Source organism: Acinetobacter sp. WU_MDCI_Abxd143 (assembly GCF_025514195.1).
GTDB classification, from domain to species: domain Bacteria; phylum Pseudomonadota; class Gammaproteobacteria; order Pseudomonadales; family Moraxellaceae; genus Acinetobacter; species Acinetobacter pittii_H.
Map to the genome: position 1 here is coordinate 115,343 of NZ_JAHPTH010000002.1, position 57,671 is coordinate 173,013.

Here is a 57,671-nt window from a genome sequence, read left to right on the forward strand (position 1 = left end):
ATGGTTTCGGCATAATTCTTTTTAATATATTCCTCCACCTGAACCATCTTATAAAAAGCAGGATGTGTATTCTCAGGCACATTTAAATCATTAGAAATACCCGCTATTCCTACTAAATTTCCATCCGCATCAAATAATGGTTCTTTATAAGTCAAACACCAACCCGACTGGTTCTTTGCATATAAATGCAGCTCTAATTGCTCTGTTAATTTTTTACCACGGCGAATGACTTGTAAATCTTGCGATGTATATATTTTTCCGAGGGAATGAGGAAAAACCTCTTCTGAAGTTTTCCCAATCAAAGCAGATTTATCTTTTAGACCGCAGCGGTTTACAAGCGTTTGATTGACAAACACATAGCGCGCTTCGATGTTTTTAATGAAAAACACCACCGAAGATAAAGCATCAAACAATGGTTCTATACTTTCCAGATTTTTTAAGAAATCTTCCAAAGTGGTAGTTAATTTCGGAATTTGAACCAAAGTCATGAGCTAGAGCGGACAAAGTTATAACTTGTCTACTCTAGAACATTTCATTTTTGATTTAAAGGAGAAGTAGACATCGCCATGAGGCTTTTTACACGAGTAGGCAGTAATGGTGGTCTAGAGTTAGGCAACTGCCAATCAAATAGGCAGGCTGCTGCTGTTGCACATGTACTTCCCTGACATGCTCCCATTCCACAGCGTGTATGTAATTTTGCATCAATCCAACTATTACGCTCGGCAACTTTATCAAAAGTTACATCTTCACATCGACAAAAAATAGTTTCTGGGCGTGCAAGCGTTTTTAACTCAGCACGTAACTTAAAGCTTTTCTCAAGGAGATGTGCAAATAAACGATACCGTTGTCTTTGAGCAAATAATTGTCTCGCTTTTTCATTTTGGCCTATAGCTGCATAACCTGCGATGCTACCTTCAACCATCGCCAGCTCACTTCCGCCAAAACCTGTACACTCACCTGCTGCCCACACCTGTGGCTGTAATGTACGTTGATAGTCATCGACCGTAATCGCATTGTCCTTAATTTGACAACCCATTAACTGCCCTAATTGAGTATTCGGGACTAAACCAAACCCGCACGCGAGTCGATCACACTCAATTTCAATGATTCCTTTCGGCGTTTGTAGCCTTACTCGTTCAAGACGCTCCTGACCAATCGCCTCAACCACATAACTGTCAGGTTGATATAAACGATGAGGCAAAGATAACGCCTGTATTATTTTCGCAGGCCAACGCCAAAGTTGTAGTGCAAACTTACGAACGGAAGATGAAGCCGCCTGTTCAGCAACATAGAGAACTTGAGCCTCTGCTTTTTTTGCTGTATCCGCACTTGCTAAAAGTAATGGCCCGGAACCTGCAATCACAATGCGTTCATTTTTGACAGGTGTGCCTGCTTTAATTAAGGCTTGCAAACCACCTGCCCCTATTACGCCAGGTAAAGTCCAACCGGGAAAAGGCAAAAACAGTTCTCTTGCTCCCGTACACAATATAAGCTGGCGATAAGACAAGTTTAGGCTGTCATGAGGTCGCTCAACAAGCAATTGGCCTGCAAAAGGTGCGGCGACAATTTTCGCACCAAACATAAATTCAATATTAGAATGAGCCTTAATTTGTTGATATTTCTGCTGCGCCATTTCAGGTACAGGGAAAATCGGTCCAGCGCGCCAGATTTGACCGCCCGCCTGTGGGTTATTATCCAATATTAAAATTCGCCCGCCACTTTCGGCGGCTGCAATAGCAGCTGACAACCCTGCAGGCCCAGCACCGACAACCACCACATCGTATTGTTTTTCCATTATTGTGTTTCCACTTTCATGTCTTGCTGGCACAGCGTCTGACAAGCAAGTACTCTGAGTCCATTAATATTGACACGGCATTCCTGACAAACTCCCATTCCACAAAATGGAGTACGTTTTTCACCACAGACAGACAAACGGCTATAAGACTTCGCTTGTGCTAAAGCAGCAGCAACACTGGTACCCTCAATCACAGAAACCGATTGTCCGTTAATAAAAAGCTGAATCATCTATGCAGCTCCTATAAAGCGATGAGGTAAAAAAGGTTCAGGATCTATATCAAAAGTTAATCCACACACATGTGAAGCAATAAGTCTTGCTGTCCCTGTTGCTGTGGTTACACCTAATCCTTCATGGCCTACCGCTAAATAAACCGATTGAAATGCAGGATGTCGTCCAATTACTGGAATACCATCTGGAGTAGCAGCACGAAAGCCAGTCCATGCCCGAATAACATTAAGATCAGCCAAAGCTGGAAAATAATCGGCAGCTTCTTTAAGCACACGAGTAAAGACTTCCGGCTCCACGGTCGGATCAACCGTATTGAACTGACGAGATGACCCAATAAAAAGCTGGCCCGTCGGCCTAGGCTGAATATTACAAGCCACCGAAATTCCACTTGTCGCTTGAGTACTGGCCGCATAAGCCAAAGCCACTAATGTATGTTTTACATTTAATTCGGGATAACGATCGGTAATCGCCAAATGACCTTTTTTAGGTTCAATCGGTAGCTCTGGAAAAAAATCTGTCGCATGAATACCGTTAGCCAAAACGATATGCGCAGCTTCTAGCCATGTTTCATCACTTAACTGAACCCGATTTTCTTCAATATGAATAACTTTAGCTTGTTGAACCTGAACCTTGTGGGGAAATTTTTTTAATAACCATTCAGCAGCACAAGGTGCATATAAAATTCCATCATCAAAAACTTCTAAACCACCATAAATACCCTGCTTTAAGTGAGGTTCAAGCTGATGAACTTCATCTGCGTTTCGAAGTTGGCAACGGACGCCTTGTGCAGTGAGACGTTGATATTTTTCCTCAGCAATTTGCATTTCTTCTGGGCTACTTGCCAGCCATAAAGTTGGCGTTTGGCGATAGGCACAGTCTTCCGAAAGCTCGTGTCCTAATTCATGCCATAGCTGAACTGACCAATGACTAAGTTTTAATTCGGCTTCCAAGTCATCCATAATGACCAAATGCCCCATGCCCGCGGCTGTTGCACCACCGATCCGAGCATCCAAAACTTGCACATTTAACCCTTGTCGAGCCAATTCATAAGCACATGCCGCACCTACAATGCCTGCCCCAATGACGATGGCATCGGTTCTCATAGCTGAATACCCCAAGCAAATGGGTCATTTTCATCCATAAATAAAGTTGCTTCGGCACTCATGTAAGCTTCACCACGAATGGTTGGAATCACATATTCCTCTGCTTGCTCATACGAGGCAATAAACTGGCTACCAATAATGCTGGCTTGTTTCCATAACTTTCCTGGCTCAAGTTTGCCATCTGCGGCCAAGCAAGCAATTTTCGCACTCGTTCCAGTTCCACACGGTGAACGGTCATAGGCCTTGCCTGGACAAAGCACGAAATTTTTACTGTCTGCTTCGGTGTCACTTGCAAATAATTCGATATGGTCAATTTCTTGCCCATCTTTACCGGTTATTCCTTGTGCCGTAAGCGCTTGTCTAACCGTCCATGCATAGTCAGTCAGTTGATCCAAATTATCACTTGCGACACGCTGACCATGGTCATTAATCAAGAAAAACCAGTTCCCTCCCCATGCAATATCACCAGAGACCTTTCCATATTTTTCGACATCAACTTCAACCGCTTTTTTATAACGATATGCAGGTACATTTCGCACACTCACTGAATGATCTTCATGTAGTGTCGCTTCAACATCACCTACTGGAGTTTCAATTAAATGTGTACCTACTTGTATTTGTCCCAAGTGTGCTAACGAAGCCACCAAACCAATCGTGCCATGACCACACATGCCTAGGTAGCCTGTGTTATTAAAGAAAATAACACCCGCGCTCGCTTTAGGATTTACTGGCTTACACAATAATGCTCCAACCAAAACGTCATTACCGCGTGGCTCTAACATGGTTGCTCGACGGAAATGGTCATATTGTTCTGATAATATTTTTCGGCGACTTTCCATATCTCCTGTGCCTAAATCAGGAAAACCTTCAAGCACTAATCGGGTTGGTTCACCACCAGTATGAGAGTCCAAAATTTTTACTGTTTTCATAGAAGTATCCTTACATTTTTTTTCTAGGATGACTGATCTCAAAACAGCAAGCTTGATCGTTTTCTTATAAAACGATGACGAAATCAGCATAGTGAAAACATGCTTCTTCAAAAATAAAGACAAAAAAATTAGGCCATTGGCCTAATTGAAATGATAAAGAATGCAGCGCTTATTTTTTCACATTTTTATGGTGAGGTAAGTGCTCATAAAGTGATTGGCAAACACCATTAATATGCTCTTCAATTAACTTAACCGCCAAATCAACATCCTTGGCTTTACAGGCTTTCACAATTTCTTTGTGCTCATCATTTGCACGCGATTTGCCTTCGGAAACATTCATTTGTAATCTTAAATAGCGCTCAATTTTATCGTAAATCGAACGAATTAATCCGAGCATATAAGGCCGCTGTGCTGGTTCATAAAGGCATGCATGTAACTGCCAATTTAATGTGGTCCAGCTTCCAATATCCATGTTATCGATAAAGGCATTACAAATTTCATCTGCCTTTTTATAAGTTTCTTCTGTCATATTCGGCACGGCGAGCTGAATCAGCTTCGTTTCCAACATCACTCGGACTTCAAAAATCTGAGCTAATTCTTCTTCAGAGATTCGGGTCACAATTGCACCGCGATTTTTTATAAACTCCACTAAGCCTTCGGCTTCAAGTTGCTTTAAAGCTTCACGCACGGGAATTTTGCTGACATTAAATAGTTTAGCAATTTCATCCTGACGAATAGGCTCACCTTCAGCAATATGCCCTGCAATAATTGCTTCTCTAATATATTTGACAATAACTTCAGATACCGAAGGCATTGCACCAAGATTTGATACATTAAAAGATGGTAGCGTCACGAATATTCTCTTAACCTCAAAATATGACACAAATTAAAAGGATGATCATTTTTATTCATCCACCATAATGAAATCATTGCTTTTCAAGCACTTTTTCCGGCACGGCTTACCTTTATTTCAATGCTGCTAAAATTTATTTTCTCTATTTTTTGGAGCTAATAATTTTTAACTGCATTAATAGTTAAAGTATACTTTATACCATTTAATTCACAAAACTATTATTAGACTATGCTGAAATCGTCATCATTTTATTGTATTTAACCAAGCAAATCATAATAAATACCCGCATACTACCCTGTTCTCTTGACGGGTAACTGTCAAAAAATTCCTATCCATTGAGCTGAGTTATTCCTTGCAAGATAAATTTTTTTGTCTTGTAAAAATCATGCTGCATAAAACTTTTAAAGTTTGAGTCACTTCATATGAGTACGCCAACAGAAGCAAAATTTTCGCTGAATTATTATACGGGTTTCTTATCTGTACTATTTGCTGCTTTTCTATGGGGTACAGCAGGTACAGCGGCATCTTTTGCAAAAGGCATTAGTCCACTTGTAATTGCTACCATTTCTGTGGGCTTCGGTGGATTAATTCATACATTTTTAAGCTTAAAAGCCATTAAAAAGAATTATCAAAAACTATTTAACTATAAGTCTCAAATCTTTATTGCCGTTGTCGTTTCAATTCTTTGTCCATTTGCATTTTATTCATCTGTCTCTTTAGCGGGTGTTTCGATTGGCACCGTGATTTCTATTGGCTGTGCACCTTTGTTTTCAGTGCTTTTGGAATGGATTTTAGATAAACGAAAACTTTCTTTGAAATGGCTCATCAGTTTCATTCTTGGTTTTTTAGGCATTATTTTACTCTCTTATGCAGGAGATCATGCACAGCATCAAGTCGTACAATCTGATCGTATTCTAGGGGTATTTTTTGGCTTACTTTCTAGCCTGAGCTATGCAACATATTCTTGGATAATGAGAAACCTAATTCGCCAAGATGTCGACTCAAGAGCTGCCATGGGAGTGATTTTTGGTATCTCCGCAGTTCTGTTACTACCTACATTATTGATTACTGCACAAAACCTTTTTGATTACCCAACAAATCTCTGGGTTGCAATTTATATTCCGATTGTTCCTATGTTTTTGGGCTATTTATTTTTTAGTTTTGGCCTTAAACGAATTCCAGCCAGTCAAGCTATGACATTAGCTTTGGTTGAGATTCCAGTTGCAGCATTATTAGCAGTTGTTGTAGTAGGCGAAAGTTTAACAATGCATAGTTACTTGGGTTTAATTCTAATTTTTCTCTGCGTTATTGTTCTCACAAAAAAATAATAGAAATAAAAAAAGAGGCTCAATCATTAGCCTCTTTTTTTTATACATATTTTCTTAGATTTCAGCTGACCAGTTACGATACCAAGTACGGAAAAGTTCATACTGAGTTTCAACGTATTTACGTTGTGATTCACTCAATGCATCCGTTTCGTTAAAATGTAAGGTATATTCTTTATCACCGTTAAGTACCATTAAATATTTATAGTACAGAACAAGATCCGTTCCTTCGTCAAAAGAAGATAAAACTTCTAATGCACTTGATAACTCTTGCGCTAAACGACGGGCTTTTGCATCGCCTGCTGCGGCTTTCTTACTCAGGTCAACCAACTGTAAAACTTCTTTAGGTAAAGCATTACCAATCCCGGTAATCGCACCCGTTGCGTTACAGTTTACGAAACCATGGAAAACTTGAGTATCTACACCTGCCATTAAGGTGACTGAATCATCTTGTGAAGTAATGAACTCAGCTGCATAACGCATATCGGCAGCACCGCCAAATTCTTTAAAACCAATTAAGTTTGGAAATTCACGGCGCAATTCAAAGAACAAATCTGCACGAGTCGCAAATCCATAATAGGGGCTATTGTAAATCACTGCAGGTAAGCTTGGCGCTGCTTTTAAAATTGCAGAAAAGTGAGCTTTTTGTGCAGTTGGTGATGCACCGCGTGATAATACACGTGGAATAACCATAAGTCCTTGTGCACCGACTTTTTCTGCATCAGCTGCATGAGAAACTGCTTCTTTTGAATTAACTGCACCAGTACCAACAATTGTAGGAATGCCAGCAGCAACAAGTCGTGCCACCCCTTCTTGACGTTGAGCTTCGGTTAGTAAAGGCCAATCACCCATAGAACCACAATACACTACCGCACTCATGCCCGCTTCAATCAGCTCATGCCCTTTTTTCACAAGCGCGTCAAAATCTGGCTCACGGTTAGGAGTACATGGGGTCATTAACGCCGGGATACATCCTGTGAAGATATTACTCATAATTATTCCTCAGTAATATAAATAAAACTCTGGGTAGTCGTACTTTCGAGTTAATCCATCTCAAAAGTTATGGAATGGGATTAATAGCTGTTAATCATTCTTCATATATCGTATACGATATACAACAAAAAGAATAGTCTTTCTCTTTAAATTCTTTAACCTAATAAAAATTTATATAAAACAAAGAGTAATCTTAATAAAAGAACTAAAAATCAAAATTTAAATCCTATTTTTTAAAATTATGGAGATGAAAAAATTATCTAGAATTAAAAATTTAAGCTGAAAATAGAAATTAATTTCGAACATATAGATGATTAGAAAACAACCACAGAACATTAGCCATTAGTCGCACCTCCCTATTTTTATTCATTTTTACTGGTAAAGTGCTTTACATGGTTTGATACAACCTACTTAACTCAGATGCATAATTCACCTGTTCTTGCATCTGAAGTTTTCTGCCTCTAGTCCGCTAGAGGCTTTTTTTATTACTTAATAAAAAAGCCTGCATTTCAGCAGACTTTTTATTTCAAGATTTAATTTAGTAAAGCTTAATTAACCACAGGTTGCCTGAGTAATTTTCTTGGTTGCAGGATCAATAGTAACTGTAACTCGGTTTGTACGATAATCCATAGTCATAGGTTGACCTGGAGCTACTTTACGCACAATTTCCGATTGGGTTTTTTGCTTAATTTGGTCATCAGTAAGGCCAGATTGACCTACCAATTTTTGAGCTTCTTCTGCTACACAGTTCGCTTGATTATCACGGAATAATTTCCATTCTTCAACGACTTGGCCGTTTGGTAAATGACAATACCCAACCTGTCCATTTGCTTCATTTCTAATTTCTAATTTCCCGCCTTGTTCAACACAATATTGACTAGCTGGGTTTGGTGAACCAATTTTTGGTGGAGTTGAATCTTTATGTTGTGCAGATGAACAAGCCGTTAACGAAACAAGCGCTAAGCCAAGAAAGATAATTTTTTTCATAAATTTTTGCTTCTTAATAAAAAAACTAAAGATATCAAAAAAATTCATGTTTCATGTGTCTTGTTTACAATAAAAAACTCTCTTAGCAATTCTAGTAACTACTCTTTAATTGATTGGAATTTAAAATATTCTGTTCTAAAAACAATGATTAAAATATTGCAATTAAGGCCTTTCTAAAATTCGTGCTCCGGAACCGTCTTGCCCTAAAACATCTTCAGGATTTCTTAAAGGGCATTGCTCTAATGACAAGCAACCACAGCCAATGCACCAGTCCATTTCATCGCGTAGTCTCGTTAATTTTTGAATACGCTCATCCAAATCTTTTCGCCAATGGCTTGATAACTCTTTCCACTGTTTAGCTGTTAATTTGCTTCCCATAGGATAGGCACTAAGAGCTGATTTAATTTCATCTAAGGGAATCCCAACTCTTTGAGCAACTTTAATAATCGCAATATATCTTAAAACGATTAATGGGAAACGGCGTTGATTACCGTTAGTTCTTAGGCTTTTTATGAGCCCTTTCGCCTCATAAAAATGCAGCGTTGAGACAGGAACCCCGCTCCTTTTTGCAACCTCACCCACTGTCAAAACTCGACTAGGGTCAGCTTTTTTATTTTCATTTATCATAATTGACCTCAACTTTACTCGAGGTTTATAAGAGAGCCTCTGTGTTTTGTCAAATAAATAAGCCAACCAACCTGACTGCTAAAAGCCATTTTTCTGAGTTTAATGGTCTTAACTTTTCGATAAAACCTAAGAAGATAAATTTAATGAGACTATTAATTCAGTTAAATCTATAAAATGAGGTGCTAACATTTAAATTTAAGAAATTAATTTTGTAGAGCACACGGGCACCCGCAAATCCAAAACATGTTGTAAACAAAAGGCATTGGTGCTCCTAGAGGATAGACCTTAGCTTGATCGATTTTATAAGTTTTTTTACGTGACTCGATGTGAAGTATATTATCGTAGCGAGCAACTACTATTCCCTTTTTATATAATTTTTTCCGTTCATTCTTTGCATCAAATTTATATACCAAAAAGTAAACTTTTTCTCCTACGCTGATCTTTGAATGATTAACCATAATGTAACCATTACAATACTTACATTGCCAATCTTTCATATCTCAAATTATCACACGCTTAAGTTTAAAAACACATTGAATTTTATAGTATAGATTTATTAAAGCTACAAATCTAAAGAAATATTTTAATTGAAAAAATAAGGTTTATTTGTGATGCACATCACAAATAAAAATCATAAAATTACAGATTATATCTAGATACATCAACAACTTACCAAATAAAATTTTAGGTTTATTATTTTTATAAATATAAAATTCTTATATATTTTATATTATTACATAGTATAAAAGGCAGAAAAATTAAATGCGGTTATATAATTAATTTTAATATTTCACATATACTTATTTCATTATATTTAACTTAATACCAAATGGAGTAATAAATTATTTTTAACATTAAATTAATTTCACTTTTAATTGAAAATAATTCATTTCACATTATTTAAATACAAAATATATAATTATTAGAATTGCAATTTAATTTTTTATTATGCCAACTCAACGTTTAAAATTAGAACTCCCATCTGGACATGATCAATTATTACTTCACTCTTGTTGTGCTCCTTGTTCAGGAGAAGTCATGGAAGCATTGATTGATTCTGGAATTAAATTTTCGATATTTTTTTATAATCCTAATATTCATCCGGTAAAAGAATATCTCATCCGTAAGGAAGAAAATATTCGTTTTGCAGAAAAGCATAATATTCCATTTATCGATGCAGATTATGATACGGATAATTGGTTTGCTCGAGCTAAAGGTATGGAAAATGAACCTGAACGTGGTATTCGTTGTACCATGTGTTTCGATATGCGTTTCGAGCGAACTGCCCTTTATGCACATGAACACGGCTTTAGTCTCATCAGTAGTTCGCTAGGAATTTCTCGTTGGAAAAATATGGCCCAAATTAATGACTGCGGAATTCGAGCAGCATCCAATTATCCAGATATTCAATATTGGGATTATAACTGGCGCAAAAATGGTGGCTCTAGTCGAATGATTGAGATCAGTAAACGAGAGGAATTTTACCAACAGGAATATTGTGGTTGTGTATATTCTTTACGTGACACCAATCGTTGGCGTATGAGTAATGGTCGCGACCGAATTAAACTAGGTGTTAAGTTCTATAGTAATGCCATGGAAGAAGATTAAATCTTATTCTCCTTAAAAAATTAATTCATTCTAAGCTATATTTATTCCCAATAAAAAAAGGCCACATCTGGAGAATGTGGCCAAAAGGTGTACTGTACTGAGCTTTGATGTTTTTAGAATAATTAAGTTAGCTTAAAATAAGATTAATAAATTTTTTAAAATTAATTTTTTCCATTTTTTTTAAATTTCATCAAAATATAAAAATCGAATAAATATTTTATCCTTCTCATTAAAAAAAATCGTTCTAACGTCGAGATATAATTTTGAAAAGTTTAGCTATTTTACTTTTTGATACTGATGGCTAGTCTCTTAATATTTTCTACCATTTCCTCAGGTTGATGGGCCGCATATCCCAAAAGAACCGCTGCTTTTTTCGACTCAAGTTGACAATATCTTGATAGAGGTTGAATCTCTAAGTTCAATGCCGAGCAATAAGAAATAAACTCCTGCTCAGTCCATGGTGCTTTTAACCAACATATAAGATGAATGCCTGAATCTGTTGGCCGAACGTCGAGTACATCTGAGAGGTGTTCATTAATAGCGTTAATCAATACTTGTTGACGCTCATAGCATGCCTTTCGAACTTTACGTACATGTCGAGCATAGTGGCCTTGTTGAATGAATAGAGCTAAAGCGACCTGCTCTAAATATGAACTTCGCACGTCAGTATAATATTTAGCTGCACTAAAGGTTTCAATTAATGCTTCAGGTACAACCATGAACCCTAAACGAAACTCTGGAAACATCATCTTGGTAAAAGTGCCAGAATAAATGACTCTTTGCTGCTGATCTAAACCTTGTAGTGCTTGAATTGGGTGAGTGCCATAACGAAACTCACTATTATAATCATCTTCAAAAATCCATTTTTCTTGTTTGTTTGCCCAATCTAATAAAGCAAAACGGCGAGCTAAACTTAAAGTTCCCCCTAAAGGAAACTGATGTGAAGGTGCTGTATAGACCAGTTTACTTTTGAAGTAATGATCAGTAATGTCAGAGATTTGCATTCCCTCCTCATCACTCTCGATCAAATTTATCTGAGCTCCAAAACTTCGAAAAATCTTAAAAGCTGCATCATATCCCGGCTCATCCAAACACACTTCATCATTTGCTTGAAGTAAGGCATAGGCCGTTAAATGAATAGCCTGCTGCGTTCCGTTTACGATAATAATTTGCTCTTCGTTGCAGTTCAGCCCTCGTGTGGAGTGAACATATTCAGAAATTGCCTGACGCAAAGGTAGATAGCCACGTGGGTCGTAAAATTGACCAAGCTGATAATATGATTGCCGCCAAGCTTGTGTTAATAACTTGCCCCACAGTTGATGAGGAAATAAATCAATACAGCCTACCCCTACATGAAACATCTTTTTCTTTTTACTTAACCATGACTGCTTGCGCCATGAATCCAATAAAGCTTCAATATTCGGATTAATATTTAAGGAACGATGAGTATTTTTAGACTTTTCTTTTGAATTTTTTTGAACATGTATTAACTGATCCGGCACAACCTCAGCAACATAGGTACCTGAACTTGGTTTGGTAAATAAATATCCCTCATCCAGTAATCGTTCAAGAGCCGCCAATACAGAATTTCTTGAAATTGACATCATCTCTGCCAAAGCACGACTTGAGGGTAATTTTGTTCCGGCAGTCAGCCTTCCATCTAAAATTGCATCACGCAAAGCCGTATATAATCCATCTTTAATCTGGCCTTTTGGCAAAATTAAATGTGGAAAAGATGCCGCAATCGAAGCTGCCATAACAAACTGGTACTGTAAAAAATATCAAAAGTGTATCTTATAAAAATACCACTACCAAAACTACACTCTAGTTGTCGATTTTTTATTACTTAAAAACAGAGTGTAATTATTATGCAAAATCAAGGACTTCAAATCGTTCCTGTTCAGCAGCAAGATTATTCACAATGGGAAAAATATTGGCTTGCTTACCAAAATTTTTATCAGGTGAATTTACCCCTTCATGTCACAAAAGTAACATGGGAACGTTTTTTCGATGAGAATGAACCTATGTACTGTGCCGTTGCCAAACAAGGTGAGCAGGTTTTAGGAATTGTGCACTATGTTATTCATCGTTCAACATGGGCAGAAAATAATTACTGTTATCTAGAAGACCTCTATGTTTCACCTGAAGTTCGTGGACAACATATTGGTAAGCAACTCATTGAATATGTGCAGAAGCAAGCTATCGAACACAACTGTGACCGTTTATATTGGCATACTCAAGAAACCAATCTAACAGCCCAAAAGCTTTATGACTGGATTGCACAAAAACCAGGAGTTATTCAATATCGTATGCCTTTAAACTAAAAAGTGAAAACACCAAAAGCTGGAGTGCTTTTGGTGTTTAAGTTTTACTGCGAATACGCTTAATCACTTTGTCATTAATAGTTGAGCATTGATTAAACGCAGCAAAACGCTTGAGCTCTTGTTCCAGTTCGAAGAAGAAGAGCTCCTTATTTTTTACTGTTTTTTCCAGATAAAGGCTAATCACTTCTAATTCTTTGATAGACCGATGCGCTTTACAATCTACTCGGCCGACTAACTCATCTTGATATAGAATCGGCAAGCAAAAATAACCATATACACGTTTGGCCGCTGGTACATAGCATTCAATGCGGTAATCAAATTCAAATAAAGAAGCTAAACGGTCACGATGAATAAGAGAATTATCAAAAGGCGAAAGTATTTTTAAACCGAACTCAGTATTAAGCTTTTGTTCTATTGCAACGGCATCAACATATAGCGTTTGACCATTCTCAAGCTTAATTGCAGATACTACGCCTGCGTCAATTTGCTCCATTAGCACAGCACGCATAGTTTCTTTTAAATCATTTTTCTTTAAATGAACCAGTTGTTTCCATGTAAATGCACCATGTGCTCGAAGCGTATTATTAAATAAATACTGTGCATATTCATAAAGTGTAGGCATACTTAAATCAATATTTTCAGACAAGCAGCGCTCGGTAAAATCATAGACCTTTTCCATTCCGTTACGTTCGCAGATCATCAGGTCACCTTGCATATATAACTGCTCAAAAGCACGGCGGCCCGGACCTGTATTCCACCAGTTTCCCAAACTCTTTTTATTATTCTTATCAATATCACGTAGACGAATTTTACCTTCAGCACGAACACGCGCCAAAATTTCATTCATGAGCTGTTGATCGCCTCTATTAAAATAACGGCTTTCCCCGTTCCTAACAGACATCATGGCAGGCAGCGCATAGCGATAATCTTTCATAGGAAGATAAGATGCGGCATGATACCAATATTCAAAAATCTGGCGCTCACGTACCAAACTATTGAGATGACTTAGCTCATAATCAGGCACTCGGCTCCACAATATATGGTGATGAGCTCGCTCTACAACCGATATGGTATCAATTTGCACATATCCTAAATGCTCAATCGCCTGTAAAGTGCCTTCCAAACCTTTTGCAAATCGACTGGTTTTTCCTAGGCCTTGATTGAATAAAGTGAGCTGTTTCAAAGAAGAAGTCATAAAAATCAAATATTGTTGTATTCATTTAAAAGCGGAAATTTTCAGTTCTATCGTATCACTATTTCCTGATTTGCTTGTGATTTAGAATCGGTAATTCTTTATAAAAAGAATCTCGACTAACTCAACATTTTACAGGCTCATCTTAAAATAACTTTTAGGAGCTAATCTAATCACTAAAATAACAACTAATATCACGCTGACTAAATGAAAAAGCCATCCCGCTTTATAAGTCCCAGTAAAATCATGCAAAATTGCAATAATCCATGGCGGGATTGCTGCCAGTAAAAAACCGCCTCCTTGCATCAGTGCAGATAAAGCACCTGCATGTATCGGTTCATCAAAATGATCTAATGCAACTATAAGCATTAAGGCAAAACATCCCCCTAAACCCGCGCCCAAACAAATTGCCCAAAGCATAGAGGCGAACTCAGGCATAAAAGCTATTCCAGAGAAACCGACTAGTTGCATGACTAACGTAAACCATAACCATGGACGTCGATCTTTATATTTCCTAGCTAAAACAGGCAAAATGAGTGCTGAAGCTGCTTGGCTCAAGGCCAGTAAAGCAAGTAGTTGTCCACTTTGCGCTGCGCTCTGACCCTGATCTTGAAAAGAAGGTGCTAACCAAGCTACGACTGATGAGTAGCCACCATTTACAAGCCCGAAACAAGCCATTAATAACCAAGTTCGAGGTTGCTTTAATAACTTTCTTATAGGCGCGCGATGAATGGATGAGCGAACTTTTGAAGGTAAAAAGATAAGTGCCAATATATATGTAAATAAAGCTGGAATAGCAAAAAAAGCCAGTCCAATCGACCAGACACCCGTTATATTTGAAATTATGGGAGCTAACCATGCTCCTAACGCCCCACCGCCCATGAGCATAGCCGAATAAAGCCCCATCATCGGACCTATGTATTGGCTAAATTCTCGTTTAATCATGCCCGGAAAAGCCGCTTGTATCATCGCAACTCCGAATCCAATTACTATTGCACTAAGAATTAATCCTTCAGATGTAGGCAATAAAAATCGGACAGCACATCCTCCACAAATGGCGAGCAATGCACCGAGAATAGCTTTTCGTTCGCCCACATAGTTCTGCAATATTGGGCCAACAAATGCAATGAGTCCCATAAGCATCATCGGTAGCAAAGTAAGTAGTGCTATCCCTTGTAAGCTTAAACCAGTGGCTGTTCGAATATTGGCAATCAATGGTCCAATACTTGTGATAAATGGTCTTAAATTAAGGCCAACTAAAGCCACAGTTACAATGAGCATCGGCTGGGTCAAAAAAGCTCCAGACTGCTTCATTATTTTGAGCCTGAATTCTGGGCCTGATAATTCTTCCAATGCGCATAAAGATCAGTGCGGTTTTCAACTCTGATCGGTATATATTGAATTTTCATTGATTGCTCAGCAAAGGGCTTGGCAAGCTCTATATATATTTCGGCTGTAGACAAACCAAATGGTGTTCCGTCTTCATTAGAATATGCATAGCTCACCGACTTGATACCTGCTAAACGCATTGCAGCCATACACATTGGGCATGGATGACCACTTGCATACACAGAGCAGCCTTCTAAATTGGCAGTCCCTAAAACTTGGCTGGCTGCACGAATCGCCAGTAATTCGGCATGTGCAGTGGGATCGTTGGTTGTCAGAATCTGATTTACACCTGAAGCAATAATTTCTCCATTCTTTACAACTACTGCTCCAAATGGTCTGCCACCTTTTTCAATATTGTTATAGGCAAGCTCAATCGCATTACGTAAAAACTGTTCACCTTTTTCCATCATGTACTCTCACTTTTTATTTTGCACCAGCTGCAAGAAGTCTTTTTTCAATTTCGCGGTAGCCTCGTGAACGCGCATGTTGTAATGGCGTAATGCCGTCTTTATCTGCTAAGTTCGGATCAGCCCCTGCTTTTAATAAAAGCTCTACAATGCGTTGATATTTTGGTTCTCCATTGCCCAAAATAATGGCCTCAAGCAATGCGGTCCACCCCAAATTATTGACATGATTAACATCTATACCAGCCGCAATTAATGTACGAACCGTTTCAACATGGCCTCGCTCCGCTGCAGGAATGAGCGCAGTCCCACCGTAACGATTAGTACTTTTTAAATCGGCACCATGCATGAGTGTCATTCTTAGAATTTTTAAATATCCTTGTGCGCCGGCGTACAAATACGGACTGTCTTGAATATTATCTTTTGCATTTACATCCGCACCCGCCTCTATCAGCATATGAGCAGCATGTACATTATTTGCTCTTGTTGCGACCATCAAAGCAGTCGAACCAGTTTCATCCCGCTCATCAATTAAAGCCTTTTGAGATAAAATCTTTTTTATAGATTGAGTGTCGTTATTTATTGCTGCCTGATGTAAAGGGTATTCACTTATTGCATTCGTCATATTTGTAAAACCTAAAGCCCCTACCGCGACGATCAGATTTATCCATATTAGTGACTTACGCATGCTGGTCTCCCAATAGAAATTTATGGCAAAACATTTTGTAAATAGAATAAACACCACCAAAAGTATTTGGAAATTAAATTATTTAATCGATAGTATTAAGATTATAAATACTTATCTGATCTGCTTTTAAACGTAGCGGTGTATAATATGTTTGATCCTCGCCTTTTACGTGCTTTTGTCACTATTTTTGAAACGGGCAGTTTTACCGCAGCCGCCGATCGATTACATCTGACTCAATCAACGATTAGTCAGCAGTTAGCGCGGCTTGAAGAATCAGTGGGTCATGCGCTTATAGATCGAACAGCAAGACCTTTCAAATTGACAGTTTCGGGAGAATATCTGATTGGTTATGCGCAGCGGATTTTGACTCTTCAACAAGAAGCTGAGATCCTACTTAAAGATCCGGCAGGAAGTATTCCTATTCGTATTGGTCTACCAGAAGATATGATGAGTCCTGCAATGGCTGAAGTTTTCGGTATATTTGCCAAAGAGCATCGTTCCATTCGTTTAGACGTAACCTCTGGCTTAAGTCGGAACCTAACAGACCGTTATCGAAATGGTGAATTCGATATTATTATTGTCAAAGAACCCGCAGCCAGTGCTGATCACCACGCTACTTTCCCAGAAGAAATGGCATGGTTTGCAAGTGAAAACTCAAAGACTCCATCGACTGACCCCGTGAGTTTAGTCACTTTTCCTCAAGGAGGGCTTTATCGGGACGAAATGTTCGCAACCTTAGAACGTGAGCGGCGACGGTGGTATATTGCTTTTACTGGTAGTAGCCTAGAAAGCGTGTTAGTCAGTGTTGAAACAGGATTAGGGTTATCTTTATTACCTGTGGCTACGACTACTGGACGTAGAGTACGTCGATATGATTCATTCGGGGCTGTTCCGCCTATGGTCGTTTCAATTTACACATGGGAAAAAGCTGGGATAATCTCCCAGCTTGTAGATAAAATGACGACCGTTTTAAAGGATCGTTTTCAGTCTTCAATCAATATTTAACTTATATCATTCGAACTTTCAGCAATAAGTTTTTCTGCCATTTCTTGAGTTTTTCTTAAGCCTGGCATACGGAATTCGGTATGCCCATAATCTTGGATAGATTTCCAACGTCCACCCCAAGTAAGCCCCACCGATTCGGCAACTTGTCCATATAACCGATAGCCTTGCATCGCCCACGGGTCTCGCTCAGAAATAACCACTTTTCCATTTCGCTTGAATGCTACATCAGCAGCCAAACCAAACTGGTGATAGCTTTGATACCCCCTCGCTCTAGTCGTGTTAGGATTGCCTGCCAGCATATTCTGACGTGCTGGGCTACGATAACCTTCCAATAAAACCAACTCATAACCATACTGTTCTTTCATGATTTTAAACACCATGAGTAAACGCTGTTTATAACGTGGGTTCATTTTGTCCCATTTACGATCAACCAAAGTCGTGTCCAGAATAGCTCGACCATCGAAACTTGCATTATCAATCGGTGAAGAATTAATAGCTCCACTATTTTGAGACGAATATTGCTGCTCTAACTGCGTAGCCTCAACAATTGCGGCCTCAATTAAGCTTTCATCCACTTCTGGCGGCGGCGATAATATTTCACCATTTAAAAGTGCATAAATTTGAGGATCAGTTTTTTTCAGATATTCAGCTTCAATTCGAGTTGAACTAATCGGACGAGTAAAAGCAAAAATTAATATACTGGCAAACAAAAAAAAGCCTGCAATTACAATCCACCATTGTTGTAAATGCCAATGAGATTGTAATTTTTCAGGAGCAGCTGCCTGATTCATGGTTTGAGCAAATTGCTTCACCTGATTAAGCTGTTTACGCCCTTGGGGCAGTAATGACAAAACAAAATCTTTGCTTCTACTCCTGAGTTCATAAGACATTAAAAACGCTAAACCAATTGCCAAACATGTAAAGCAAAAGAAAATGAGAAAGATCATCATCAGTTCATTAATTCACGGCAAAAGGACTTCGTGTAATTTTAATATCTACCGATGCCTTAGGTGGCTCAACCTCAGGTTCTGGTTCGGCTGGAGCTTTACTCTCAACTACGGGTTTAGCCTGAGCCACTTGTTGTTGCGGCGGCTTACTCACAGGTTTTTGCTGAGCTGGCTGTATTTTGGGTTGAGCCACTTTAGCTGCACCCGTCTGTAGTTGAGGCACGACTTGAACTTTCTTCTCACCTGTTAGCTGCTCATCAAAAGGTGAAACTCGCTGTTCATTCGCAGCAACAGTTTTATGCGGAACAGGTTTAAAGATATTACTTAACTCATTATCTTTTGGCTGTTCAAAGCCATCACGGCTCATTGAGTCTGTTTCGTTGTCTTGGCTTACAGCAACCTGATTTTGTTCATCAGAAGAATGAGCAGCATCTTGATTTAAAATTTGCTCTTCTATTGATTTACTCTCAATTGCTGCTGATTCTGGCGAATTCGGTTGAGACAAGAACAGGAATAGCGAGATGCTGACAAACACCCCTGCAATTACACCAATCACAATATACAGTAGTGGTGATTTCGGCTTTTTTTTATTCGATTGTAAAACTCGAATAGAAGTTGGTTTTTCCTGAGCCATTTCGTACCATCATCAAGGTAAATAAATTGTAATATGCGCTTGCTCTTGAGGAGCAGAAATCACATTTTGATAATTAGATAATGCTTTATCATTTTGATTATTCAGCATAAATCTTAAACCTGCAAAGGTAAGTAATGCAAAAATCAATAAAAAGATCAAAATCCAAAAGAAAGGTACTTCGCGATGAATAATATTTCGTATTTGATCAGGAATTGCCGAGAACGGCGAAAATGCAACTTTTTTCCCTTTTAAATAGTCAATTTCATCACCCACTCTTGATACTAAGTGGTTAAGACTTTCAATAGACTCAATGCGGTACTTACCTTGAAAACCAAGTAAAAGGCAGTAATGAAATACTTCAAGAGCAGCTAGTCGTTCTTTTCCACGGCTTCGCAATTGCTCCAAAATTTCAAAAAAGCGATAGCCCGCTAACTGAGAACCAAACAAGCTCAATTGCAATGGGCTAATCAACCAAGCATTCTGTAAATTAAAATAGCTTGGGTCTTGTTGCGTTACGATGGTTTCATCAATTAATGCACAAAATGCATATTTAGCATCATGAATATCATCAGCTGAAAATTGTAGTTTTTTAGCTTGTTGCTCAAATTGATTAAGCAAATTTAGGGTTTTTTCACGGAATTGCTGCGCATCTGCTGGCACATATTGATTTCGAATTAAAAAAATCAAATAAAAGCCATCATGCAATAAATCAATAAGATTAATTGCCTGTAGTTTTGCCTGCGACTGGCTATTGTTATTTCCACCTGTCCCGATTTGCCCATCGTCAAATAAAGAAGGAGCGCCTGTAGATTGTGACATTTTTCTCTCCTTTACCGTTAAGCGTTCATGACCGCAATCAATTCAATACTGATATCTTGGAAACCAGCTGGAACATAAATACAGATCGTCTCTGAATCTAGCATGCGCTGATATAGCTCGTGATGCGGTTCAATTTCAAAATAACTCACACCAGAACGTACCGGTATTGCCGTTGGAACCTGAATCAAATGATGTAATGGAATTGCAGGTAATGCAGCAACTACACGTTGCTCTACATCCAAAGTGCTACCAATCTTGAATCGTAAAGGTACGATCTGGATCAACTCATGGGTCTGCATAGCACTACTTGATACAGCAATATAAAGTCGAGTGTCTCGAGTAATCTTATCGGTTTCAAGACTTCCCACCCAATATGAAGGTCGGATCTCTTTAAGCGCAATACTGATATAACGACTTGAAATAATCGTATCGAGTAAATCACGCAGAATCGTGTCTAACTGAGTAAAACTTTCTTGTAAATTATGATGTTTATAAGCAGGCAACTGATCGACATCATAGGCTGTCGAGAAAGTTAATAATGAACCTGCTAAACGCAATAATTCGAAAAACAACCGTTCTGGATGGATTTGTGGATATTGCACAAAGTGATTTAAACCGGCATGAGCTGTATTTAAGGCATTCACTAACCAGAAAGAAACAATATCACCTGAACGGAATTCAATTAATTTCTGTTCATTTTCTCGGTTATTGGTTTGAATCGTCTTAATTTTTGCCTTAATAACATTCAGTGTTCTTTTTAAGTTTGAAATGAGTGTTTCAGAGGCATCCACGTGCAAAATTGGTGGAATAAACTTTCGGTCAATTTCAAAAGCACCAGAGCTTTGGCGCTTAATTTTTCCAATCGGCAGATATAAGAAACCATCTAAATTATGGTCTGGATTACTATGAACATCTAATAATTTAAAAACAGCACGGCGGCGTAGCAAACTAATATCGGCTTCGGTAGCATTCGTAAATAGATCATGCGTTTCGACAAGGTGAGATTGATATCTACCCTTTTGTGATTGGTTTTGATCAATTAGATTTTGCTTATTTGCTTGTAAGAGTGGCAATGCTAAATAGATTAGCATCTCACCACGTAAATTAAGATCATCTAATAAAATTGGTTCAGGCAATAAATCATATGCAGGCGCCTGATAAATTTCACCGTCTTGCCAGATCATCTCTACAGACTCAAGAGCAAGTATATGCGTACTCAATTGAGCCTCGTCGAAACTCAATTTTTGAATACCATACGAAAAAGGCACAACCGCACGAACCGTATGATTTAGGCGTTGTTCATGATAGGTATCTTGAATTTGGAAATGTTGAGGTCTTAAAAATAAACCTTCGCCCCACAGGACTTTTTCAGCTTTAAACATATGTCTTTACCAATCTTTATTCATATTCATTTTTAGGCTGTACACCTAACATTTCCTGAACCATTTGTAATGGATGCTCATCTTTAATGACTTGCGCTAACCATTCATGTAATGGCATTTGACTCCATTTAATAGTTTTTTGAAGCATATAGCTCACAGGGCTATGAGGTTCATTTGCTTGGAAGTAATCTGCGATCTCTTGCAGCACTTTCATTGCTTGCTCGCGGTTAGCCAAGTGTGTTTGTGCTTGAGGCTGAAAAGCAGGCTGATCTGAAACAACTTGTACAGGCACTTGATTTTCCATAGATGAGCTCGTGATGACAGTAGCCTGTTCTTGGATTGGTGCAAGTCCTGAACCAAAAGCTTCTGCTTTATAAATCTTGCGTAATGTGCTGTGAATAGTCTCAAATGCTGAATCAATCGCAGCAAAACTTGGCGAATCTAGCCCCATTAAATGATCGAGAGTTTGCTTTAAAACATCCCACTCAGTTAACACTGAACTAAAATCTTGATAGTTAGAATATTGAAAAGTTTTAGACGTATTAAAAATAGCTTGGTCGAATTGTTCTAATTCCGATGGCCCCGACTGGCTATCATACTCTTCTGTTTGTTTACGGCGAACATTTTCGTGATAAAGAAAATTATCATAATCAAGCAAATTATAATAAGGAGCCGTATTGGTTAAAGGGACTTTCTTTAACAACATCGGAAGTTGATTAATTAAACCCTGTAATAAACCAATGCGTTGATCCAAGTCATCATCTTCAATAACAGGATGAATTTCCTGCCAGTATTGATTTAGCATGGAATGGCTTAAAGTTAAACCTTTCGCCATACCTTCAAAACCATCAAGATGAGTCCAAGCTTCTAAGAGCCAAGTTAATAGACGAATATCTTTCGTTTTATCTTTTAGCAAAACACTTGTGTTCTTTGCTACAAAGTCCCAATCGGCTTGTTTGCGCTCAGCAACCCAATCACCTTGATCTAGTAATAGATCATCTTGTGTCTTCGCTTTTTTTATTTCATGAAATTCATTAGAAAACGAAAAGTCGTCACCACAAGGCAAACTATCACTAATGGGTTCAAGTAGTTCAGAAATATCAATATTCATCTAATTTTAGCTCTATTCAATTTTAAACTTCTGACTTCAATTTTTTACTAGTCCTTTTTTTAGCAGCTTTTACAACTGGGTCTAGTACATATTGAATTTCGTCATCTTTAGCATCAATCATGATAATTTTTGGTAGTTTTTGCTCTGCTAAAGCCACCAAAATTTCTGTAGCCAATGCAGGTAACGCTGTAGAATTTAAAATATTATCAACGTTACGCGCACCACTATCGACTTCTGTACAACGGCTTAAGAGGAGCTCTACCAAATCATCAGAATACTGGACTTGTGTTCCGTATTGTTTCTCAATTCTTGCTGTGATTTTGCCTAACTTATGCTTAATGATTCGTACAAGTAGATCATCATGCAGTGGGAAATAAGGTACAACTCTCATTCGGCCTAAAAATGCAGGCTTAAATTGTTTATATAAACTTGGTTTTAAGTGCTCAATCAACTCTTCAGCTGTAGGCCACTCTTCTACAGGTCTATTTAAGCAAGCCTGCATAATGGCACTTGAACCAGCATTTGAAGTTAACAAAATAGTCGTGTTTTTAAAATCAATTACTCGTCCTTCACCATCTTCTAAAGTACCTTTATCGAATACTTGATAGAACAGTTCCTGAACATCGCTATGAGCTTTTTCAATTTCATCAAGCAACACCACACTGTACGGGTTACGGCGTACAGCTTCTGTTAAAACCCCACCTTGGCCATATCCGACATATCCTGGAGGCGCACCTTTCAATGAAGATACCGTATGTGCTTCTTGATATTCAGACATATTAATGGTGATTAAATGCTGCTCACCACCATATAATTCATTTGCCAAAGTTAATGCAGTTTCAGTTTTACCTACACCACTTGGGCCAACCAAAAGAAATACACCTTGTGGCTTATTAGGATCTTCAAGTTTTGCTTTTGAAGTTTTAATGCCTTGAACTAATTGTGTGAGTGCATAATCTTGCCCCATTACACGCTGGCCCAATTTATCATCAAGCGTTAATATCTGTTTAATTTCATCATTGACCATTTTTCCAACAGGAATACCAGTCCAATCAGAAATAATTTCATTAATAATTTGAGAGTTTACTCTTTCAAATACTAATGGTTGCTGGCCTTGAATATCGGCAAGATCTTTACGCAGCAGATTAATCTGATCGAAAGCTTCAGACTCATTAGCATGATTCTGTGCTTCTAACTTTTGAATTTTATGAACAAGTTCTAATTCTTTTTGCCACTGCTCTTCGGTTTCATGGATCTCTTTTTGCAAAGATTCTAAATTAGCTTTTAAAGCGTCCAATCGTTCATGATGTATTGGAATCTGACGGTGCTCATTTTCTAAAATTTGCTGTTCAAGTTTTAAGTTATGTTCTTGGGCCTTTAACTGGTCAAGCTTTACTGGTTGAGCATTTTGAGTCAATGCAACACGTGCTGCTGCCGTATCAAGAACACTAACTGCTTTATCCGGAAGTTGACGGCCACTAATATATCGATGTGAAGAGTGAACCGCTGTAACGATCGCCTCATCATCAATTTGTAATTTAAAATGCTGCTGCATGACTGGAATCATCGCACGCAACATATCTACCGCAACTTCTTCGGTTGGCTCTTCTACTTTCACCACCTGAAAACGTCGGCTCAATGCCGCATCTTTTTCAAAATATTGTTTATATTCTGCCCAAGTTGTCGCAGCAATCGTACGCAACTCACCACGTGCAAGTGCTGGTTTTAAAAGATTTGCAGCATCATTTTGCCCTGCTTGTCCACCTGCACCAATTAAAGTATGCGCTTCATCAATAAATAAAATAATAGGATGAGTAGAAGCTTGAACTTCTTGAATAACCTGTTTTAAACGATTTTCAAACTCGCCTTTAACACTTGCACCTGCCTGCAACAACCCCATATCCAGCACATGTAAATGTACATTTTTTAGGGCGTTTGGTACTAAACCTTGAGCAATTTTTAAAGCCAAACCTTCCACTACAGCTGTTTTACCAACACCAGGTTCTCCGGTTAAGATCGGATTGTTTTGACGCCTACGCATTAAAATATCGAGCATTAAGCGAATTTCATATTCACGCCCAATCACTGGATCTATACCGCCTTTTTTCGCTTTTTCAGTGAGATTAATCGTATATTGATCAAGTGCATGTGTTTTAGCTACTTTGGTAGCTGCTGCAGTTGTGTCTGTAGGTGCAGCTTCATCTGAAGGTGTTTTTGTTTCATCTTGTTGTTCAACACTCTTCTCACAAATTTCAAGAAACTTATGTTTCATTGAATCAATTGGTAAAAGATCAAATAAACTCGAAGCTCTTGTTGCAATTTGATATAAATCAGGCGCAGTTAATAAAGCAACTAATAAATGACCACTACGAATAACGGGATTTTGTTCAGCCGAAGCTAATAACCAAGCTTGTTCAAACAAACGAACAATAGATTTAGCAAAAATAGGAGTTCGGGTATTACCTTTTGGTAATTGAGAAATTGTTTCTTTTAAATCATCAGCTAAAGCTTCAGATGAAATTTTATACTTCTTTAATAAAATTTTTAAATCATTCTCTAAAGATTGATTAAGTAATTCTAAAAATAAATGCTCAATTTCAATTTCGTAATTTTGTTGAATAACACAAGCATTAGCCGATTTTTCTAAAGCAGTTCGTGCAACTGTAGAAAGTTTTGTAATTAAAATTTTTAAATTACTCATCATTACTCTCAATATTTTTAAATAATTTAATGCTTAAAATCATAATGCCTGTATATTAACAAAATTCAGCTTTATCAGACAAACTACTCATCATTTCAAGCGTTAATATGTTTTAGTAGATATTTATATCTATATAAAAATATCTCTACCCTTATCCTTGATTAACTAAACTCTGTTTTGGCAATAATTTACAGCCACATGATAATGAATCATTTACACGTGCTGCGGATTTTCCCATAACAAGCATATTTGGATCTCCCGATACAATCGTAGAAACCGTTTTGTGTAACGGACAAGTTGCCTTATCTCCTACACAAGCAATTGCAATTCCATCAATTAAAAATGTACTGTTTCCTGAAATGACTTGCCCTCCACCAGTTGTTGGGCATCCAATCGTAATGTAAGGGCTAGCCATGTTCTTCTCCTTATATTTATAGAACAGTAAACTCAATCCGACGGTTTTTCTTTCTTCCTTCTGGAGAAGTGTTATCTGCAACTGGCTTAGATGAACCTAAACCTTCTGTAGATAAATGGTCGGCAGGAATACTCTTGCTAATCAAATAGTTTTTAACTGCCAATGCTCGGTCTTGACTAAGTTTTAAGTTTTTAGTCGCATCACCAGAACTATCAGTGTGACCAATAATTTTGACTTTTTTACCGCCTACTTTATTTAAAGCAACAGCCATCTCATCGAGAATTTTTTGACCCGCATCAGTTAAAACCGCACTACCAGATTCAAATTCAATAATTCGATTTTTAAGTGCATCATCAATGATTTTCTGCTCAGCCTGATTGACTGATAACTGTGAATACAGTTGGTACGGTGGCTGCACTAATCCTTGAAAAGATTGAATTGTAGGCTGAATATCTGCTGGGTTCAGCATTTTTCCACTCAACTCAAACCGAGTACCATTTACGCTTAATTTGCCTTGTGAAACCTTTTTAAGATCAGGCGTAATCACTCGAGTTACCGAGTCACTCCAACCATTAGGAGCAGCTACGGGTCTCACTTGTATTTTATCGACAACCTGATCAGCACCATAAACAGACTGCATTTTTAATAAGATAGCCTGTTTACTTGCTTCGTTAGGGACCACACCTTCTACGACAATCGGCTGAGCTAAAGCATAGTTAGCGATTGCATAGATAAAACAGCCTTTTATGAGCTGTGAAAGTTTAGTTTGATATCGTTGATTCATTATTATTCACCCAAAAAAGTCTGTCTAAATAGTTTTAAGCCTTGATTTAAACTTAATTGGCGTTGGCATAATGATTGTTCTAGCGTAGCTAAACCGGCATTCTGCTCCAAATAAGTATCAATCCACTGAGCTTCTATTAAAGAAACCCAGTGTTTACTATCCATATTCTGAGTAAAAATATCGCTCAGGGCTAAAATATCAGCCCCTTGAAAACCGAAGAATAATACAGGTTGATCTCGATGTAACAAACCTATCAGCACCTCAGTATTATGTTCTTTTAAAAAGCGACAAATAATACTGACCCAAAATGCTGCTATTTCATAACTGTAAGCAGAATTATTAATAGGCAAAATTAAAACTTTATTTAAGCGACTCGTTCCATTTTGTAAAATTGGCTGTAGCAATAATCCCAGCCCAATCATACTTTGCGCTAACTCATAAATACTTAACTTCATGAGTTGAGCAAATGAATGCATCGTATGATTTTCATAGAAACCTACACACTCGCGTTCAGTTAAAACCTGAATTTGATTTTGTAAGTGACCTAATTTTCCAAGTAACAGATCTGAATCTTTAATTCCTTTTAAAGCACGATTGTTTTGAAATAAATCAACTAATACATGTTTATAGCTATATGGTGCGTACAACAAATTATCATACGGTAAATCAATTTCTAATAAATGGCTCAGTACCATTGGAAAAGATCGACCTGAACTATCTTCACTTGCGAGCAAATTTGCCGCTAAAAACATATTTTCTTTCGGATTCGCAATAAAGAAATCCAGTGAAGGTAACGTGTTATAAGCTTGTTTAAAGCTACCTGATTGCATTGCATATTCCAATGCTTCAGTAATCCACTGATCAAGCAACTGTATTAGAGCATTCTGACCTTTTGTTTTTAAAAAGTCGCCTCGTGCAGGACTTTTGCCGTAATACAAAGGAGTTGTTTTTAATGTTTGCATTATTGCTCCTCCTTTCGCATAGAGGTTATTTTCCATGTCATGGTTTAACTCCCGCAGAAGGCTGAGCAAGTGCTGAAACAGGATTTTCAGTTCTTGCTGGAGCAGCTTGAGCTGGCGCTTGCTGAGCAGATACTACACGAGCTGCTTTGTCGGCAGTGACTTTGTCAACCAGTTGCATACCTGCATAACCACGGCTTGAACCAATACTGCCTGAATTACTGCTAATTAGACGAAAATTCATTTTCACAAATAATGATGGATCAGTTTTACTACGCCAAAGCATTTCAAATCCGCCATTTTGTTCCTTACGTTGAGCGCTATCAATTAAACGGTTAATACCATACTCACCTGGCTCATCAAAAATCGTATGCGTTTGACCTTGTAAATCTACTGCAGTAATACGAGCGCCCGGAATACTTCCTTGGTTTGGCCAAATGAAGTTAACCCACTGCTGAACACCATTTTCATAAGTCATACGCTGACCATCAATATCAATGGTATATGAAAGCAATTGTGGGTTTGGAATTGGGTAGAACTGGAAGTTAGATTGGTTAGTCGCTGGTGCCGCTTGCGCTTGAGCATTCAACTCACCAGTTGCCATACCATTGGCTGGTGCAACATATCTTTGGAAATTCATAACAAATTGAGGATTTAAACTAATGCCTAAATCTTTCCAGGTTTTAGACGTTAATGTATATCCACGACGAATCACAAATGGATCTAGGCTTTCTTTTACAAAGCGAGAAATACTACCGTTCTCACCCAAGATTTGACCAATTTCACTACTTGTTGCCTGTAAAGAAGCTGATGAGTTAAATGGATATTTCTTAGCAAGATTTGCTGTAAATGGTTGATAGGCTTGCATTACCCATAATTTATTAATTTCGTCTTGGGTCGGTGTAATTAAACTCTCAAAAGCTTGCGTAAGTGGACTAACTACCAATTTTTGTAGTAATCGTTGATCAATTTCATTGAAACCAACCGCCATTTTTTCATCGACAATTTTTTGAGTTTGGTTAAATACAGACGTTTGCTCATTAAGGGTTTGCTTGACTAATGTCATCGCATTAGGTCCAATTTCACCCGCATTCTTAAGCTCGTTAAACTTACTACGAACGAGTGCTAAATTTGTCATATATTCATCAAGCAATGACTTACCTTGTTGGTCATCACGTTTGCGAACCAACTGATAGAACATTTGGTATTCTTGAGAAATAGCGCCTTGAGCATTGTTTGCCACTTGATTAGTAACTTGCTTGTCATCATGATTTAAAACTTTACGCTTAAACCACGCAATAAATCCTTTTTGTGGAGCTGCGAGCTCAGCTTGAACAACCGGATTATCCCAGTTTGTTTCGACTGCTACTCTTTCAATTAATGTTCTAATTGGAGAATTTTGTGGTTCACCTAAAACATCAATATTTTTAACTTGCTGAGCAAATTGACCAGCTTTAGCATAGTGAATACCATTTAGGAATTTTCTCCATTCCGCAATATATTCTTGCTTATAAAGAGCAGTCAGTTGCTTTCTAATTTGCTCTGGACTACCTGAGAAAGTTAAATCATCAGATTGACGACTATTTAGCACCCAATCTTTACTATCTGTTGGCTTATCTGCGGCCTCTTCAATTGCTTTTTCTACATAGTCATTCCATGCCTTTTGAGTAAATACCCCAGGCAATGCATAACTACCCAATACAATATTTTTATTAGCTTCACCTACAATCTGACTTACAGTCAACGCAGGGAAACGTACTGCTGCACGCATTTTTATTTCGTTATAAACACGATCACGCGCAGGCATTCCTCGAACAACCGAGAGCAATACTTGGCGTGTTTGATCAACAATTTGAGAGTCAGCTTCTAAAACTGGGAATTGTTTATCATTTGCTAAGGTCATTGCATACGACAAGATCTGTTCAGCTTCTTGAATCATGTCTGCACGTGGCATTTGACCTTTATTTGCATCTAACCAAGAGCGCCAGAAACGCGTAACCTGATCGCTTAGATGACTTGCATCCATATATTGCGGATTGCTCATCATTAAATAAGCTTTTAATGCGTTATAAGCGTCTTGAGGGTTGGTATCTGAAGGTTCCAAATATTGTTGAGACTGCGCAGTTTGCTTGATTTCAACATTTGTGTGATTCGCTTTTAAGGTTGCTTCATTATTTTTTACACGTTGCAAATATTGAGCAATATTTTGCTGTGTTGGTGTTAATACAATCTGCTTAACACCTTTTAAATATTCGGCTTTTAGCTTTTCGCGAAGCTCATTGCCCTGATATAAACCAAAACTAAATTTAAGGGGTCTATTTTCGTCAAACTCATCTAACTGCTGTAGACGTCTTTGAAGAATTAGCAAAGCTTCTAATTGAGTAGACAGTTGCTGACCAGAAGCTCTTTCTAATTGAACTACTTTATTTAAGTCAGCTTGCACTTCACCAATTAATTGTTGGTTGTTACGATAAGACCAAACCCATACACCCAAAATAATTGAAACACCCGCTAAAGCACCAATAAATGCAATATAGCGCTGACGTTTTCTACCCGTATTTACATGCTGCTTAACGAGATCTTTATCTCTTAAAATAACATCTGAAAATAGACCATTTAAGAAATAGCCATGATTAGGGGTATTTTTTGAATAATCTTTTAAATCACTTTGAGCGATTTGAGTCAGCTGGAATTCTTGGGCAATTTGTTCAGTCATTGGACTTTCAATTACACCTTCCTGCAAAGCACTCGTGAAGTAGAAGCCGCGGAAAACGGGTTGAAATTGATATGGATTATCTTCAAAAAGTGTACCAATAAAGCTTTTTAAAGCTGGTTTTAGTGTTTTAAACTCTAATGGGAAAGTCATTACACTTGGTGAAATATTTTGCGAATGACGGCGGCTTAAATGAGTCGAACTTACCCCTTTTAGACCATCGTAAAGAATGTTGTAATGTTTTTCGAATAACTCTACAGCATTATGTGAAGAACTCTGTTCATATGGAAGCGTTGCTCCCCAAGCTTGGTTGTATTCTTGAGCTTCGTAAAACTCAAAGAATTCAGTAAAACCTGCAATTAAGTCCATCTTTGAAAAGACTAAATAAACAGGTACAACAACTTCTAAACGTTCGGTTAGATCTTGAATACGAGCACGTAAATTTTTAGCAAGCTTTAACGAATTTTCAGGACTTTGACTAATGAGCTCAGCAATACTAACGATTAAAATCAAACCATTGACTGGAGCTTTAGAACGGTTCTTTTTTAAAATATTTAAGAAACCTAACCACTCAGAATGATCTTCACTATAAACAGAATAACGACCTGCTGTATCAAGCAAAATACCTTCTGTAGAGAAGAACCAGTCACAATTTCGAGTACCACTTAGGCCAGCAGATACCATTTTCTGATGCGTTTCTTCAAATGGAAACTTTAAACCAGAGTTATAAATAGCCGAACTTTTACCTGCTGCCGGGTTACCAATAACCATATACCAAGGAAGCTCATATAGTGCAGCATTCCCTTTTTTATCACCCAACTTAGATTTACGAATCAATTGGATTGATTCTTTCATTTGTTGATTAATAAGCTGAAGTTCTTCTTTATCTTTATTTTTGCCATATTCAGCTTGGTTATCTTTTTCAATTGCTTCAGCTAGCTCTTCACCTTGAGCAGCATGCTTTCTTCGTTGAATAAGCCAATAGATACCATAAACAATAAGACCCAAAGCATAGGCAGTTGCTAAAGCCCAGAATATATGACGAGGAATTGAAGTATATGAAGACATCAATGCCACGAACAATGACACGGCGATAATTGCTTTAGGATTCGTGATGTACTGCCACAAGTAGCCTAAAATTGTATGCATTCTATTCTCGTTCTAAGTCCAAAGTTTAAATTAGTTATTCAACACCATCGCATCATCTTCTGAATTTTCAGTGACAGATTGCACAAATGTATGCGCTGACACCGTATTTACTCCAAAGACAAAAGGAATGATATGTTCAGGAAAATGCATACTCAGCATAAAGCCATAAATATCAGCTAAATGTTGGGTATGCCCTAATGAAGATTTCACATAAATATAGTGATGCGGTTCTACAGGCGTTTGAAGAAAGTGCTGCTGCAATTTTTTCGAAACTTTTATATCGGTCTGATCTGACAATATCAGTACATAAGGCTCCTCACCTTCATGCTGAGGCAAATCATTAAATTTAAAATTTTTAAAAAGCTTCGCTGTATCTTGTTGGCTCACAACAACTTTCAGTGCCTTAGAAGGTTCTAATTCTTGAATTTTCGCTAAAGGATCAGCCAGTAAACAGCTGGCCGCAAATTCAGCAGGAATATAATCCTTAATCATCCAAGATTTTTCATCGACCAGATCCTGATCAATTTCAGAATCAACTACGACCAAAAAGAACATCTCATGTTCTCTTTTATGAATACCCTTTAATAGGTGTATCAACTCTTGGTAAGCCAGTTGCTCTCCAAAAAAATGATATTCAATATGGAGCTTTTGAGCAGGAATACCAACCTCAGCAAAGAATTCTAAAATTAGTTCATTACTTTGGTCATCATTCCAGATATGTAATAAATCCTCCGAAAGAAGGATGTGTAGATTTAAGCGATTTAAACGATAAACTTCTACGATCGGCATTTGAACATCATCATATTCAGAATCAGGATCCACCCATGCCGGATGCATGTGATATTCACGGGCCTGTTGCGACTCATAAAATAAAGTTGAACGTTTTAAATGCTCGGCTAGAAGATAGAAATTTTCTATATTTTGTTCTAGTTGCTGTCTTATCAATGACATCATACGAACTTGTCGTGGAGATGAGTAATCACTCTCCTCATGATTCTCTTCATCAAAATCTTTAATACGGTAAGATAAAAGAGGTAATCCGTAAGAATTTAACAATTGATTATCCAGCTCTGGACTTTTAAAGTTTTGTAGCTGCTCAATAATGCTTTCGTTCTCACCAAAAGCATGTAAAGCAAAAGCAGAATAAATATTGAAATCTAGCTGTTCTAATGGTTGATCAGTTACCGCAGTTTGTTTTGAGTTAACGTCATCTTTATCTTGATTTATTGCTTGCTCTTTTTTGTCTTTATACGTTGTATAAGCGCTATAAATTAACCACGGTGATAAAATCACCAATGTAATTATTGCTGGTAAAACTAAGAAATAAAGGAAAAAATCTCCTTTATCAGGATTATATTGAACATCACGCCAGTAGAAAATAATAATTCCACTAACTACTGAAAAAATAGCAATGAATGAGAGTAATATTTTTTTAATCATATTGTCTCTCCAATAAGGCTATAGCAGGTTTCATGACTATGTACTTTGGGTTGTCGTGATATGAGAAAAGAACCCTGGCCTAACCCACTCTGATTCTTATGAGTGAGACAAATAGGTTGTATTTCTAATTCATCCAAGATAAGCCGTAAATCTATTGATAAAGTTGGACTACACCATGTTTCTACAAGTTTTTTAAGCTTTAAGCTTAACTCTTGATTTGGTAAGAAACTGAGATATTGCTGACGTTTTAATGGTCCAATTTGAATTTCAATTTTTCCGTCAATCTGCTGAATGGTTTCCCCACAAAAAGTATTAACACCAAGTAGACTCGGCTGACTTCCACCTAAAGTTGTTAACTGATCACTCGCTAACTTAAAGGATTCTTGTACAAATTCTTTAATCGTAATTTCATGTTTAAAAATACACGACAGCATCGTTTTTAATGCATGAACTGTATTATTTTGCCCTTGCATTAATCCTGAAAATTCTGCAAAATATTCATCAAGATCAGCTTGTTGATGCTGTGAACGCACATAACCATTCAAAGCATGCAGAATATCTAAATAGTCATTTTTATGTTCTATCTCATATCTAATCGGTAGATTATAAGTAATACTAGAATCTACATATTGAGCAGTAAGCTTATGATTAAATAAGCTTAGAAACTCTTTAGTTTCAGCTCGTTGCTGACGTGAAGCTTGCTTAATCTTATTCGTATACGTATAAGGTAAAGCACCTTGTATACCAGTAAGACCAACAATTAAATTCGTAATATAAATCCGCTCGTCCGTTAATTCTAAATTTTCAATCTCTGTAGCAGGAAAATTTAAATTAAAGGATGTCTCAAACTTAAAATGATCACTCCAAGATGAACTAACTGTACGATTTGAATCATGTCTTAATAGCCGTGTTGCTTGGATAAACTCAAAAGACTTTGGCTTTGTAAAGAGCTCAGCTGTTACAGAAGAGTCTTGCCACCAACGTTCTGACTGCATTGGTATAACTCCTGCTGAGATGAATAATCCTTAACAACCAAATCAACAAAACTATTAATTTGAACCTTTAAATTAAAAACACGACTTAACAATTGGCTAAAAATGTATAGGCTATGTCCTCTAAATACCGATGAATCAATCTGTAATTCTGCTTTTACCCCTCTTACAAACATTGGGAATGGTTTTCCATCTACAAGCTTGTGAGTGAGTGAAAATTCGAGATGTTTGATTGCTTCAATAATTAGATAATTTTCTTTTGATAAAGGTAAGTTATATAAAGCAAGTAACTCTTTAATATGAGATACCGCATCACCTTTCATTAAAGCTAAACTATTTAATGAAAGGTGTGAAATAACACGCCACTGCTCACTCTGACTTTGACCAAATTGATAAGGTTTTGTAGGTCTTTTTAAAACAATGGCACGACGAGCCAAACTACTGTCATTTAGATTTAATATATTATTGGACTGTCCTAATGCTTCATGCGGCAAGTCACGATTTGAGCATAATAGTTTTGTGCTAATAAAATCCGAACGTGTTGACGAAGGATTTAAATTTTTAGAAATAATTGAATAACCCATTTCGACAAAATTGGGCTGTAGCTTTTGATAATTCACCGAATAGAAAAAACGTGCCGTGTCAGCATGATAATGACTCATGGCAAAAAAAGGCAGCACTGGAACATAGCTCTCTTCTTGAGTCGTTTTTTCACGAACCATATTCATTTCAGTAATTGAATACACCTGATAAAACTCAGGATGATGAGCATCTGTAATCAGCGGATATTCTAATTGCTTATGTACAATTTTTTGTGGTTCAGCGTATTTTTCAAATAAATTAATAACTGGTGTAGTAAACAATTTAAAATTAGCGACATTTAATTCAGAATAATTTCGCACTACAGCTTGATCATTTAAATTTAATTTAAAATGTATAAGCAGTTCAAAATTACTATTTTCTAGAGATAAGCGCTTTAAAAAACCTAAATCGAGTTTTAAATAATTAAATTTTTCAGGAAAACAGAAATACTCCATCAGCAAACGATAAGCATGATGAGTATGCTGATCGAGTGGCAATAGATTTTCTTGCTCGGAAAAACCTGTTAACTCAAATGGATTTTTATCCAGTTCAACAATTTTCTGCCCTATTTTAATGGCAAAAGTTGTTCCCTTCTTAAAAATACTGTCTAGTACTTGAAGTGGAAAATTAGAAATTGCATCTAAATAAATAGGTAATTTTTCGTTTACTAAACATACATGAGCATGATTAAAAATTTCAAATTTAAAAGTTAAAGTCGCATTTTGACTTAAATGCATATGGGCACTAGGTGTACTTTGGAATTCTAGCGCTTGCAAGCTTATCGGGAGTAATTTGACTTCTTGCGTGGTATTAAACTCACACTGAACGCCTTTAAAACTGCGAGACTTCAAAACTGTGTGTGCAGGAACAATATGCGCTTCTGTAAGCTGCTTTATTTTATTTATATCTTCAAAACTTATTACAGAACAAGCCGGAAAATGTCGTAAGTATTGAGGGAACATTACCTCAAATAAGGAACGTGTAAATACGTCATAACTATCAGCAAGTTTTTTATCAATACGAGCCGAAATTAATGAAAAAGCCTGTATAAGACGTTCAATATGCGGATCATCGATCTGCTCTTGATTTAAAGATAGACGCTGAGCAATTTTCGGATATTTTTGGGCAAATTCACGAGATTGCTGACCAAATTCCTGTAGTTGTTTTTCGTAAAAAGGTAAAAGCTCTTCTATCACAACACACCCACTATGCTTAGGTTCTCGCTGAAATTACATATTGCTGCGTTGTCGGTTTTAACAATGCATCAAAAACGACAGGTTCATACAGTGGATGAATATTTAGATATGCTTGAATGCTTAAACACAATGCCCCCATATTGTGCCCATCCAACAACATCTCTACCCGTATTTGTCTTAATCTGGGTTCATGAGCTGCAATTGATTGTTCAATTGATTGGCAAATCTTGTCTCGATCTAGCGGATTAGCTGTAGAAAGCCCCACAAAATCAATAATACCGAACTGAAGTATAGATTTTTTAACTAGTGGATAATCATCGACCACATGATCCAACTTAGCGACTCGACTGTTAAGCAAGTCTTCTAAATCTTTTGCTACCGATTCTCTTAATTGCTGAATAGAAAGACCTTTTGCATAATCTTCACTTTCAGGAATTAAACGGTCAAACAAAGTTGAACGAAATCCATAGGGATAAAGCCGATCTAAATTCATTCGAGTTCACAACAAGCATGCTTAAAGACAGCAGAGGCTAACTTTATGTCAGCCTCCACCAAATATTCACTTAAACAATTACGCCGCGTAAGAAGCAGTATTGTTAGAAAGTGACCATTTCTTAGTAACAGCACCTTTAGCAGTACCGTTAATATCTTGTTGATTGTAAGTCCATTCAACAGCTGCGTATTTCAAACCAAACGCTTCTGTTGGAACACCTTCTTCATTAACTGTTGGAGTTACACTAGAAACTAGAACATGTTTCAATTTAATTTGTAAGTACTTGATGCGCTTATCACCATTTGCACGGTAGAAGTCGATTTGTACTTCATCAAATGTATAACCAGCTGAACATGCTTCCCATAATTTCGGGCTAGTTGCATCTAGGTCTTTAACAAAAACCATATCTGAATGTTCAACACGTTCAGCAGTATGACCACCAACACTACTTGAAGTAGCAGATTTAGGTTGACGAATGTCGTGAGACCAAGAGTTAACTTCTAACCAGCCTTTGTGCTCAGCGTCACGAGACTCTCCGTCAACTTTATACTTACCACGAAACTCAACGTATATATCTTTCATTTAGAACTTTCCTATTTTTAATTTAAAGTTATTCTTTCGCTGACCTTTATTAATTTGAGGACTGAGGTAACTCAGTGACAAGTCGTAAAGAAACTGACAACTCATCCAGCTGGAAGTGTGGTCGCAAGAAAACCACAGATTTGTAGTGACCTGGTTGAGCAGGGTCTTCTACAACTTTTACAGACGCTTCACGTAGAGGGTATTGAGCTTTTGCTTCTTGAGAAGCCCCATCGTCAAGTAATACATACTGTGACAACCACTCATTTAAGAATGCTTCAACATTTCCAGCAGAAGCAAAGCTACCCACTTTGTCTCTCATCATTGCTTTTAAATAATGAGCAATACGTGAAACGGCCATGATGTACTGAATTTGACTCGATAAAGCAGAGTTAGCATTTGCTGTATCATTGTCATATTTTTTAGGTTTTTGAGTTGACTGTGCACCAAAGAAAGCAGCGTAATCAGTGTTTTTACAATGAACCAAAGGAATAAAGCCTAAATCGCTTAATTCTTTTTCACGGCGGTCAGTGATTGCAATCTCTGTTGGGCACTTAAATACCACTTCACCATCTTGTGTTTTAAATGTATGTACTGGTAAGCCTTCGACTAATCCACCACCCTCAACACCACGAATTGCAGCACACCAACCATGCATATCAAATGCATTAGTTAAACGAGTACCGAAAGCGTAAGCAGCATTCATCCACAAATATTCATTGTGGTTTGCACCAGAAACATTTTCAGCAAAGTTGAAACCTTCAGTAGCTGTTCCTTCCTTTGGATGATAAGGAAGACGACCAAGCACATGTGGCAAGGTTAAAGCAACATAACGAGCATCTTCACTGTCACGGAATGAACGCCATTGAACATATTCCGCCGTTTCAAAGATTTTTGACACATCTCTAGGACGATCAATATCGGTAAATGACTCAAGACCAAGAATGCTTGGGCTAGCGGCCGAAATAAATGGCGCATGGGCTGCTGCAGCAACATGAGAGATTTGCTCAAGCAAATACATATCAGAAGGCGTACGGTCAAATTCAAAATCACCGATTAATGCTGAGTATGGTGCACCACCAAAAGAACCGTATTCTTCTTCATAGATTTTCTTAAACAAAGTGCTTTGATCGAAGTCTGTAGCACCTTGGAAATCTTTTACTAACTCTTTCTTAGTCGTATTCAACATACGAATTTTAATAAGAGGGTTAGATGGTGTCTCTTGACAGAAATAATAGAGACCACGCCAAGTTGATTCAATCTTTTGGAATTGCTCATTGTGCATGATCTGACTTAATTGATTTGAAATCAGAGCATCAATTTCCGCAATACGCTTATCAATTGATAAAGTCATATTTTCAGAAACTGTAATTGTGCCTGCCATTACTTCTTTGGCAAGCTCACCAATTAAGCTTTTTGCACGCGAATGTTCTTCTTCATTTCGGGCAATACGGCTTTCTTCAACAATCGAGTCTAATAGTGTAACTTGCTCATTTTCAACAAGTGGCATTGCTGCAGATTGTGTATTATTCATGATCAGCCTCCGCACTTAATTTACGAATCTGATCTGTATTTTTAAGAACTTCATCAAGTAAATCTTCTAAACGCTCACTGTTAGAAATTTTGTTTCTTAAGTCAGTTAAACGCTCACGCGCTTCCACAAGTTTCTTTAATGGATCAACCTGTTGAACCACATTTTCCGGACGAAAATCTTCCATTGACTTAAATGTTAAATCAACAGCGATCTTACCGCCCTCTTCTGTCAACGTATTATCTACCTGGAAAGCAGCTCTTGGAGACAATGACTCCATAACTTCATCAATATTATCTAAATCAACATTAATGAATTTTTTATCTTTTAATTTTGTACGCTCAAGCTCAGATGCAGCCGAAAAATCACCCATCACACCTACAACGAATGGTAGCTCTTTTGCTTCTTTTGCATCACCAATTTCGACATCATATGTAAGCTGAACACGTGGAGGTCGAATTCGCTGAAGCTTCTTTTGTACGCTCTCTCTCTTAGCCATAAGATTCTATTCCGGATTATTTAATTAAAGGGTCAAAAGGCGAACTTTTTGATTTATTTGCAGTAGCTGCAGGTGCAGTTTTAGGTTTTACTGTAGTCGTCTTTGCTGGGCTTGATACTCGTTTATTTGACGTTCTAGAAGTACTCGCTTTATTACGCGTTACATACTGTTTTTTATAACTTCTCTTTTCATTATCATCTGAGCTACTATCAGAACTCGCTTTAAAGCTCGATGGATCAGGAGCAGGCATCGCAGTGTGAATATTTTCAATTAACTGCTTTGCAGGAGGATAAGTCACATCATTGCTTAAATATCTCAATTCCTGAGTACGCATTTGCTGCAAAGAATTATTTGCAATGCTCACACCAGATAAAAACAAGACATCTGTTATTAATGAACCGCGTATATTTTGACTTTGCAATTGACTTGCTAAATTCAATGCTTTAACTGGTTGATTGGTTTGGTAAAACCGCATAGCAGCTTTAGCTAATAAATCATTTTTTTGAGTTGTATTATCGCTATCACAAACTTGTTTAAAAATATTCAATAGCTCAGGATCATTTTGACCTTCAGCTAAAGGGTTCTTCTTAATACAACTTTTTTTAAGTTTTACAGGCTCTAGTTCTGCTGCTTGAGCATATGATAGACCGATAATGTTTCCAGTCAAAAAAAGTATCAAAATACTTCGTTTCAACACAACTTTCATTCCTCTGTTTTCTTATTTATTCAAGGCTTTACTGAAAAGTTAATATCCTTAAAACATTAAAAAATCAGTCTAAAAACCTTATATTCAAAAAATTTAGACGCAGTTTATCATATAAACAAACATATTTTATATAAAAAACATATCAACTTAAACCAAAAGTAAATAGTTAAGATGCTCATAAAATATAGCTTAATAAATTTATTCTTATAAAAATATAATATTGTTATTTTTTGTAATTAAAAATAAGTTATTGAATTTTATAAATTAAATAAAAATTAAAACTAAACCAAAAATTATCATAAATATCACTTAGTTAAGATTTATGAAACATTTTCTTAAAAATATTTTATTTAATTTAAAAGATAAACGAATTAAATGATTGTAAAAGATACATTTCAAATTTATGAAAGTAGAAATTTAACATTAATAAAAATAAAATTGTCAAGACTAATCGGTCTATTTAGTATATTTTTCATTTCACTTTGTGAGAGCAAGTAGAACCAATAAAGCCCATAGATTTGTGAATAACTATCTTTCCTTTAGGGTCAAGCTCTTGCATAGCTCAAAACCATATTCGATATCAAGAAAATTAAACTATTTGACTTTATATTTTTAAAGGATATTGCGATTCTTAATTTTGGAAAGGCTCTTCTATTCAAAAGAGCCTTTTATTTAAGTATAAATTTAGATTTTAGACTTCCAATAATTAGCTTTCTCAGGATTATATCTTGAACTACTATCATCCGAATAAATATTAAATAACAACTCTATTCCAGCCTTATTTCCATTGCGTACAGCCATTTCTGCATATCGTATTGACTCATCTAAATTTTGTTTCATACCTGCACCATTATAATATTTAAGAGCAGTATTATATTGCGCTAACGCATGTCCATGATCAGCCGCACGCTTAAACCAAACAAGTGCTTTAAGTGGATCTTGCTCTACCCCCTCACCTCGCTCATAAGCCAAACCTACATTATTTTGTGACTCAAGATCTCCCTGTTCAGCAGCTTTTAATATCCATTTAAAAGATGCTTTGATATCCTTTTTAACGCCATTCCCACCATATAATTGAGCAGCAACTACTGTCTGGGATTGTATGAGTCCTAACTCAGCAGATCGAATAAAATATGTAAACGCTTTTGCTCTATCCTGTTTTACATTTAAACCTTTGTAATATGCCAGCCCAACATTGTGAATTGCGGAAGGGTTTCCTTTTTTAGCTCCTTCTTCAAACCACATTAAAGCTTTTTGATCATCCTTTTTTACAACTTGATTGCCATTTCGATAAATCAGTCCTAATTGAAGCATGGCATTTGAGGAGCCTAATTGTGCAGATTTCTCAAATAGTTCTAATGCTTTCTTTTGATCAAATTTTTCACCTTCGCCTGTGGCATACATAGATGCCAATACAAAAATAGCCTCAGCATCATTTGCTTTTGCAGCCTTTTCTAGTTCATGTTTAGACTTATATTCAGACACATCTTTATAATCTTTAGTCAAACCTCCGTGAGTGTATTCTTCTTTCTGTTGACTGCATGCAGACGTAACTAATATTAGGGTAATGACAAATAATCTAAGCCTCATTAAATAACCTTTTACTTCAAAAATTTTTCTTATCAAAATAATCTGCTGGATAAGGGTCTTTACCTTTTAAGTTTTTTCTATAATCCATAACACTGATGTTGATTCCATCATTAATTAAATAATCATTATAAAAATCCTGCTCTTTAGGATTTTCAAAACCTAATTTTTCAAATATTTGTTCAGATAAATTGCCAAAATTCTCATATGATTTTCGATAAGCAAAATAATTAATAGAAGCCATTTGCGCTATACAAAGAAACAACCCCATAAATAACCACTTTATTAAATCCCCAAAAGATTCCCAAGAATAATTAAAATCAAAAATATAAAAGAGTAAAAATATTATTGATATCCCTCCCCAACAAATAAGGGTGAAATAATAGGTCTGCATCACAATCGCTTTATAACCCATTTTCACTGAACGGCCCATCTCATAAATCATATATAATAAACCAGATTTTGGATCGACAATTGCATAAACTTGATGACGTCCATCCACAGGTTTTTCGCTAATTACAGCAATCAATTCTTCATTTTCTTCAAAACGTGCTGTGGTAAATTGCCCTATGACTGGATATCCATCTATTTCACCTATAAAAGTTATCCCATCTTTTGCTTTTCCAGCCATTAATAAAATAGGTGAGCTTGTGAGTAAGGAGCTACTTCCAGCAAGTACACCTGCAAAAGCAGTTCCAGCCGCAATTCCACCAATATTCTGATTTACGGGAATTTTAGACTTTGCTTTTTCTAAAGAATATATTGGACCTTTAACTAACTTAAGGTTTAATTTATGTTCCACTACTTATTCGCTTGTTGTATTCTTACTAAAATAATCTTCTGGGTATGGATCTAGACCTTTTAAATTTTTTCTATACTTCATTACACTAATCTGAACACCATCATCAGTTAAAAAATCATTATAGAAATCCTGTTCTTTTGGATATTCAAATCCTAGCTTTTCAAATATTTGCTCCGATAATGCTCCAAAATTTTCATACGATTTCCTATAACCAAAATAATTAACAAAACCAGAAATTGCTACAGTAACAAATAAAGTAATGCCAACAATCTCTAGAAAATATAAAATGGTATTCACAGAATAAGAAAAATTAAAAATAAAATAAAATAAAATAAAAATTAAGAGAAAACCCCATGACAACAATGTAAAATAATAAGTTTGCTTAAAAATGGCTTTATAACCCATTTTTACTGAACGCCCCATCTCATAAATCATATACAATAAGCCTGATTTAGGGTCGATAATTGCATAGACCTGATAACGTCCATCTACAGGTTTTTCGCTAATTACAGCAATCAACTCATCATTTTCTTCAAAACGTGCTGTCGTAAATTGTCCGATTACTGGATATCCCTCTACTTCACCAATAAAAGTTATACCATCCTTAGCCTTAGCGGCCATTACTAATATAGGTGCACTGGTCAACAACGAACTACTCTCAGCGAGCACACCAGCAAAAGCGGTCCCAGCCGCAATTCCACCAATATTCTGATTTACTGGAATTTTAGAATTTGCTTTTTCTAAAGAATGTATTGGACCTTTAACTAGCTTAAGGTTTAATTTTAAATTTTCCATTTAGACACTCACTACTGCATTATTAAACTCTTTTTCTTCTTCTTTAACATCTTTAAAAGCATCTTCACCATTTTCCTTTTTTAGCTTGAATGCACATTTTTGACACCAGTCTTGCATTGCATTGTCCAAAACATAATTTTTTAAATAAATTTCCAAAGCAACAAGTGCAATCCCAGCTACACTTAGCATAGCTCCAGCTTGGACAGCCCGTATACCCAAAATCGCTCGTCCAAGTGCATAACGTTCAACATTATAATATAACGACGTATTTTTCATGAGTGGTAGATTTAGAAGAACACTCACACCTACAGCAAGAGTTAAAAATGAAACTACAGACTTACCAAGCCCCAACGCTATAGCATAATAATTACCTTCTTGAATAGACTTACCCAAATTCTTTAAATCAATAATCAATGAAATTGTTGCACCTGCAATCGCGAAATATGCGCCAGTCCTAGCAATATAGGCAGCACGTTCTGCAAATGAAAACTTCTCCATTGAGCTACTACCCACTTCTAAAATAGCAGCTGTTGTTGCTATCATGCCTGACATAAATGACAAAGTATTATCTACCGATGGATCGATATTAAACTTGGAAATTTGTGTTCCAAAATTAATCAGTTCAAAAATAGCTACCACACCCGCCACACGTAAACTCGCACTTGGCGAACTATTCGCAATAATTCGATCAATTTGACTAGCGGTTTTTCTCGGATTTGTTGCAGGCGAAGAATATTTTTTCCAATTATTTTGAACCATTTCAGGTGTCAGCTTAATACGTTCCTTCAAAGTTTGATCTGGGATAATATAATACAGTGTATTTTTTTTAACGTTTTCTGCCAACATACCACTATGGGCAAATGTATAAAACGTTAAGCGTCCAAGTTTTTTTGCAAATTCTGAACTTGGCGTATATTTCATACTCCACTTCACTGCAGTTTGGGTCAGTTCAGACATCCAGTAAAACGTTTTTAATAGGCTAAATTTTTGCCCATGTAACATATAACCGTTATTGGTTTTATCTGCTGCCCATTCTTGCCAAGCTTTATCTGCCGCAACAAATGCTGCAATCGCAGTTTTAGCTGCATTTTGTCCATCATCCCAAGAAATATCGATAATACTTGGTGCCGCTGCATTATATTTATTTTTTAAACTTTCTTGGTTATAACAAATTGCCCTCATATAAATATTTTCTTTGGCAATTTTTTCTACACCTAACCAAGTTTCAAGTAATGCTTGTCCACTCTGCACCCCACTCATCCCATTAATCATATCCATCGCATGAACATAAAAAATATTTCCATATGGAACTTGCACTTGATCATCATAAGCATGAAGGGCATTTATTACAGCCTTAGACAATAACCATTTAATATGGTCATCTCCTATAGCTCTTGCTCCAGCTAAACACTCTTGAATTAATGCGTTAATTTTTTTATCAAAATTTGATTTAGCCACCATATCTAAATTTGGCTTATATTTTTTAACCCAAATCTGCTCTCCGTCCCTCCTACTTAATTTACCCATATCTTCAGTATAGAGACCTTTATTTGCTCTTTGTTTCTCTTGAGCCTCCTTTAATAGCCTCTCTTGTTCTTCTTTTGATTTTCTTTTATATATTTTTTCTAACTCATAATTAATATCATCAGCATCTGTTAAATTTTTTGGTAACTCATTCCCTAGCCCCATTAATACTATACTTTTAGTTGCCTGTGCACTAAATTGGCTGCGTTCATTTAACAATTTATTTTCTAAACAGATTTTAATACTATCAATACATTGAGAACTATGTAAACGGTGCTCGTTTGTAAAATCTCCTTCTTTTTTTGCTAAAAAATCCATTACTTTTTTAAATTCTGAATTGCGCAATGTATTTAATTTTCTTGTAATTCCTACAGGATCATATAAAGCCATACAGGCAAGCGATTTAGGCTCATCTTTAAACTTGTTTAATGTCGCATCGATACGGTTTTTACCAAAACTGTTTAGATTATAAACCGTAGTTTTAAATTGGCTTGCAGCAATACAATGTTCTTGCGCACTTCCACCATTAATTAAAATTTTCTGCCACTTTCCTTCTGTTACAAACTTATCGGCATTTTTTTCATATTCAGATATTTTGGCCTTACTCATAGGCACATGCGTATGAATAATATATGCAATCTTCGCCTCATCTTTAGGGTTACTTTCTACAGCTATCACAGATGAATTAAAACTATGACCTGCTCCTTTACATGCGAACTCTGGAACACTTTTAGGTGCTTCTTTACCCACAGGAAAATAAGACAAATGTCCATTTGGAGTAATTTTATATCCAGCCCACTCCAAAGCTCCAGATGTTCTTTTTACTAAGCGATAGATATAACCAGTATCAATCATCTCAACTGCATATTTGAGATGGCTTAACTGAATATCTTTGACATTTTTACCCAAGGTTGGAGGTAAAGCAGGTGGATTATCTTTAACAACGGTGTATCGTAAAGGTAAAATATTGAAGCCTTTTTTACGACAAAAATTTGAACACTCTTTCTGGGCCTGCCCCGCACTACTATTTTGCATGTTTGCAGCAGTTGACTGTTTCGCTGATTTTGCAATTTCACTTTCTTCAATCTTCTTATTAATATTTTTAGCAACTGTTGGGTTGCGCATATCGCCCACTGCTTTGGTTTTTCCCATAACAGAAATTTGACTCTGCTTCTGTTTTTGCTGAGCAATAGCCTCATTAAATAAATTATTTGATTTTGACTTGCCCAATATCATTTTTTGATTTTCTGACATCTTTTTATCCATTCAATTCTTTAGCTATCTGCTCATATAAGTCTTTCGTTACATAATCCATAGCGTCCGTAAAAGACATTTTATTCACTACACAATGGTCGTAGAGCACATTGGTTACCATAGGATGCTGTATAAAATTTTTATGTATAATTTGGCTGTAAAGACCATATGTAACTAAATCTAAATGATTTTGAATACCAAAATCGTAGTAAGCCTTTTTAAGATTTTGATGGATTTCAACTGGATGAATTTTTATTAGATCAACTTGTTCAAATTCATTTAATTGTTGAAATACATTATTAGCAATTTCAATTAAATCCAATTCTATAGATTGCTCAAGGTTCATTTTTTTTAGATTCAAGATTGATCGCGATTCATCGTAAGACTTAAAGCTAAATAGACCCTTTGGATGCAAAAAATGCCATTCTTTAAAGCCATTTAATAAGCCACCTACATATTCTGTTTTAAAAATCTCATCCAAGTAGATCATGACTCTAGGATCATACCAACGGAAAAGAATTTTTTTACCCTGATCAGAAATGACTAATTTAGTTTTTATCTGATCTCGCAATTCCTCAAGTGAGCGTGTCTTCGCCACGCCATACCCATGAACAAAATAGCAATCATTCGTAATATTTTTGTTTCTCGATAGATTTTGCAATAAATCTTCTTTGACTTGCTCAAATACTTTTTTATCATCAATACAAATAAAAAAGAGGTTGGACTTTGCAATTTCTTTTTTATTCGCTAAAGGAATATATGCAATATTTTTGTTTGATAAATTATCTTTTACACCGTTAAAAATAGAATCATTCAGTGTAGTATCTAATAAAAAAATGATCTTGCCATATTCATTCAGAATTTGGATACACTGTTCTTCAACTTTAGAAGTTATATCTTTTAAATCATTATTTTGAGTTGTATTAAAAATTGACAAACTCATGATAAATCCACCTTAGCCGAACCATTTTGAGCAGCTTGAGTTTGCTTAGCCGAACAGTCTGGTAAATCTAATGCAGGTGGATTTATTGATGAGCCTCCCATAAATAAATGCTGCCCTGCTTTCACCTCAAGCTTACCACCCGTGACTGGGAAAATACCCGAACCATTCAACTTAACTTGAGATCCACTTGCAGTCAGATTAATTTCAGTTGGACTAGTAATAAAAACCGTGTCTTCGGTTGACGTAATCTGTACGCCCTTTCGAGCAATCACATCTAAACCATCACCTTGTGCCTGAATTTCCACTTTACCTTGACCAGCAAAAAGCCGAGCACCTTCTTGAGCGGCAAATAGACTTATTTTTTGGCTCGCATGACTCACTATATTCTTTTGCGTACTAATATTAATGCTATCTCCAGCACTTTGAGTGAGCTGACCATTTGCACTGAGGTGTATATCTTCATTACTACTTACAGCAATACTTTTTGGAGATGCTAGCAGCATCACTGCTGATTGAAACTCAGCAGCTTTTTTAGGATCTTCTTGTTTGAGAACTTCTAGGAAAGTCTGAATATTCTCAAGCATATCTAACGGGTCAGTTTGCTGATTTTTAGCAACTTCGCTGAGTGCCTTAGTATTGTTGAGGCTGCCTTCGATTTGTTGCTTGGCCTCATTTGCATCTAGGTGTACGCCTTGAGCTTGATCCTGTTTGTGGGTACTAATGAGTAAGCCACTACCAGCTCTTAAAGCACCCCACTGGTCGGTTCTAAGTTCAAAACCTTCACCTCGGCCTTCGCTTTCTGGTTTGTCTTTTGGATGGCTTAAGTTACCCAAGTTTAGTTGACTTACCGCATGGCTACTTTGTAGTTGGGCACTGATTTGCCCTGCGGTATCATCAAAACGGAGCTGGTTAAAGCCTTTGCCATCGACTTCCTCAGAGCGGATGCCGCTCAATTTTTTAGTGTCGGGTAGCTGACCTTTCTGGTCGAACTGCGTTGGATGTCGTTCAGCCTCGTGAATACGACCCACCACAAATGGTCGGTCAACATTGCCATCAAAGAAGTCGATGACCACAATCTCACCCACACGTGGCAAGAAGCGTGCGCCATAACCTGCACCAGCCCATGGAGTCAGCACATCGACCCAAGCGGAGTCGGTGTCATTGTCGTTACTTCCTGCTCCACTGTCATGGCTATGGTCATCTGTTCGGGTAAACAGGAAACGGACTTTAATACGTCCCCATTGATCAACATGGATACTTTCGCCCTCCAATCCAACCACTCTAGCACGCTGTGGGTAAGCGGCTGGTCGGTGTTCAAGCGGGTTATACTCAGGAACAGTTTTTATATTTCTACGCGATAAGATGAGCTCATTACCCTGACGCTCAGTTTGGTCATTTGGCCCTGATTGATTGTTTTGCCATTGGCTTTGACTAAAAAGTTGATTGATTTGCTGTTGTAAATCTTTAGGCAAATTATTTTGTAAATAGAAGCTTTTACCAATAATCAGAAATTCTTTGTCTGATCCGCTATGCGTATCTATTTCTGGATGTTCATTCAATTCAAACCAATAGCCAACTTGCGTATCACGTACCGTAGTTTGTGCACGGAAATATTTTGATTGAGACGCATAATAATCAGATAGATTTTGATTGAGTTTTTCTAGCTGCTGGTGACCCGATGCAGTGGCTTGGTCTTCCCCATTTAAGTCTTGCATCCAAGCAGGACTGACATGCCATGCATGTTCTAGACTTAAACTCGCATTATCCTGATTAGCACTATGACTATGCTTTGACTGAACACTCCCCATGCCTTCTTCTTGACTTAAAGCATCAGCCTGCCAGCGTTGTACATGCACGGCTGTAGATTGCAAACTTCGAGTTGGCACAAGGCTTGTCATACTGTCTTGTTGTTCAACTGCACTACTGCGGTGATAACGGATATTTCTTCGGTCTAATGCTAAATATGATTCATTATTATCAATTAAACGTAGTTTTTGCGGTTGAATCTCATTCGAGCTATCAGCGACCCAAAGCTGTGCCTCATCAACCAACCAGTTAATGCCTTCACTACGCCAAAGTCGAGTTAAAAATTCATAATCCGTTTCATTACTTTGCATTATAAAAGGTCGAACATCGTAGTCTTCGGTTAGACCTTTTAAATCCAAAGTTAAACCAGAAGCAAACAACGGGCTTTTGTTCTGCCACTCAGTAAATAGAATTTCAGTAATGTCCCGTACACTTTTATTCATAAATACACGGCTATTTCGGCGTTTATGCCATAGCGCGGTCGGGTCTTGTAATCTCAGTTTATACAATGTTAATGAACCATCACTCTGCCCCTGACTGGCTTCTGTAATAATTCCTGTAGTTCTAAATAATTGCCCCTGATCAGTTACTTGATCGACTGCAACCTGACAACCAATAAATTGTTTTAATGAAATATGGGCATTGGTAGAAAGACAAAATAAATCGGCAGTCAGTCCTTCATTTAACTGATGCTGCCCTTCAATACTTTGTAAAAAGACTTGAGTATTCAACGATGGATTAGAAATCTGAATATGAAGCACGCGTTTTTGCGAGCTGATACCCACATCTTCTAGAATTCTATGTATATGAGATAACATCTTTTTTATGAAAACTTTGTCAGGATTGGCATTATTTTATAAAATACAGAAACATCTGTCTATTTTGTAAAGAGAAACTTAACCATTTGAATACACGAATGAATGGGGATGCTATCCGTGATAAATATAAAAAAATGAATTAACGACTTATGTTATTAATTAAATTTTAACGATTATTAATTTTTTAGTATTCCAAGAAATTTATTTTGAATTTAAATTTTTTAACAATATCTACAAATTTTTTGCTCACTACGTAGATATAAGGTTTATCAGTATCTCTAGCAATAAAAAAGTCATCTACTACTAGATCATTTTTTATAAAATCATCTTCATCTAATAAATTATTTTTTCTTTTAATATATATAGCATAAATATCTGCTTCTTGATTTCTTACATAACATCGATAGAAATCACATTCTTCTGCAAGAACTTCCTTCATTTCATTAAAAAATCTTTTTGAAAAAAGTAAAATTCCTGAAGATGAATAATAAAAATCAGTCTCTAATATCTCATTTAATCGATCAGAAAAAATATTTTCATAATCTAAATTTATTCTAGGATTTTTTAAAAACTTATCACTTAAATCAAATTTAAAATAATCAACGATAATTCCTTTCTTCTCTTTCAAGTCAAAAGAAAAATCTCTATCAATATACTCTGAAGGATAAATTGTATAAAAATTCACAGACCAACCTTTAAAACATCTTATTTCAAAGTAGTACTTCTAAACAAGCATCTAGAGATACTACTTATTTTTGAATATTACTTACACTTTAACCATAAAAAAATTCTATAAAATACTCTATATCTAACAATACTTTTTCATTTATAAGAATTTTCTTTAACTCTTCTAAAAAACCTGTTTTATACCCTCCATTTTCACCTCTAGGGTTAGAGTCATATAGGTCAATAATTAAATTCTGCACAATATTAATTTGCAAAAAAAATCAAATAAATTTTTAGCAATGATATGTAATTCATCGCCTGAAATACATACTCCTATCTCGCCACTATTATTATTTATGTATACTATATTTACATCATGCTGTGTTAAAAATACTGTAGCACTTTCCCCCTCGAATATATCTTCAAACATATATTGAATATTATCTAACGAATCTTTTCCTAAAAAATCATTTATATTCCCTCCTAAATCAATATTAAAATCATTTTCAGGAATACAACTTAAATAGCTTTTAAACAGATCATCATTAACAAAATTAACCTGATTAATAAGGAATCTTTCACCATAAATTATTTCATTACATTCATCAACTTTCTTTAATAATTTTTTAAAACAAACTTGCACTATTAAGATTCCCTATTTAATACAATTAAATACTATCAAACATTTTATCGAAAAATTATCAAACTTTAAAAGATAAAAAACTTAAAAATATTTAAATGGATATCTTTCATATAAACCATCATTAATAGAATTAACTAATTTCTTAAATTGATCTTGTTCAACTTCATTAAGCTCTTCATGCATATCCAATTCTTCTTCAAGTTGCTGATAAGAAAATGCTATTTTAAGAAAGTTTTCAAAATTAATTTTCATATCTAAAAACTGATTAATATTCAAATACTCTCCTTGGTTATGATCATAAAACAAAATATTATTTTTTGTCTTATTTACAAACCACTCATCACCTTGACCAGTACGACCAATTATCCAAACTTTCTCACTAATTTCAGGATAATTTTCATGAAGATATTGATTTTCTTTTAATGCTGTTTCATATCCAAAAATTATAATATCGGGTGTAATTTCTATTTCTTTAAATTTACCTAAAAAAGATAAATAATTATCATTAAGTTGCCACAAGCTTATAGATTTTTTAATTTCATTCATCACAAATTTAATTAACACTTATGAAAAGTATAAGTATTATAAACCTTATACTTTTCATAAAACAAAAAATAAGTCAATTATTTGAGTAAACTACTAATTTACCATTAGGTAGATGATCATCCCAACCACATGGAAACCCACCATTTAAATAGACTTCAAGAATTTTTTTCCAGATTTCTGGGAAACAATCATTTGCATAACACTGAAAAATAATCCCTATATCTCTATACATTAATTCAGTAAGTATACAAGCTTCCCCATAAACCCATTTTTCTTTAGCACCATTAAATTCTTTTTGTTCAAAATCAAAATAATTATTCTGTTTTAACTTATATTTAATTTTATCATTCCATTCAAAATCATCTGGAAATACATTGGGTGTATCCGTTACAGTTTCCCACTCATCAAAAGTATCAAAGTCATCATTCGTAGCATAATTGATACCAACCTTAGCATCAGTAATGATTTTATAATCTCCACTCATCAGAAATGGTTTATTAAAGAAATTTCCTTGTTCTAAGAATGAAATAAAATCACTAGCATCTTTAGTCACTTGATCCCAACTTTTCATTTATTTGCCTCTCACATGATTTCTAACTGTATTTTTCCAATCTTTTTCTACACCAGCAGTTCCATTAGGATGTTGATTCCCATAAATAGTCTGCCCACCAACCTGTAATTGTTTTTTAAGTGCTGCTTGTATAACAGCTAACCTTTTACATCCAGATAGACCAGATTTCATTCTAGAAGCAACTCCTATTGCTGCTGTTGCGGCTTCATTATAACCAGCATGATATCCATAATGCGTTGTTTTACCGAATCCTGCTCCTGTCTTTTGCGGGACATTCGCATCTTTAGGTAAAGCAATTAAGTTATCTATATTATGCTCATCAAAACTCGAACATAATTTTCTCGCTGCAGTTACTGATGCAGTGTTTTTAGGAATAATATGATGTACTTGATAACCTTCCGGTAATTTTCCATGTACAGCTTCCCAGTTCCTTTGCCATTCCGACATTAATCCAAGTGGATCAATCCAACCAACAGGACTAGGACCGTATTGATAAAGGTTATATCCACCCAACAATCCAATCGGGTCTTTACTAATAAACCGCCCTACATACGGCGAATAATAACGATAACGGTTGTAATGAAGCCCTGTTTCCCCATCAAAATACTGACCTTGGAAACGAATGTTATTACTAATAATTTCTGAATTTTCAAAGAAATCTGACTTAGCCTGTTCTACCTTACACTCACCCCAAGCTTTATATTGAGCTTTCCAGATAATGGCACCTGTTTGGTTACTCATTTCTTGCGGTGTGCCTAAATGGTCGCAGTGATAGAACCATACATCATCAAAACCTTGGCTTTGTTTTACAGTATTCCAAAGAGGGTCTTTATAAATGCTATATGTTTTATCTGTCCAGTCTTGGGTTTGATGCAGTTCAATTGAGTGATGATACACTGCTTGTAACAAAGGCACGAAATTATCTTTTTCGTAGAAATAGTGTTTAGTTATATCAGCGCTAGATTCATACGCTAAAGTATCACCATCCCAACCATAAATAGTGTTCTGCTCTTGACCTGTATGGGGATGCTTACTTCTTTTTTGAATACGTCGACCTAAAGCATCGTAACGATACTCTGCCGTATATTGATTGTTTCGGCTACGAACAAGACGCCCTAATACATCCCACTCAAGATTTAAATCACCTTGTGATGACTTTTGTCGAATCAGTTGCCCAAAAGCATCATATTGATATTGTTGGTCAAGATATTCTTGTACGACGTTATTAACTAAGCGGTTATAACCAAGACCTTTTTCAGTGGCAGTGTGCTGTGAGGATTGCTCTTTGGTACTGTTATATCGATCTAGAATATTACTTGCCGGGTCAAAATTAAATGTCTCTTTTCCAAGCTTACTGGTCGCTTCTAATAAACGCCCAACAGGATCATATTTATAATGAACAGCCCCACGACGAGTATCCTTAATGAGCGTTAACTCACCTGTTTTATCGTAGTGATATAAGCGTTCAATCAATTGGTTGGTATGCTGGATAGCATTATTTTGAGTTTGGGCCTGATAGCCTTTATCATGCCCATTCAACATTAATTGCTGAGTTAAGCGCCCGACTTCATCATAACGTTGTTGTTGGCTAAGTCCATTTGCATAGTGTCGTAACGTCTCTCTATGTAAATCGTCACGCTCAAAACTAACAACATCTTCACCATTTAAAGCCACGCCATAGACATGTCCACTTCCATAAGTCAACCAATCTATTTTCTGCCCATCTGGTCGAATAGTTGTGGTTCGATTATTTAATTCATCATAAACATGTTTCCACACAGCTGTTTTCTTAGTTACAACATCTTGATGATGTTCTTTAATTAAATTGCCTGCGGCATCATAAAACCACTGTAAGTTAGTTTCAGCATTTTTAGCCTGAACTAAATTACCTAAACCATCATAAGAAAATTCTTCTGTTTGCTTTTCTTCAAGCTCTTGCCCATGATAACCATATCCTGCTGTACGTTGTTCTAAACGTCCCATGCTATCAAAAATAAATTGCTGAATACGGTCTTTAGGTGCAGCACGATCTTTGAAATCTTGACCATAGGCAGAAGCGACTTCAATACTACTAGTTAAACGACCATTATATTCATCGTACGTATAAACAGTTTCTTTGCCATCAAAATCAATTTCTTTTACTAATCGACCCGCAACATCATAAATAAATTCATAACTTGCGCCATTTTCATTAATTAACCGTTTTAAGCGACTCAAGCGGTCCCATTGATATTTTAAGGTTTGATTTAATGGGTCAATACGCTTAGTAATTAAACCAGCCGCATCATATTCATAACGTGTCTGCTGGCCTTTAGGGTCAATATGAACTAATAATCGACCTTCTTCATCATGAATAAAATGCTCTTCAGCTCCATCAGCGTGTTTAATTTTCTCGAGTTGTCCAAAAGCATTCAGCGGTAAGCCTTTTGCTAGAGGCTGTCTTGGTTCAGCAGTTAATTCCGTATAGAAATATTCAACTTTTTGCTTTAAAGCATTTTCAATAAATTTGACACGCCCGCGGTCATCATAGTGCCAGTGAGTTTCTTTACCAGAACAATCTGTATAAGTAACCAAGTTCCCTTGATCATCATATTTAAGAGTCTTCTTACCACCTTTAGCATCTTTAATGGAGGTTACCAATCCCATCGCATTATAGGTATAGGCTGTTTCATGCTTCAGCGGATCAATTTCTTTAATTATATTTCCTGAAGCATCGTATTCTTTAAACCAACGCCCCTGTTCAGCGTCAACAAAACCAGTCAGATTATCTTTTTCGTCGTATTCATAATAAAAGGTTGAGCCATCGGCCTGAACCATACTTAAGACATTACCGCGTTCGTCGTAGGTATACGATGTTTCTGTTCCATCTGTGGCAATATGCGATGTTATATTTTTTGCTTGGTCTCTAAAGAACCATTCTTGCAAATTGTCTGGATAAATAATTCGATAGGTGTAACCCGTAACACCATAATAGTATTCAGTCACGTTACCATCGATATCCATGACTGAAGTTACGCGAATGTTTTCATCCCAATCTAATTTAGTAGCGGAACTATAGTCATCGGCCCATTCTTCAATCGCTTTTGAGCTAGGTAAAACGCCATCCCACTTTAAGTTCATTCCTCTTTGAGTAAGATCAGTATAACGAGTCAATAAGTGAGCTTGGTATTGATAATCATAAGAAGCAGCAAACTCATTGGTTGCCTTAATTAAATCGCCTTGCTCGTTATATTGATATGCTGATAGTTGTCTAATGAGTTGACCATCTTCAACTAACCAAGCTGCAACAACTTTTTGCACATCATTAATTTGTAATGCTACATGCGCCAAAGTTTGTTGTTGCTGTTTAAATATAATGTCGGATAAATAGCTATCACTATTTTCTAATTCATAGTCATAACGTAGCCCGATACTAAATCCATTTTGACGTTCTATGGAGACTAAACGAAACTCATTTTTATATTTTTGATAGAAGCGAGTTTCTGAAACACCATATGAAATTGCTCTAACTTCAGGTGAGACAACTGTATAAGTGAAAGTTTCTACTTCATCATAGTAACTCTGCCCAACTTTTAGCTCTGGTAAGCGAACAGGACGGCCATCGCTGCCAATATACTCCCAACCTTCTTGCTCAATTGGTTCTTTAGGTTCATTTATGTTGTAACTAGAACAACGAGCAATCTTGGTTGTAAAAGGTGTAATCCACCGCGCTCCGAAAATCGATTGATCATACTGATATAAGTTCGAAACGTACGTTCTCGAAAATTGCTCTACCAATAATGGATGAATTTGGGCATCTGTATGATTTAAAAACTCAGTCCCCATGGCAAAAGTAATCGATCGTTTAGTCGCACCACCTTTACAGTTTTTACATGCATTCGCATTATGAGTCGCGTCGGGTTCAGTATTCGCCTTTTCTAATTTATTATTTTTCTTGTCATGTTTAACTTGTGTGGTTTGAGTTGGCTTAACTTGAGCTGCTTTCTTTTTCCTAAATTTAGAAGCACTCATTCTTAATACATCAAATAGCCACCCAATTGTTTGCGGCTGCGCTACATTTCCCAAGCCTTTAATTTTAGTATTGGCAGTAATACCAATTTTATTAATCGTTGCGCCTACATTTAATATCGGCTGCTTTAGATGTGCAGGAACTAAAGAAGTAACAACTTTAGCATTGGAGTTTGCTCCTGTTTTAATAAGAGCTTTCCCCAAGTTTTCAGTCATGTAAACCAAGTTTTTTCCAGCTCGCGTTAAATCACCACTTTTTATTCCCTTAATAACACCAGCAGCTTGCTGTTGAGCTCGGTTTGAATTTGATCCAGCATTTGTAAATACTTGGCCTTTTGTTACAACTCGAACAATTCCGCCATTAATTTGTGTAGTTGTATTTTGGACCGTTTTTCCACATTCAGACAAAATTGAATTTAGCTGTTGCAAACCCGTTTTACAAAATTTTTCTATCTCTCCTGCAACCTGATCATTTAAATGATTAGAGATCACTACAATTACTGCTTCACCTAAAGCAGCTTTACCTACACGTTTAACTTCTTGACGGACTAGAAACAAGGCTGGGCGAGCAGAGGTACGGATTGCTGTTGTTCCCGGAATAGGTACAATCCCAATCAGGTCAATACCCATTGTCGTCCAATCCATAATATCGGCATTTTGAAAACCTTTATCGTAGATATAGCAAATGTCAGAAACCACATCTATAGCAGCCATGACATTGCCAATAATTGGAATTGTTCCCATTACACTGGCTAGCAAGTCTAATGTCACAATTTGATGAGTATGACTTTTTAACCAGTCATCTATTTTTTGTTTTGAGTGACTAACATCTTTAATAGCAACTTCTGATAAGGGTTTAACAACTTCTGTTTTTCCAGACATTTTATTTCTCTACGAATTCTTTTTAAAAGGGCTTTGCAAATATTGAGGAAGAGCATTAGTCACCAAGCTACTGCCATCAACAGAACTTAATTTGCTGAAGTCATTTATTTTTTGAATTGATGCAAGATCAATGTTGTTACCTATTTTTTGGCCTACTTCTGAAATGGGTAAAAAGCTTTTTACTTGATCAGTCACTAATCCCTGCGCCTCTGTTTTTAACATTGGCATTAAAGCCTTTGCTCCTTCAGATTTTATGCTTTGTGCAGTTTGAATATTTTTCATAATATTCGCAGGATTGGTTAATTGTTTAGATAATTCACCGAGTCTGGACTGGGCTGTTTTACTCATTTGTGCAATTAATGAATCTGATTGTTCAGTATCCGCATCATTCTTATTTGGCCACTCAACTGGACGTTTAAAGTCACTTGCTGCATCCCAAGGATCACGGTGATCTGGTTCAAAGAAGACTTTTACTGCACCTGTTGCTAAGCCAGAAACTCTTGCAAATCCCTTATCATCTAACTTGCCAGTGACTTCTTTTCCTAAGTTATCAACAACCGTATAACTTCCACCTTTAACAAACTCACCATGCGCATAATCATGGATGAGCTCTAAATTTCCTGGGCTACGTTTGGGCGGAGACGGTAGTGAAGAACTAAAATTCGCACTTCCCCCCCCCATAAACAAATGCTGCCCAGCCTTCACCTCAAACTTACCGCCAGTGACAGGGAAAATTCCCGAGCCATTAATCTTGATTTGAGATCCACCCGCCGTAATAACGATTTCTTTAGAAGCACTAATTTCAATTTTGTCTTCAGTCGAAATCACCTGAACAGCTTTACGGGCAATTAAATCTGCACCATCGCCTTGTGCTTGTATCTCAACTTTGCCTTTGCCTGCATAGAGTCTTGCGCCTTCTTGCGCTGCAAAAAGGCTAATCTTGTTTTGAGCATGTGCGATTAAATTCTTTTGTGTAGACAGATTAATACTATCACCAGCAGTTTGACTTAACTGAGCATCTGCGCTGAGATGAATGTCTTCATTACTGGCTAGAGCAATACTATTAGGTGCCGTTAAAATCATCAAAGCTTGCTTAAAAGCAGCAGCTTTGTCTTGATCTTTTTCTTCAATTTGCTCTATGAACGTTTTTAAGTTCTCAAGAACTTCCAATGGATCAGTTTGCTGATTTTTAGCAACTTCACTGAGTGCCTTGGCATTGTTCAGACCGCCTTCGATTTGTTGTTTGGCCTCATTTGCATCTAGGTGTACATCTTGAGCTTGGTCTTGTTTATGGGTAATAATCAGTAACCCACTTCCCGCTCGCACCGCACCCCACTGGTCAGTTCTGAGTTCAAAGCCTTCACCACGACCTTCACTTTCCGCCTTGTCTTTTGGATGGCTTAAGTTACCCAAGTTGAGCTGGCTGGCTGCATGGCTACTTTGTAGCTGGGCACTGATTTGCCCTGTGGTGTCATCAAAACGGAGTTGGTTAAAACCTTTACCATCCACTTCTTCGGAGCGAATACCACTGAGTTTTTTAGTGTCGGGTAACTGGCCTTTCTGGTCGAACTGGGTCGGGTGACGTTCAGCTTCATGAATACGCCCCACCACAAATGGGCGGTCAATATTGCCGTCAAAGAAATCGATGGCAACAATCTCACCGACACGTGGTAAGAAGCGTGCGCCATAGCCTGCGCCCGCCCATGGAGTCAGCACATCAACCCAAGCGGAGTCAGTGTCA

At 36.7% G+C, this 57,671-nt stretch carries 47 protein-coding genes and 2 pseudogenes (2 of these 49 running past the window's edge); 4 read left to right on the forward strand and 45 right to left on the reverse strand.

The window, feature by feature from the left end; all coding sequences use genetic code 11:
• The 6 genes from KTI79_RS05290 to KTI79_RS05315 form a co-directional block, all read right to left on the reverse strand.
• Positions 1-488 carry the 5' portion of an AraC family transcriptional regulator gene (locus tag KTI79_RS05290; protein WP_009391034.1) on the reverse strand. 265 nt of this gene lie to the left of the window's left edge, so the window shows 488 of its 753 coding nt (coding positions 1-488); its start codon is at positions 486-488; its stop codon lies beyond the left edge, outside the window.
• A gap of 44 nt (positions 489-532) precedes the next feature.
• The gene (locus tag KTI79_RS05295) at positions 533-1,795 is read right to left on the reverse strand and encodes an FAD/NAD(P)-binding oxidoreductase (RefSeq protein WP_086375746.1); all 1,263 of its coding nucleotides are present in this window, start codon (positions 1,793-1,795) and stop codon (positions 533-535) included.
• The gene (locus KTI79_RS05300) at positions 1,795-2,025 is read right to left on the reverse strand and encodes a (2Fe-2S)-binding protein (protein ID WP_000615330.1); all 231 of its coding nucleotides are present in this window, start codon (positions 2,023-2,025) and stop codon (positions 1,795-1,797) included. The genes KTI79_RS05295 and KTI79_RS05300 overlap by 1 nt, the downstream gene beginning before the upstream one ends.
• Positions 2,026-3,129 carry an NAD(P)/FAD-dependent oxidoreductase gene (locus KTI79_RS05305; RefSeq protein ID WP_032053552.1) on the reverse strand — a complete coding sequence of 368 codons (1,104 nt, stop codon included), beginning with the start codon at positions 3,127-3,129 and terminating at the stop codon, positions 2,026-2,028. It abuts the gene before it with no gap.
• Positions 3,126-4,058 (reverse strand): 4-hydroxyproline epimerase, encoded by a 933-nt coding sequence (locus tag KTI79_RS05310; RefSeq protein WP_032053551.1) that lies wholly within the window; start codon positions 4,056-4,058, stop codon positions 3,126-3,128. The genes KTI79_RS05305 and KTI79_RS05310 overlap by 4 nt, the downstream gene beginning before the upstream one ends.
• A gap of 169 nt (positions 4,059-4,227) precedes the next feature.
• Positions 4,228-4,911, reverse strand: coding sequence for a GntR family transcriptional regulator (locus KTI79_RS05315; protein WP_000174668.1), 684 nt, complete (start codon positions 4,909-4,911; stop codon positions 4,228-4,230).
• 422 nt (positions 4,912-5,333) lie between these two features.
• On the opposite strand from KTI79_RS05315, the gene KTI79_RS05320 reads away from it, so the two are divergent.
• Positions 5,334-6,239 carry a DMT family transporter gene (locus KTI79_RS05320; RefSeq protein ID WP_032053550.1) on the forward strand — a complete coding sequence of 302 codons (906 nt, stop codon included), beginning with the start codon at positions 5,334-5,336 and terminating at the stop codon, positions 6,237-6,239.
• A gap of 54 nt (positions 6,240-6,293) precedes the next feature.
• On the opposite strand, the gene KTI79_RS05325 is transcribed toward KTI79_RS05320, so the two are convergent.
• From KTI79_RS05325 to KTI79_RS05340, 4 genes are all read right to left on the reverse strand, one after another.
• Positions 6,294-7,229: a dihydrodipicolinate synthase family protein gene (locus KTI79_RS05325; RefSeq protein WP_086375747.1), complete on the reverse strand. Its 936-nt coding sequence runs from the start codon at positions 7,227-7,229 to the stop codon at positions 6,294-6,296.
• Positions 7,230-7,781: 552 nt separating this feature from the next.
• Entirely contained in the window at positions 7,782-8,216 is a 435-nt protein-coding gene (locus tag KTI79_RS05330) for an I78 family peptidase inhibitor (RefSeq protein ID WP_057074789.1), read from the reverse strand.
• Positions 8,217-8,378: 162 nt separating this feature from the next.
• Complete coding sequence (soxR, locus tag KTI79_RS05335; RefSeq protein ID WP_032053547.1) at positions 8,379-8,843, reverse strand: redox-sensitive transcriptional activator SoxR; 465 nt, start codon at positions 8,841-8,843, stop codon at positions 8,379-8,381.
• A gap of 203 nt (positions 8,844-9,046) precedes the next feature.
• Entirely contained in the window at positions 9,047-9,340 is a 294-nt protein-coding gene (locus KTI79_RS05340) for a hypothetical protein (RefSeq protein WP_032053546.1), read from the reverse strand.
• Positions 9,341-9,791: 451 nt separating this feature from the next.
• Here KTI79_RS05340 and KTI79_RS05345 point away from each other — a divergent pair, with 451 nt between their 5' ends.
• On the forward strand, positions 9,792-10,451 hold the full coding sequence (locus tag KTI79_RS05345; RefSeq protein ID WP_079284142.1) for an epoxyqueuosine reductase QueH: 660 nt from the start codon (positions 9,792-9,794) through the stop codon (positions 10,449-10,451).
• 281 nt (positions 10,452-10,732) lie between these two features.
• Here KTI79_RS05345 and KTI79_RS05350 read toward each other — a convergent pair whose 3' ends face one another.
• Positions 10,733-12,208 (reverse strand): PLP-dependent aminotransferase family protein, encoded by a 1,476-nt coding sequence (locus tag KTI79_RS05350; RefSeq protein ID WP_032053544.1) that lies wholly within the window; start codon positions 12,206-12,208, stop codon positions 10,733-10,735.
• 111 nt (positions 12,209-12,319) lie between these two features.
• On the opposite strand from KTI79_RS05350, the gene KTI79_RS05355 reads away from it, so the two are divergent.
• On the forward strand, positions 12,320-12,775 hold the full coding sequence (locus KTI79_RS05355; protein ID WP_086375748.1) for a GNAT family N-acetyltransferase: 456 nt from the start codon (positions 12,320-12,322) through the stop codon (positions 12,773-12,775).
• Between the two features lie 37 nt (positions 12,776-12,812).
• Here the strand turns inward: KTI79_RS05355 and KTI79_RS05360 are convergent, their stop codons facing one another.
• The 4 genes from KTI79_RS05360 to KTI79_RS05375 form a co-directional block, all read right to left on the reverse strand.
• Positions 12,813-13,970, reverse strand: a complete 1,158-nt coding sequence (locus tag KTI79_RS05360; protein WP_032053542.1) for a winged helix-turn-helix domain-containing protein — start codon at positions 13,968-13,970, stop codon at positions 12,813-12,815.
• 129 nt (positions 13,971-14,099) lie between these two features.
• Positions 14,100-15,281 carry a cyanate transporter gene (locus KTI79_RS05365; protein ID WP_032053541.1) on the reverse strand — a complete coding sequence of 394 codons (1,182 nt, stop codon included), beginning with the start codon at positions 15,279-15,281 and terminating at the stop codon, positions 14,100-14,102.
• Positions 15,281-15,763 (reverse strand): nucleoside deaminase, encoded by a 483-nt coding sequence (locus KTI79_RS05370; RefSeq protein ID WP_032053540.1) that lies wholly within the window; start codon positions 15,761-15,763, stop codon positions 15,281-15,283. Before KTI79_RS05370 ends, KTI79_RS05365 begins: the two co-directional genes overlap by 1 nt.
• Positions 15,764-15,779: 16 nt before the next feature.
• Entirely contained in the window at positions 15,780-16,448 is a 669-nt protein-coding gene (locus KTI79_RS05375; RefSeq protein WP_199937207.1) for an ankyrin repeat domain-containing protein, read from the reverse strand.
• Between the two features lie 147 nt (positions 16,449-16,595).
• Here KTI79_RS05375 and KTI79_RS05380 point away from each other — a divergent pair, with 147 nt between their 5' ends.
• Positions 16,596-17,453 carry a LysR family transcriptional regulator gene (locus KTI79_RS05380; RefSeq protein WP_032053538.1) on the forward strand — a complete coding sequence of 286 codons (858 nt, stop codon included), beginning with the start codon at positions 16,596-16,598 and terminating at the stop codon, positions 17,451-17,453.
• Here KTI79_RS05380 and KTI79_RS05385 read toward each other — a convergent pair.
• The 30 genes and pseudogenes from KTI79_RS05385 to KTI79_RS05535 all read right to left on the reverse strand — a co-directional run.
• Positions 17,450-18,403: a M15 family metallopeptidase gene (locus tag KTI79_RS05385; RefSeq protein ID WP_016141456.1), complete on the reverse strand. Its 954-nt coding sequence runs from the start codon at positions 18,401-18,403 to the stop codon at positions 17,450-17,452. The two genes, KTI79_RS05380 and KTI79_RS05385, sit on opposite strands and share 4 nt — an antisense overlap.
• A gap of 7 nt (positions 18,404-18,410) precedes the next feature.
• Positions 18,411-19,034 (reverse strand): hypothetical protein, encoded by a 624-nt coding sequence (locus KTI79_RS05390; RefSeq protein WP_032053537.1) that lies wholly within the window; start codon positions 19,032-19,034, stop codon positions 18,411-18,413.
• 12 nt (positions 19,035-19,046) lie between these two features.
• Positions 19,047-19,853 (reverse strand): type IVB secretion system protein IcmH/DotU, encoded by an 807-nt coding sequence (gene icmH, locus KTI79_RS05395; protein WP_016141458.1) that lies wholly within the window; start codon positions 19,851-19,853, stop codon positions 19,047-19,049.
• Between the two features lie 17 nt (positions 19,854-19,870).
• Positions 19,871-21,235: a type VI secretion system baseplate subunit TssK gene (gene tssK / locus KTI79_RS05400; protein ID WP_032053536.1), complete on the reverse strand. Its 1,365-nt coding sequence runs from the start codon at positions 21,233-21,235 to the stop codon at positions 19,871-19,873.
• A gap of 16 nt (positions 21,236-21,251) precedes the next feature.
• Positions 21,252-22,346 (reverse strand): type VI secretion system protein TssA, encoded by a 1,095-nt coding sequence (gene tssA / locus KTI79_RS05405; protein WP_032053535.1) that lies wholly within the window; start codon positions 22,344-22,346, stop codon positions 21,252-21,254.
• 22 nt (positions 22,347-22,368) lie between these two features.
• Positions 22,369-25,050: a type VI secretion system ATPase TssH gene (gene tssH / locus KTI79_RS05410; RefSeq protein WP_079284141.1), complete on the reverse strand. Its 2,682-nt coding sequence runs from the start codon at positions 25,048-25,050 to the stop codon at positions 22,369-22,371.
• Between the two features lie 148 nt (positions 25,051-25,198).
• The gene (locus tag KTI79_RS05415; protein WP_004793184.1) at positions 25,199-25,462 is read right to left on the reverse strand and encodes a PAAR domain-containing protein; all 264 of its coding nucleotides are present in this window, start codon (positions 25,460-25,462) and stop codon (positions 25,199-25,201) included.
• Between the two features lie 16 nt (positions 25,463-25,478).
• Positions 25,479-26,246, reverse strand: coding sequence for an OmpA family protein (locus KTI79_RS05425; RefSeq protein WP_032053533.1), 768 nt, complete (start codon positions 26,244-26,246; stop codon positions 25,479-25,481).
• 2 nt (positions 26,247-26,248) lie between these two features.
• The gene (tagF, locus tag KTI79_RS05430) at positions 26,249-27,208 is read right to left on the reverse strand and encodes a type VI secretion system-associated protein TagF (RefSeq protein WP_005076739.1); all 960 of its coding nucleotides are present in this window, start codon (positions 27,206-27,208) and stop codon (positions 26,249-26,251) included.
• Between the two features lie 37 nt (positions 27,209-27,245).
• On the reverse strand, positions 27,246-31,067 hold the full coding sequence (tssM, locus tag KTI79_RS05435; protein WP_032053532.1) for a type VI secretion system membrane subunit TssM: 3,822 nt from the start codon (positions 31,065-31,067) through the stop codon (positions 27,246-27,248).
• Positions 31,068-31,097: 30 nt separating this feature from the next.
• On the reverse strand, positions 31,098-32,507 hold the full coding sequence (locus tag KTI79_RS05440) for a hypothetical protein (protein WP_032053530.1): 1,410 nt from the start codon (positions 32,505-32,507) through the stop codon (positions 31,098-31,100).
• The gene (tssG, locus tag KTI79_RS05445) at positions 32,504-33,502 is read right to left on the reverse strand and encodes a type VI secretion system baseplate subunit TssG (RefSeq protein ID WP_086375750.1); all 999 of its coding nucleotides are present in this window, start codon (positions 33,500-33,502) and stop codon (positions 32,504-32,506) included. Before tssG ends, KTI79_RS05440 begins: the two co-directional genes overlap by 4 nt.
• Entirely contained in the window at positions 33,466-35,277 is a 1,812-nt protein-coding gene (gene tssF / locus KTI79_RS05450; protein WP_032053528.1) for a type VI secretion system baseplate subunit TssF, read from the reverse strand. The genes tssG and tssF overlap by 37 nt, the downstream gene beginning before the upstream one ends.
• Positions 35,278-35,293: 16 nt before the next feature.
• Positions 35,294-35,770: a type VI secretion system baseplate subunit TssE gene (gene tssE / locus KTI79_RS05455; protein ID WP_002048404.1), complete on the reverse strand. Its 477-nt coding sequence runs from the start codon at positions 35,768-35,770 to the stop codon at positions 35,294-35,296.
• A gap of 78 nt (positions 35,771-35,848) precedes the next feature.
• Positions 35,849-36,352 carry an Hcp family type VI secretion system effector gene (locus KTI79_RS05460; protein WP_032053527.1) on the reverse strand — a complete coding sequence of 168 codons (504 nt, stop codon included), beginning with the start codon at positions 36,350-36,352 and terminating at the stop codon, positions 35,849-35,851.
• 49 nt (positions 36,353-36,401) lie between these two features.
• Positions 36,402-37,883 (reverse strand): type VI secretion system contractile sheath large subunit, encoded by a 1,482-nt coding sequence (tssC, locus tag KTI79_RS05465; protein ID WP_032053526.1) that lies wholly within the window; start codon positions 37,881-37,883, stop codon positions 36,402-36,404.
• Positions 37,876-38,379 carry a type VI secretion system contractile sheath small subunit gene (gene tssB / locus KTI79_RS05470; protein ID WP_005041656.1) on the reverse strand — a complete coding sequence of 168 codons (504 nt, stop codon included), beginning with the start codon at positions 38,377-38,379 and terminating at the stop codon, positions 37,876-37,878. Before tssB ends, tssC begins: the two co-directional genes overlap by 8 nt.
• 16 nt (positions 38,380-38,395) lie before the next feature.
• Positions 38,396-39,085, reverse strand: coding sequence for a hypothetical protein (locus KTI79_RS05475; RefSeq protein WP_032053524.1), 690 nt, complete (start codon positions 39,083-39,085; stop codon positions 38,396-38,398).
• Positions 39,086-39,769: 684 nt separating this feature from the next.
• Positions 39,770-40,675, reverse strand: a complete 906-nt coding sequence (locus KTI79_RS05480) for a tetratricopeptide repeat protein (protein WP_032053523.1) — start codon at positions 40,673-40,675, stop codon at positions 39,770-39,772.
• Between the two features lie 16 nt (positions 40,676-40,691).
• Positions 40,692-41,474, reverse strand: coding sequence for a putative type VI secretion system effector (locus tag KTI79_RS05485; RefSeq protein WP_032053521.1), 783 nt, complete (start codon positions 41,472-41,474; stop codon positions 40,692-40,694).
• 3 nt (positions 41,475-41,477) lie between these two features.
• Positions 41,478-42,269, reverse strand: coding sequence for a putative type VI secretion system effector (locus KTI79_RS05490; protein WP_032053520.1), 792 nt, complete (start codon positions 42,267-42,269; stop codon positions 41,478-41,480).
• Entirely contained in the window at positions 42,270-45,047 is a 2,778-nt protein-coding gene (locus KTI79_RS05495; RefSeq protein ID WP_032053519.1) for a T6SS effector BTH_I2691 family protein, read from the reverse strand. It lies immediately after the preceding gene.
• A 4-nt stretch (positions 45,048-45,051) separates the two neighbouring features.
• The gene (locus KTI79_RS05500; RefSeq protein ID WP_032053518.1) at positions 45,052-45,990 is read right to left on the reverse strand and encodes a hypothetical protein; all 939 of its coding nucleotides are present in this window, start codon (positions 45,988-45,990) and stop codon (positions 45,052-45,054) included.
• Positions 45,987-48,614, reverse strand: coding sequence for a type VI secretion system Vgr family protein (locus KTI79_RS05505; protein WP_032053517.1), 2,628 nt, complete (start codon positions 48,612-48,614; stop codon positions 45,987-45,989). Before KTI79_RS05505 ends, KTI79_RS05500 begins: the two co-directional genes overlap by 4 nt.
• A gap of 346 nt (positions 48,615-48,960) precedes the next feature.
• A pseudogene (locus KTI79_RS05510) lies at positions 48,961-49,299 on the reverse strand (hypothetical protein); the annotation flags it as partial.
• Between the two features lie 88 nt (positions 49,300-49,387).
• Positions 49,388-49,923 (reverse strand): annotated as a pseudogene (locus KTI79_RS05515) (hypothetical protein).
• 81 nt (positions 49,924-50,004) lie between these two features.
• On the reverse strand, positions 50,005-50,469 hold the full coding sequence (locus KTI79_RS05520) for a hypothetical protein (protein ID WP_050679105.1): 465 nt from the start codon (positions 50,467-50,469) through the stop codon (positions 50,005-50,007).
• 73 nt (positions 50,470-50,542) lie between these two features.
• Positions 50,543-51,040: a hypothetical protein gene (locus KTI79_RS05525; protein WP_032053514.1), complete on the reverse strand. Its 498-nt coding sequence runs from the start codon at positions 51,038-51,040 to the stop codon at positions 50,543-50,545.
• Positions 51,041-55,930: an RHS repeat-associated core domain-containing protein gene (locus tag KTI79_RS05530; protein ID WP_079284140.1), complete on the reverse strand. Its 4,890-nt coding sequence runs from the start codon at positions 55,928-55,930 to the stop codon at positions 51,041-51,043.
• 9 nt (positions 55,931-55,939) lie between these two features.
• Positions 55,940-57,671, reverse strand: partial view of a type VI secretion system Vgr family protein gene (locus KTI79_RS05535; protein WP_086375751.1) — the 3' portion only. The gene runs 1,466 nt beyond the window's last position; 1,732 of the gene's 3,198 nt are visible here — the last part of the coding sequence; the start codon falls outside the window, past its right edge — the gene reads right to left on this strand; the stop codon is at positions 55,940-55,942.

Excerpts from the sequence above, each read along its gene's own strand:
- KTI79_RS05490 (WP_032053520.1), bottom strand. The coding sequence starts at position 42,269 with ATGGAAAATTTAAAATTAAACCTTAAGCTAGTTAAAGGTCCAATACAT.
- KTI79_RS05500 (WP_032053518.1), bottom strand. The coding sequence starts at position 45,990 with ATGAGTTTGTCAATTTTTAATACAACTCAAAATAATGATTTAAAAGAT.
- tssB (WP_005041656.1), bottom strand. The coding sequence starts at position 38,379 with ATGGCTAAGAGAGAGAGCGTACAAAAGAAGCTTCAGCGAATTCGACCT.
- KTI79_RS05305 (WP_032053552.1), bottom strand. The coding sequence starts at position 3,129 with ATGAGAACCGATGCCATCGTCATTGGGGCAGGCATTGTAGGTGCGGCA.
- KTI79_RS05340 (WP_032053546.1), bottom strand. The coding sequence starts at position 9,340 with ATGAAAGATTGGCAATGTAAGTATTGTAATGGTTACATTATGGTTAAT.
- KTI79_RS05350 (WP_032053544.1), bottom strand. The coding sequence starts at position 12,208 with ATGGCAGCTTCGATTGCGGCATCTTTTCCACATTTAATTTTGCCAAAA.
- KTI79_RS05520 (WP_050679105.1), bottom strand. The coding sequence starts at position 50,469 with ATGAATGAAATTAAAAAATCTATAAGCTTGTGGCAACTTAATGATAAT.
- tagF (WP_005076739.1), bottom strand. The coding sequence starts at position 27,208 with ATGCAAACATTAAAAACAACTCCTTTGTATTACGGCAAAAGTCCTGCA.
- tssG (WP_086375750.1), bottom strand. The coding sequence starts at position 33,502 with ATGCAGTCAGAACGTTGGTGGCAAGACTCTTCTGTAACAGCTGAGCTC.
- KTI79_RS05495 (WP_032053519.1), bottom strand. The coding sequence starts at position 45,047 with ATGTCAGAAAATCAAAAAATGATATTGGGCAAGTCAAAATCAAATAAT.
- KTI79_RS05480 (WP_032053523.1), bottom strand. The coding sequence starts at position 40,675 with ATGAGGCTTAGATTATTTGTCATTACCCTAATATTAGTTACGTCTGCA.
- KTI79_RS05415 (WP_004793184.1), bottom strand. The coding sequence starts at position 25,462 with ATGGCTAGCCCTTACATTACGATTGGATGCCCAACAACTGGTGGAGGG.
- KTI79_RS05475 (WP_032053524.1), bottom strand. The coding sequence starts at position 39,085 with ATGAAAGTTGTGTTGAAACGAAGTATTTTGATACTTTTTTTGACTGGA.
- KTI79_RS05345 (WP_079284142.1), top strand. The coding sequence starts at position 9,792 with ATGCCAACTCAACGTTTAAAATTAGAACTCCCATCTGGACATGATCAA.
- soxR (WP_032053547.1), bottom strand. The coding sequence starts at position 8,843 with ATGATAAATGAAAATAAAAAAGCTGACCCTAGTCGAGTTTTGACAGTG.
- KTI79_RS05320 (WP_032053550.1), top strand. The coding sequence starts at position 5,334 with ATGAGTACGCCAACAGAAGCAAAATTTTCGCTGAATTATTATACGGGT.
- KTI79_RS05525 (WP_032053514.1), bottom strand. The coding sequence starts at position 51,040 with ATGAAAAGTTGGGATCAAGTGACTAAAGATGCTAGTGATTTTATTTCA.
- tssC (WP_032053526.1), bottom strand. The coding sequence starts at position 37,883 with ATGAATAATACACAATCTGCAGCAATGCCACTTGTTGAAAATGAGCAA.
- tssA (WP_032053535.1), bottom strand. The coding sequence starts at position 22,346 with ATGAATATTGATATTTCTGAACTACTTGAACCCATTAGTGATAGTTTG.
- KTI79_RS05365 (WP_032053541.1), bottom strand. The coding sequence starts at position 15,281 with ATGAAGCAGTCTGGAGCTTTTTTGACCCAGCCGATGCTCATTGTAACT.
- KTI79_RS05375 (WP_199937207.1), bottom strand. The coding sequence starts at position 16,448 with ATGCGTAAGTCACTAATATGGATAAATCTGATCGTCGCGGTAGGGGCT.
- KTI79_RS05325 (WP_086375747.1), bottom strand. The coding sequence starts at position 7,229 with ATGAGTAATATCTTCACAGGATGTATCCCGGCGTTAATGACCCCATGT.
- KTI79_RS05330 (WP_057074789.1), bottom strand. The coding sequence starts at position 8,216 with ATGAAAAAAATTATCTTTCTTGGCTTAGCGCTTGTTTCGTTAACGGCT.
- KTI79_RS05460 (WP_032053527.1), bottom strand. The coding sequence starts at position 36,352 with ATGAAAGATATATACGTTGAGTTTCGTGGTAAGTATAAAGTTGACGGA.
- KTI79_RS05425 (WP_032053533.1), bottom strand. The coding sequence starts at position 26,246 with ATGAATCAACGATATCAAACTAAACTTTCACAGCTCATAAAAGGCTGT.
- icmH (WP_016141458.1), bottom strand. The coding sequence starts at position 19,853 with ATGTCACAATCTACAGGCGCTCCTTCTTTATTTGACGATGGGCAAATC.
- KTI79_RS05300 (WP_000615330.1), bottom strand. The coding sequence starts at position 2,025 with ATGATTCAGCTTTTTATTAACGGACAATCGGTTTCTGTGATTGAGGGT.
- KTI79_RS05440 (WP_032053530.1), bottom strand. The coding sequence starts at position 32,507 with ATGATTAAAAAAATATTACTCTCATTCATTGCTATTTTTTCAGTAGTT.
- KTI79_RS05380 (WP_032053538.1), top strand. The coding sequence starts at position 16,596 with ATGTTTGATCCTCGCCTTTTACGTGCTTTTGTCACTATTTTTGAAACG.
- KTI79_RS05360 (WP_032053542.1), bottom strand. The coding sequence starts at position 13,970 with ATGACTTCTTCTTTGAAACAGCTCACTTTATTCAATCAAGGCCTAGGA.
- KTI79_RS05530 (WP_079284140.1), bottom strand. The coding sequence starts at position 55,930 with ATGTCTGGAAAAACAGAAGTTGTTAAACCCTTATCAGAAGTTGCTATT.
- KTI79_RS05390 (WP_032053537.1), bottom strand. The coding sequence starts at position 19,034 with ATGGCTCAGGAAAAACCAACTTCTATTCGAGTTTTACAATCGAATAAA.
- KTI79_RS05355 (WP_086375748.1), top strand. The coding sequence starts at position 12,320 with ATGCAAAATCAAGGACTTCAAATCGTTCCTGTTCAGCAGCAAGATTAT.
- tssH (WP_079284141.1), bottom strand. The coding sequence starts at position 25,050 with ATGATGAGTAATTTAAAAATTTTAATTACAAAACTTTCTACAGTTGCA.
- KTI79_RS05295 (WP_086375746.1), bottom strand. The coding sequence starts at position 1,795 with ATGGAAAAACAATACGATGTGGTGGTTGTCGGTGCTGGGCCTGCAGGG.
- tssE (WP_002048404.1), bottom strand. The coding sequence starts at position 35,770 with ATGAATTTAGATCGGCTTTATCCCTATGGATTTCGTTCAACTTTGTTT.
- KTI79_RS05370 (WP_032053540.1), bottom strand. The coding sequence starts at position 15,763 with ATGGAAAAAGGTGAACAGTTTTTACGTAATGCGATTGAGCTTGCCTAT.
- KTI79_RS05385 (WP_016141456.1), bottom strand. The coding sequence starts at position 18,403 with ATGATGATCTTTCTCATTTTCTTTTGCTTTACATGTTTGGCAATTGGT.
- KTI79_RS05505 (WP_032053517.1), bottom strand. The coding sequence starts at position 48,614 with ATGTTATCTCATATACATAGAATTCTAGAAGATGTGGGTATCAGCTCG.
- tssM (WP_032053532.1), bottom strand. The coding sequence starts at position 31,067 with ATGCATACAATTTTAGGCTACTTGTGGCAGTACATCACGAATCCTAAA.
- KTI79_RS05310 (WP_032053551.1), bottom strand. The coding sequence starts at position 4,058 with ATGAAAACAGTAAAAATTTTGGACTCTCATACTGGTGGTGAACCAACC.
- tssK (WP_032053536.1), bottom strand. The coding sequence starts at position 21,235 with ATGTTTAAAGCTGAAAAAGTCCTGTGGGGCGAAGGTTTATTTTTAAGA.